This window comes from Sphingobacterium sp. IITKGP-BTPF85, from assembly GCF_001006065.1.
Taxonomy (GTDB): Bacteria; Bacteroidota; Bacteroidia; order Sphingobacteriales; family Sphingobacteriaceae; genus Sphingobacterium; species Sphingobacterium anhuiense.
This window is the reverse complement of the sequence record NZ_ASZT02000022.1, coordinates 1-54,799: the sequence shown is the minus strand read 5'-3', so window position 1 is coordinate 54,799 and position 54,799 is coordinate 1. Positions and strand designations below refer to the sequence as shown.

Below are 54,799 nucleotides of genomic sequence, written 5' to 3'. Positions count from 1 at the left end.
TCTTATAATTTGAACGAAGCACTTATTCAAAAAGAAGACGATTTTGTAGTTGACTGGCAGAAATTTATGATTGCCAAAGGAAGCCCGAATCCCATCACTTCCTACACGATGGATTTCGATCAAGAAAATCAAGTGATTCGGGTTACCTGGGAATATGATTTCTATCTGGAGAAGAAGTTTAACACCAGGTCTTACGATTCCTTCTTAATCCTGTATAATGCAGAAGATAATGGGGCTGAATATCCACTTTTGATGAACGACTCGAAAGACAGCTTAATATCCGGCAAACAGAATGTTAAAATCCCGAAACTTAAAAAGGAAGTGACGTATGAAGTGTTTATCTTTTTTGTAGAGAGCTATGGTGGTGGTAATACAGACAGTATGCACCTGGGTAATATAAAGGTTTGAGCGGTATCATGTGTCATTATTCCAGGGTGAATGTAAACTGGAGTTACGACCTTTGAAACAGATTTAATAAATTAAAGAAAACCGTTGTGCATTATGATTTAGGGCTATAAATAAGTTGTTCATACTCTGATAATCAGTAAATTGTTTTTACGGCAAAACGATTTAGAATGAACAGCCTACTAGCAAATTACGCCAAATCATTGAAGGGTTCAAGACCAGAATTTTAACAAAGATTACCGCGATGACTGTCATTCAGTACATCAACAAAAATATATTCAACAGAAATATCAATAATTTAAAAATTAGCACTATTTAAAATGCACAACGGGTTTAATAATTATAATTTCAAAGAGATTATTTCAAACACTGAGACACTTGTAATTAAATATCTTTTATTATGATATGAATAGCTTTCAATCATAACATAAACTCAACGTGTCTTACGCACATTGGTTTTATGTGCTTTCCCACTTATATGAATGTAATAATCTTTTATGCGCTCCATAATTGCTAAAATTAAAATTACACTCAATACTATGAGCAACACTTTCTTAATTATATTATATTTATTTTTATGCTGTTGTTTTGATCTAGGAACTTTATTTTTAGTACTCTGAATTTTTCTTACCTGTTTCATTTTACAAAATTTTAAAATATCAATACATAAGAAAGCCCAAATGCCCTGGACTGATAATATGGAAGTATAATCTGTTCTTTGTCTCGATACTGTTTATTAAATACAGCACTTACCTTCGGGTATAGCCAATAAGCGAGCTCTGTAGAAAGAATTCCTACTCCTGCCCCCGCTACAACATCAGTCACCCAGTGTTTATTATTTATAATTCTGTAAACTCCTGTAAAAATAGCAAAGGGATAACCTGATAAGCTTAGTAAAGTATTGTAATCTCGGTATTCTCTGTACATAAAGTGCGCAGTGGAAAATGCGGTAGCTGCATGACCTGAAGGAAATGATTTCCTGTTCGATCCATCAGGACGCTCTTCTGCAATTATGTTTTTGGCGGGTGTAACTATAGCCGCTGAAATTAATTGCGAAGCGGTATAGATGATTGTTCTATCTTTGAAGTTATGTAAACCTTTAACTCCCGAAACGTTAAGTCCATAGACCATTACAGCGGGGAAATACTGCGTATAATTATCCCATACTGTCTGTGCTGGTTGTTCATGAGATACTTCTATTTTGGTACTTAGGTCCATTTTTTTTAATGCAGGAATCGCAAAACTTATTGCTCCTGCTGTAATCAACCCTAGCGGGATAATCATTTTTTATAAGTGAGTTTATGTGACTCATTCCTATATTTCAAAGAATCCATCTGTATGTTATTTTTTTTGCTGTCTGGTGTTTGGGAGAAAGAGGTTGCTACATTTAAAATGGTTATGGTAATTAATACGCGGATCTTGCTTAAAGTCATTTGTTTTATATGTTAGTAATATTAAAAAAACATATTTATCCCTGCTCTCCGTAAATTGGAAAGTAGAGATAAAATGTACCGTTAAAGGAAATTATTCGTCATCTCAATGATCTTCTGACTGATCATGAATCTTAAAACCTCTCAAAAAATAGAGGAATATTGGAAAGACTAAAACTTCATACGTTGTATTCTAACAGCATTTAATATGGCGATCAGCGATACACCAACATCAGCAAAGACTGCTTCCCACATTGTAGCGATTCCGCCGGCCCCAAGTATCAATACAATGCCTTTTACCACAAATGCCAACGTGATATTTTGCCAAACAATCTTTTTTGTTACTTTACCAATATTGATGGCAATTGGAATTTTTGATGGTTTATCATCTTGGATAACAACATCGGCGGTTTCAATAGTAGCATCACTACCCAAGCCACCCATTGCGATCCCTACGTCACTTAGTGCAACCACAGGTGCATCATTGACACCGTCCCCCACAAAAGCTACTGTTTCATTTTTGGCTTTGATCTCTTTTACTTTGTTGACTTTATCTTCGGGCAATAGGTCTCCAAGTGCATTCTCTATACCTAACTGATCTGCAACATATTTCACTACTGTTGTTTTATCGCCACTTAACATGGTGACTTTAACATTTAGCTTGTGCAATTGTTCAATAGTTTTTTTCGAATCTTCTTTGATACTATCTGCAATCGTGATATACCCGACAAATAAACCACCAAAAGCAATGGCTATAGTAGTATAAACTATAGATGCCGGATCAATATCATAGTTGATACTAAACTTATCCATAAGTTTAAAGTTTCCAACCAAAAGTTCCTTACCATTGCTGGAAGCTCTCAACCCATGACCCGCTATTTCTTCTGTATCATGTAATGCAATGGAACTGTCGATTTCACCAACAAATTCGTGTATGGCAGTCGCCACAGGATGTGTACTGAGCCCTTCAATGGCATTTACAAGCTTAAGAATCTCCTCTCTATCAAATGTTGGATTGAGAACAACTTCCTGCACCTTAAAAACTCCTTCTGTCATTGTACCTGTTTTATCCATTACCACATTCTGAATCACTGCTATACTATCTAAAAAGTTACTTCCCTTAAATAATATACCATTGCGGCTCGCGGCACCGATTCCACCAAAATATCCCAATGGTATAGAAATTACCAAAGCACATGGACAGGAAATAACGAGGAATACCAAAGCCCGATAAAGCCAGTCATTAAAAATATAGGTGCTAACGACGAAATAGGGCACTAAGCAAATTGCTACGGCCATAAATACAACAATGGGGGTATATATTTTTGCAAATTTCCTGATAAACAATTCTGTTGGAGCTTTTTGGGAAGTTGCATTTTGTACCAGTTCCAAAATCTTACTAAGCTTACTATCTTGATATGCTGTCGTCACCTTGACTTGAATCACCGTATTCAAATTGATCATTCCTGCCAAGACAGATTCTCCTTTATTCTTGGTGTCGGGCTTACTTTCGCCGGTGAGGGCTGCAGTATTGAAGGAAGCATTATCTGTCAATAATTCACCGTCAAGACCTAATTTCTCTCCTGGTTTCAACTGAAGTATAGCGCCCAGCTGAGCTTCTTCAGCCTTAATCACTCTCGGCTTATTATCTTCTAAAATGGTTACTTCGTCGGGACGCTGATCCAATAAAGCTTTGATATTACGTTGTGCCCTAGACACGGCTAGTGTCTGAAATACTTCTCCCACAGCATAAAACAGCATAACAGCGACACCTTCGGGATACTCTTCGATAAAAAGCACCGATCGTAGCAATACTCATAAGTAGAAACTCGGAGAATATCTCTCCTTTCAGAATACTTAAAATAGCATCTTTAACAACGGAAAATCCCACGATTGCATAAGTAAGAAGATACCATATAAATCGAACAGAGCCTTCAAACCACTGCTGTGGAATCCAGTTATCAAATGAGATTGCCAGTAATAATAAGATCAAGGATAAAACAGGCGGAAGAAACATCTTGAAGATACTACTTTCTCCCTCTGCATGATTGTGTCCATCATCATTACTATGTCCATGATCATGCCCATCGTCTTGTCGATGCCCTTCTTTTAGCAGGTTTTGTGCTCCTGCATTCTTATACACTTTTTCCGTTTGCGTACAACAGACTTGTCTGCCTTGTGCATCGTATTTGTGTTTATGTTCCATAAATTTTCTTTAATTTAGTTTATAATATTTTGCATTTTAATAGCGCAAATGATTTCAGTGATGGTTCTTAATACGCTCTTTATATGGGGAACGATTGGATGCATCACAACGATAAAATTCTGATATTACATTTCATAATAAGTGTCGCTCTGCACTTTTACTGGTATTTCCTTTTCTCCAATCATTTCCAATAGATTAATCTCGATTGTCTGCGCCAATGCTGTCATCGGCGTATCTACAGGAGTATTCTCAAAAGGGTCTTGCATAATGATCGCTGTCTTTTCAATAGCGATAAACAGGGTCGGCATTAAAACAGTCATGACTATTTCAACAGTAAGCTGTGAATCATCTAATCCGAATGGCAGAATGGTCGCAAAAACATAAATTAGGGTATGTACCAGCAGACTGTAAGATCTTGGAAAAACGGTATTTTTTATACGTTCGCATTTACCCATACTATCACACAAACGAGCTATTGTTTCATTGAGTTGTACTTGTCTAAATTCTGTTATTATTTCCTCAGAAGACAGTTTTTTGATAGTTTCGGAATGCTTATCCAGCAAAGCATTAGGAATGTTTACAGCTCTGATTTGGTGGATATCGAGGTACGATTGAATCTTTCGTGAAAACTTTTCTTTACGTAAAGCTTGTCCCAAAGCATAAGTCCAGATAATTTGTATTTCCGCAAATTGCTTAACTTCCTCTTTCGAATTTTCGGGTACAAATTGAATAAACTGTCTGATTAGCGTTCTAGAGTCATTTACTATAGCACCCCAAATTGTTCTCGCTTCCCACCATCTTTCATAAGATTGTGCTGTTCTAAATGCCATTAATAAGGAAACAACTGTCCCTACCATAGCGGGAACACTAAGGGTAATGATACTTTTCTAAATATCGGATGCAAATCTAACAATCCCATGGTGACACCAAAGACACAGATCACCAAGAACTGAGATTTGATTTCATTTATAAAATACCAGATGGATATTTTTTTGTTTAATAACATAAAAACAATTTAATAAGTGAAAAAATATAGTCTGTTACTGACTAGATCAAGACTGGGAAACCAGCTACTAGTAATTGATCCCTCCATTTAAAATTTAATACAATTAGTACTGTCTTATTTTCCCAATCTATTCAAACAACCTCATTTATAGTGGTAAAATAGAAAAACTTATATCTAAGTTTTTCTATTTTACTACCAATATCAAAACTCACTTTTTTGTTTCAAACTTAATGTTCATGTCCTCCTGTATTACTCAACTTAGCATTGATAAAGAATGCACCTTTCGTAACGATCTTGGCATCTTTAGGAATTGTGGTCACTGGTGTGATCACCGTGTATCCCAGTTCTGAAATTCCTTTTGCTACTTCAATTTTTTCGAAATTCATTTTTGATTCCTGACCCTTATTTTCTGCGACATGATCGTGCTTTTCACCAGCTTGATGCGCATGCTCCTTTTCACTACTATAGTCATGATTTTTACCTTCCTGATGTGTGTGATTCGCTTGTTCATGATCACTTTCTTCGTGACCGGTTTCAGCTTCTTTATCCGTATGAACAAATACGTAAAACTTTCCATCGGCTTCCACTATGGCATCATTAGGTACTGTAGATGCCATAGTATTTGCTATACTGACCATACCTATTATGTTCATCCCATCAATCAGTCCTTTGCTGTTACCTACAATAGTACAATGGACAGCAATAGTTTTACTTTCACTCTCAAACGAAGAACCGATACTAAACACTTTAGCGCTATAATTGAGCTGCGGATTGTTGGTCACATTAAAATTGACCATTTGTCCAATCTTCATGTAAGGAAGATCTCTCTCAAAAATCTGTAAATCAAGATGTAACAAGCTATTATCTACAATCTCAACAACTGGTGAAGAGACATCAACATAGCTACCGATCTTCGCAAATTCATTGCTTATTGTTCCACTAACAGGACTTGTGACTACTAACGCTGCTCTTAAATTGCCGGCAGTAATACCAGAAGGATTAATACCCATCAACTGTATTTGTTTTTGCAGGGATGCTCTACGTACCAATAATGTACTGACCTCAGCTGTAGCAGACTGAAGATTTTTCAAAGCTCCAGCGTTACCTTGGTTTAGTTCCTTTTGACGCTGTAATTCCTGCTGTGCCAAAGTGATTCTGCTATCAATTGAAATATACTCTTCCTGTAATTGTATAAATTGTGGATTTTCAATGGTAGCAATTACTTGACCTTTGCGTACATAATCTCCCAATTGAACACGTAAGCTTTTAATAACACCACCATAAAGTGATGTTGCATTCGCTTTCTTATTATTTGGCACTCTCAACGCACCATTGGCCTTTATTGTAGCTGTAAGGTTTTATCTTCAACTATTCCAAGTGTAATTCCTACAGCTTTGATCTGATCCTGTGTGAGTGATGCTATAGTTGAAGATTCTTCATCGCCATGCCCTTCTTCTTTCGGTGCCTCAGGTTTCTTTACTTCTGACACCTTAGTACTGTCTGCTCCTTTTTGAGTTTTATCCCCACAACTATTAAGAAATGTGATGAGAATAGCTGTAGCTAATAATTTTCCTATGAATTTCATTGTTTCTTATTTGTTATCGTAGTAATTGAATTGAATAGCTGATTGATTGAACTGATTCAATACATCCAGGTAATTTTGGCGAATGCCTATCGCTTGATTAAAGAACTGCCCCAATTCAGCAAAACTGATCTCCCCTGTTCTGTAGCTCAGGCTAGCAGCATTGATTATTTCTTCAGATTGCCGCAACCCCATTGTTTCATAGAAATTTAACAGGGAAAGATTTTTCTCTATTTCAGCGATAGCAGATGTTCTTTGTGTTTGCAACTGTTGCGTTTGGTAGGAAAGCGTTTTTTCTTCGATTTCTTTTTCCGCAACAGCCACCTTTACTTTATTACGATATGCTCCAGTACCGAACACAGGAAAAGAAGCCATGACAGAAAATCCTGTATATGGATTTTTAGCTCCCCATAAACGTTGACTAAATATACGACCTGAAAACTCCGGTTTATTGGTGTTTTTCTGAATATTAATATTAGAAGCCGCAATATTTACATTTTGCTCCTGCACAGCCAGAAGGGGATGTAATCCACTATTTTCCGACAACTCTATATTAATTTTTTCAAGTGGCTGTGCTAGTGGCAACAACCATTCGTTTTGGTTTAAAAGCATCATGAGCTGCTGCTGTTGCACGGTCATTTCCTTTTTATTTTGAGCAATAAAAGCTTGCAGTTCCCGAAGCTTTGCTTCAGCTGCTATCTGATCCAATTTGGCAACATCACCGGTTCTAACCCGTACTTCTGTCGTTTTAAATAACAAAGAATAAATACTATCTAACCTTTGAAAAAGAATTTCTTTATCCTGCAAATACCAAAGTTGATAATAGACCGTTCTAACATCTCTTTTTATAGTCGTATTGAGCACATTCGTATTGAGCTCTGTAGATTTCAGTTGCTGTTTGAAATAATTTTTACGAGCCGCGTATAATCCTGGCCATGCAATACTTTGAGACACCCCAATTTTTAAAACACCAACTTTGTCAGATGGACGATAATCTTCATTTTCTGCAAATACGCCAGTTTTAGGAATATCGTTAGCTGTTTTTATATTTAATGAAGCACTACGTATCTGAGCCGTATTGACTTCCAATTGACGATTTCCAATCAATGCTGTTCTTACAGCATTATCAACGGTAATTCGTTGCTGTGCATAAACAGATGAAATGCTTCCTAACCCGAGTACAAAAATCAGTACTGAGGTTTTCATATTCTTTTTTCCTTTCATATTTAATTTCGAATTAAAAATGATATACAACAATGGCAATACAAATAATGTTAGAAAAGTAGCTGTGATCAATCCACCAATGACAACTGTTGCCAACGGTTTTTGAACCTCCGCACCAGCGCTTGTACTGATAGCCATCGGTAAAAAACCGAGAGAAGCCACCATCGCAGTCATCAATACGGGACGAAGCCTTGCGATAGTCCCTTCTTTAACCCGCTGAAAGACGTCCATCATACCTTCTTTTTCTAATTGATTGAAAGTGCCGATCAAGACGATACCATTAAGTACCGCGACACCAAACAGTGCAATAAAACCAATTCCGGCGCTGATACTAAATGGCATACCTCGCAACATCAAAGCAAAAACACCTCCGATAGCACTCATCGGAATTGCAGTAAAGATCAATGTTGCTTGTTTAAATGAATGAAAAGTGAAATACAGTAACATAAAAATAAGCATCAAGGATATCGGTACTGCAATCAGTAAACGATCACTTGCTTTCTTCAGGTTTTCAAATTGCCCACCATAAGTGAAATAATACCCAGGTGGCAGCTTAATTTTTACGGATAACTGCTGCTGTATTTCTTGGACTACACTTTGCACATCTCTACCCGAGACGTTAAATCCGATTACAATTCTACGTTTTCCTGCTTCACGACTTATTTGAGCTGGACCTAACTTGTAATTTATATTGGCTACTTGGGACAGTGGAATCTGTATATTTTTAGCTGTTGGAATCATCAGATTGCTTACATCTTCAATATTACCTCTATTTGCACTGTCGAGTCTAACAACCAAGTCAAAACGTCTTTCGTTTTCATATACTTGTCCAGCACTCTTTCCTGCAAAAGCAGTGCTGACCACATCGTTTACATCTTGTATGGTCAGTCCGTAATTTGCGATTCTTGTACGATCATATTCAATGTTGATCTGAGGAAGACCACCTACACGCTCCACTTGTGGAGAAGTCGCCCCCTGCACACTTTGAATCACGGTACTTACCTGTTGCGCATATGAGGCTAGTGTATCGATATTTTCGCCAAATATTTTGACCGCAACATCTTGTCTTATTCCTGTCATCAACTCATTGAAACGCATTTGAATGGGTTGATTCTTTTCAAAAAACACCCCTGGGATAACTTCAAGTTTTTCCATGATGCGTCCGCCAATTCAGGATATGTTCTTTTAGATTTCCATTCACTTTGCGGCTTCAGTACAACCATTAGATCGGTTGCCTCTGGCGGCATAGGATCGGTGGGTACTTCGGCAGCACCTGTTTTTCCCACCACCATTTTGACTTCATCAAACTGCTTAATTATACGGGATGCCTGCATGGAAGTTTCTATACTTTGATTCAATGAACTTCCCTGCGGGAGTATACAGTGAAAAGCATAATCACCTTCTTGTAGTTGCGGTATAAATTCCCCCCCCATTCTACTGAAGGCAACAAGTGAAAGCACAAATAATCCTATTGCAGATCCCACTATTAGATACTTGATTCTGATTGCTTTCTGTAACAATGGTTGATATAACCTTTGTAACATATCCATCATTTTATCACTAAATGTTTTTTTGTGATTTGGTTTTTTTGAAAGAATTAAAGCACACATCATTGGAATGTATGTTAAAGAAGTATCAATGCTCCAAAAATTGCAAAACCAACTGTTTGCGCCATTGGGCGAAACATTTTACCTTCTACTCCGACCAAAGTAAGAATGGGAATGTATACGATCAAGATAATAATCTCTCCAAAAGCTGCACTAGTTCGTATTTTAGATGCTGATAAAAAACCTCATCATCCATTTCGTTTTGCGTGAGCTTATTCACCGACTTCTAAGTCCTAGATGATGCATGGTTGCTTCAACCACAATGACGGCTCCATCGACAATAAGTCCAAAATCTATCGCGCCCAAACTCATTAGATTGGCACTTACACCAAAAACATTCATCATTCCTAATGCAAATAACAACGCGAGTGGAATAGCAGAAGCCACAATTAATCCTGCGCGGAAATTACCAAGGAATAGTACCAGTACAAAAATTACGATCAATGCACCTTCAATCAAATTCTTCTCGACAGTGCTGATGGCACGACCTACCAAATCAGTTCGATCCAAATACGGTTCAATCGTGACATCATCAGGTAGCGATTTTTGGATCGTGGGAAGCTTTTCCTTTATACGTTTAACAACCTCATTACTATTTTCGCCCTTCAACATCATCACCACACCTCCTACAGCATCTACTTCACCGTTGTAAGTCAGCGCACCGTAACGCACGGCACTGCCAAATCTAACATCAGCCACATCACGCACATATATAGGTACGGCGCCCGAGCTCTTGACGACAATTTGCTTAACATCGTCTAATGAAGTGACCAAACCTATTCCTCTAATGAAATATGCATTTGGTTTTTTATCAATGTATGCACCACCTGTATTTTGATTATTCTTTTCCAGTGCTGTGAAAATTTCGGGAATACTAACTCCCATGGCTTTCAGTTTGTCTGGATTAACGGCCACTTCGTATTGTTTTAATTGCCCTCCGAAGCTATTTACTTCAGCAATGCCTGGAGTACCATATAACTGTCTAGCGACGATCCAATCCTGCATCGTACGCAGGTCTTTTGCATTGTATTTTTTTTCACTTCCTTTTTTAGGATGAATGATATATTGATAAACCTCTCCTAGTCCAGTACTTACGGGTGCCATTTCTGGACTTCCAATACCCGGAGGAATTTTATCAACAGCTTCTTTTAATCGTTCATTGATAAGCTGTCTTGCAAAATAGATATCGACATCCTCTTCAAAAACGACCGTAATTACTGAAAGACCAAATCTGGAAATACTACGTATTTCTTCTATTTTTGGAACTGTAGCGATACTTTGTTCTATAGGAAATGTGACTAGCTGTTCGACTTCCTGTCCTGCCAATGTCGGGCAGGAGGTAAATATCTGAACCTGATTGTTTGTAATGTCAGGAACAGCATCTATGGGTAATTTTGTTGCGCTCCACGCTCCCCATATGATAAGCAACAAAGTCATTATACCTACAATGATCTTGTTCTTGATACTAAATTTAATAATACGATCTAACACAATGTATTTAGTTATTTTAACGCTTAATAAAATAATTAATCCTTTTCCTAGGATGGGAAAATTGAAAGATCAATCCAAAGCACAGCTTTAGAATTCAGCAAATCGCTATGCGATTTTGGGTGAATACATACATTACACCATACGCTTTTACACATATAGTACACAGTGGTCTGAAATAATCTAAAAAAAATTAAGCGTTAAATTTTGGCGGTTGCCATATGCTTCCTGAGAAACCGGAAACAACGAAATAGTTACCTATAATGATTTTTTTAACTTTAAATTCTTGTATAGGAATAACAAATTGTGGTAAGTCAAATTTAAATGTAGTTATAGTAATACCACAACATGAACATTGACAAAAAGGAGCACAATAATCATCTCGATCTTCATCATGACTGTGTTGTGCTTCTTGAGAAGAATTATTTGAGGTTTTACAACTATTACTTGCATCACTGCACGGAACACTAAAAAGTGCTGCAATGTAAATTAGTAATATAGTTGCTATCCATCTCATTATGTTATCAAATGTAGAAAATATTTTCATGCAATAGTATTGCATAAAAATATTTTTTTAAAATTTATGATCCATTTATTACAGAATTGCAATACCCACTTTACTTTTGATAAGATTAATATCCTATCCGCCATAGATAGCAATACCTTTTTCTTGTAACACATATCCCTTCCATGCCATGAGGATATAATTTTCAGAAACCCAATTGCCTTCACCTTTTTTTCCAATACAATACCTTTATTGGAATTAGGTAAAAAAACTTCAGCTTTAGCATTGTCCGAACTAAAGTACACATAGGCTTTTTTACCGTCAGTTCTTGTTCCTTCTTTTAAGGGGTTTAAGGTAGTTTTTAAAGTCGCTAATGTAATACATCTCTGTTCCAACTCAGAATATGATTTTCCCTCTTCAAACAAACAAGCATCTTTTTGTTCTGCACAATCACTTTTTACCAAAGGCATAGTGGAAGTAAAATTCAAATGCTTTATATCTTTGAAAGCTGTACCTTCAGCATTCATATCGCCATATCCTTCTATCAAAGTATCCTTGCTTACTTTAAATGCAACTTGTCTAACAGACTCCATTCCTTCTGATTGAAATGTATAATCTGCAAGTAATATATCTCCTTCCAATTTTCCAATGAAAGTTCCGATATTTTTATCTTTCTCTGCAAATGCATAAGTTAAGTTTCCTTTACATATTGCTCCTATTTCGGTAAATTCCATAGAAATATGATTTTTACCATCATCATAAACATAACACGCCGGTTCTGAGAAAGTAACAGTCTTATTTGTCAATTCTTGGACAGCTGTGTTAACACTTTCAGTTTTAGAATCTCTATTTCGGCAACTGATCATCGTCAAAAGGACAAATGATACTGCGATTATTTTTTTCATATTTTCTGATATTAAAGTTATTAACAGATTTCTTAAAATAATTATAATTTCTAAAAACCCCAGCTCATGAAATAACAACTGTTTAGTCAATTAAACATAAAAGCAGTACAGTTTTTTTAAAACCTGTACTGCTTTTAATTACTTAATAACCGTTAAATAGACCTGTTGCTTTCCTGCTCCTAGTTTTACGTTCGGAAATTGTCTATCATAGTCAATTGTAATATCTCCCTTTTCGACTTTTCCATTACCGTCTGAATCCCATTTGACGGTAACATAATATTTGACTCCTTCATGGGCGGCTATAGCAGGTTTTATATGTGATTTATGATCTTTTGGTAAAACAAAGTCAATCGTAAAAGGAACTCCAGATTGTTGAATATTTTTTTCTTCTAGTAGTGTCGCAGGGACATCAGCTATATTCTCTGCAACAGCATACAACTGTACTTTACCTTCTGGATTTTTTATATTTAACGGTGTTGAACCAATAAATTCCACCGTTAGGGAATCACCCGTTTTAGTATCATCGCTTCCTTTGTTCGCAGATGTACAGCTTGCGAAGATAGACAAAGGGAAAGCTGCCATAAAAATCATGCTTTTCATATATCACTTTATTTAAACACTGCTACATTAAACTCTCAACATGATAATTGAAAGACCAACAGTGTATGTATTTCTACAGCTCTACACCCAAATATTATACCAAATACCTTAAACATTCTTAACAAATAAACATTATCATTAATTTACAACATCCCTTTTTAAATTAATCTTCTGATTAGGTTTTAATTGCAGTTGTAAATATATTTACCGTTAACTTCCTTGATCAATTTTGCGTCTTTAAGTGCAGTTGCACTTAAAAGCTGAATAGTCTGATGCTCTAAAGATCTTAAAACAACAGATTCAACCTGCTTATTTTTCCATATCAATTCGTGAATCAAAATGTTTCCTCTAGCTTTCAATCCTTTAATTTTACCATCTTTCCAATTATCTGGCAATGCTGGCAATAACTCGATCATATTATTCTGTGATTGTACGATCATTTCACTAACAGCGGCAACATAACCTAAGTTACCATCAATCTGAAATGGTGGATGTGCGCAAAGCAGATTCGCGTATACCCCACCGCCGTTATCGTAATCTATCCCTTCACCTCCTACGAGATTAATAAAATTTTTCAAGATCAGGTAAGCATGATTACCATCTTGTAACCTAGCCCAAAATGCTACTTTCCAAGCCATAGACCATCCTGTAGATTCATCTCCTCGCGCATTTAGTGTTACTTTTGCCGCATTAGCTAATTCTGGAGTTTCCCATTTAGATATTTGTCGTCCTGGATATAGGCCAAACAAATGAGAAACATGTCTATGCTTATCATTAGGATCATCACGGTCGGTTTCCCACTCTTGCAACTGCCCCCATTTTCCAATTTTTGGTTTTAATAATGCATTGCGAAGTGTTTCGATATGCTTGCCATATGCTTTATCAATTTGTAAAATTTGACAGGCCTCAACATAATTCGTAAAAAGGTCGAAAATGATCTGATGATCGTAACTCACAGCATCTTCGGTAGGTCCGTGTTCAGGTGACCAGCCCATGGGGGCCACTACAGTTCCATCATCACGACGAACAAGTCTATCATCCCAAAATTGACATATTTCCTTTAATATTGGATAAGCAAAATCTCTTAAATACGCTTTGTCACGATTAAATGCATAGTGTTCCCAAAGTGCCTGCGCGTACCATGCACTGCCTGGTGTATTCCAGGAGAAGCTTTCTCCTCCAAAATATTATTTTCAGTACGAACCGTCCAACCGCGAACACCTGGAAATTCTTTTTGTGTATTTTCCTTCTTTACTTCGCGCATACTATTGATGTAATCCAGATATGGCCATGCAGATTCGCTTAGATTTGCAACCTCAGCAGGCCAATAGTTCATTTGCACATTGATATTGGAATGGTAATCTGATCGCCATGGAGGGGTATTACTATTATTCCATAATCCCTGTAAATTGGCGGGTAATCCGCCCTTACGAGAAGAGCTTATAAGCAGGTAGCGCCCATACTGATAGATCAGAGATTCTAGCGCAGGTGATGGCTTTTGCTTATAGTGCTGCAGCAGTTTTTTTGTCGTTAGCTCCTGCGATAAATCTTCAGTCCCCAATTGTAACTGTACTCGAGCGAAAAGTGATGGATAATCTTTTAAGTGTCTAGTTAGTAATTGATCAAAATGATATTTAGCAGCCTCTTGAATATATCTCTTGTTCGCTTCTAATGGCTTTTCATTTGCTTTCCAATTCGTAGACCGAGTATTGGCATAATCTGTTGCCGCACTCAAAAGTATAACTATTTTATCTGCCGATTGAACCTGGATAAATATTTCGCCATCCTCTCCTTTTGTCTCCAAAACCTCTCCCCCTTCCGTTTTTACGTGGAGGCGTGCAGCATATTCCATACCATTCGAAAGTACACCGCTGAACACCAAATCGCCTGCTATCGATTTTGTTAGTTTGCCGTGACTATCTTTAAGTCTGATGGTTGCATTTAATGATTTTTTATTTTCATTTGTGTATTCCATTACCATCACCTGGTCCGGATTACTGGCGAAGTATCTGCGACTTCTTTTTTGATTACCTTGATTGTATGTGATATGGTGTAAGGCCTGATCTAAATCTAATTTTCGGCTATAGTTTGAGAAAGGTTTTGCTCCAACCTGTCCAAATTCAATAAACACCTCACCAAAAGCCTGATATTCCCCGGTTTCCTGTTCGTTACCGGTCCATAAACTGTTCTCATTAAATTGAATATGTTCCTTATTCACTCCTCCAAATATCATGGCACCAATACGACCATTTCCAATCGGATAAGCTTCAGTCATCCAATCCTTAGCAGGTTGATCATCCCATAGAAAATACTGCTGACCATAAACATTCGTTTTTACAAAAAATATCAATACTAGAATGAATATATATGCTCTTTGTGATTTTAACATAAAAAATAGATTTATTGGGCTAGGCCCAAGGGTGAAAAAACAATGTAAATCGCTATCATCACTAAAATTAGGATGGTACCGACCAAATGCCTTCCTTTCCAATAGGAAGTACGATCCAATCCTGAAAATTCAAATTGAAAAGTGGATTTATAATGAGGTTGTGTTAATTTACTGCCTATCCAGATAATAATTGCTATAATGACAAATAATAAGGCAAATAAATGCAAATAATGCAGGTCTAGTTTCCAAATAAACACAAGGGTAAAATAGCTGATCATATATAAAAACAGTCCCAGTTGAGCCATCGCTGGAGTTACCCTTTGGGATAAAATACCCATCATCATGATTGTAAAAATAGGCATATTAAAAAGTCCTGAAACCGTCTGCAAATACGTATAGAAACCATCATGTGCAAAAAGGATAAAAGGTGCAATAAACATGGCTGACAAAGAAATGATGAGTTCAAAATATTTGCCTTTTTTTACGAGCTGGCTTTCCGACACGATGATATTACATTGCTCCAGATAAGGTTTATAGATATTAAATATAAATAAACTACCGCAACTTTGTAATCCCGCAGTGTATGTCGTCATAGCGGCACCAAAAACAAGTGCCAGTGAAAAACCAACAAGAATATCAGGGAAAATATGAACAATCAGATTAGGAAATACAGATGCCGAGGGCTCAACTTTTGGCAATAGATGTATGGCTAGAAGTCCTGGAAGATTAATAAGCAAGGGCATCAATAATTTGCCCCCTGCGGCCAGTGTCATTCCTTTCTGTGCTTCCTTTAAATTTTTTGCACTTAAAGTTTGTTGCGCGATGTATGGCTCCATACCCCAGTAGTAGAAATTGATCAGTAACATGCCGGTAAAGAGCGTAGAAAAAGGTACCGCATCGTGTTTATCTCCCACAGCATTCAAGTGCTCTGTTTTATTAAGAAATACTTGCTGAACTCCTTCCCATATGTTTCCACTGCCCAGATACCAGAATGCATATACTGGAATTATCAGAGCAAGTAAAAACAGTCCCAAACCTAAACTGACATCAGATAAAGAAATTAATTTCAATCCACCTAATATGCTATAAAGCTACCGATAATTCCTAAAGCCCAGACAAGTACCCAGATACTTTGCCAATAACTAATCTGAAAATAGGCAGGTACATCAAACATGATGGCCAAACTTAACGCCCCTCCATACAAAACTGGAGGTAACAAATTCACGATGTAGCCAACAAGGATAAGTACGGAAACGATTAACTTAGTCTTCGCATTAAATCTCAGGGATAGAAAATCGGGTATGGTTCGAAAACCATGTTTGAAATAAATCGGTAACAGAAACTCCGAAACGACTAACATGGCGACCACCGAACTCACCCCCCATCCAATAACAGATAAGTTGTTTATATAAACAGATTCGTTTTCACCAATAAATTGATTTGCACTTAGGTTGGTCAACAGAAGTGCAGATCCAACCATCCAGAAGCTATTACTTTTACCGGCTAGAAAAAAACCGCTTAATGTAGTCGTATAATACGATTTATACTTTAACAGAGACCATAATGCTACTAAAACCGTAAAAAAGCAAAAACTTGCAACTATCATATCAATTTGTCTACCTTATCTGTTAAAGTGATTTTCGATCTACCAGCTCAGTCGGTACAATCATTTTTACAGGGACCCGCTGTGAAACAAATTTTGCAGCTTCTTGACCTATCGTATGAAAACTGGTGGAAAATGTTGTAATCCCCCCGCTTATGATTTCTTTGATGACATCATCATTATGAGAAAGAATCCCCAGGTCCTTTCCTAATCTCCATTTTTTTGCAAATATCTTTCAGCATCAGGTACAGTTCTGGATTGTGAATCGTAAAATAAAGCGTATCCTTTTCTAAATTACCGGGCTTATATTGTTTTTCAATATGCCCCTTTATTTGATACTTATCCAAAAATTTCAGAAATGCATTTTTGATTTCATTGGGTTCTGCTGTGTTTTCTCTAAAATAAAAGATAATTTCTCTATACTTTTTTATTTTAGGATACAGCTGTTCAAAAACTTTATAAGTAGAGTTCTCAAATTCTTGAGCTATGTACGAATACTCGTCGCCTAAATCCAATAAACGATCAATAATTAAAAGCTTTGAAGGAGATATGGATCTTAATAGCTGGACCGAAGCTTTATTTTCAATAGGAGCTACAATGTAAACCGTATATTTTCCCTGGATACGATTAAAAATATCTTCAAAAGTCTCCATATTATTATGGTGGAAAAATAAATCGACGGATACTTCTTCTGGAAGATTTGAACGCAATTCCGATACTAACGTATCTTGAAATGTATCATAAGCATACAACACGACAGCCACTTTTTGTTTCATCTGGGTGTTATTACTTACGACAAAATATCCTTTTCTATTTTTAGACTCAACAACTCCATGCGCTATAAGATCCCGGTATGCCTTTGAAAAAGTTTCTCTGGCATATCCGAGGTAATGTATCATATTATTGACTGATGGAAGACTGGAATGCACTTCTAGCTCATTTGCATCGATAGCATCCAGCACACCTTGAACAATACACTCGTGTTTAGAAAGTGTATTTAATGATTCTAACCGTTTTATCCGCGCGATTAAAGTTGCACTATTTTCTTCTTTGGATATTTTCATATATAAATACTAAATAGGAGTTAAAGGCTGATTCTAAAAAGTTTACCGCCTCCTTCATTAAATGCAATTGGCAAATCAGATTTTATGTTCTGCTTTGTTTTGGTAAATAATTCTTCTGCTACATACTGTTGCGCAGGATTCAAACCTAAAGGTGTGAAATCCACAGCAACATGTTGCTTTTCATTGCTAAAATTAAAAATAGCAACATAAAGATACTTACCCGATTTCTTAAAATAGCATTGGTTTGCAGATTTTCCCTCCACAAATCCAGCTGGTCTAAAACTTTTACCATCTGCTATGACTTTTAATATTTCTGAATCTTGGAGATAAACATTCATGTTTTTTGCCAATTTTCTTTCTTCGACAAATCATCACCAAGGATAATCGTACCTGCAACAATACCTGAAAGTAATCTTGCCTTGTTTACATTTTCCGGTTCGTCATGAAAGACCAGGTGATCAGCATCAATAAAATCATACAGATATGTTTGCCACCAACCGTAGCTCACACTATTCAGGGTATATTCAGTCTGGTCGAGCGTTTTCCATGCATCGCATGCTATGCGTCTCATATGAGCAAATTGATTCGTTGCTAATGATGGAGAGATCGCCGCATAAATGAGCATTTTGCCTTTCAAGACATCTATCAGATGTTTCATTCCAACAGCATAAGCTTGCATTCCCGTAGACGTATTTTTATCATAAAACCCTGTCGACTCAATAGCAGCATGTGACAAGAAGTCTATTTTAATCATCTTGAACCCGCACGCAACCAGTTTACCCAATATGACATCCATACGTGCCAATGTACCCGGATGCGTAGGATCCAAAGCACGTCCACCATCCAAGTTGTGATAGCCACTTTTCGTTTTGGTCCACATATCACCAAATTTATAAGAACTTCCCTCCGCTGTTCGGTTAGGTCCACTGCCATGTCCCCAATCGGTAAAAGGAGCCCAGTATACACCTGGTTTAAGACCCAAAGAGTCACAATAATGTACAAATTTTTCAAGTTGACTATAATCTCCCGACATACCTCCTGGTGTCATATTGTCCCAAAAAGAATCTAAATCAATAAAAGCATCACCGTCTGCATTGCGAAAATGAGGAATATCATTTTCAAAATATTGTGCAGTAGCGGTAGCATTCTGAAAATTAATTTTTTCCTGAATCACGCCCCAACTGTTCCAACCAACAGGCGTAGCAGCTGTCCACTGCTGTACATAAGGTGTTTGTAGTTGGCGATGGATCTTTGCATAATCCTCCATTCCAACACGCCAATCTTTTACATAAGAAATCAAATACTTCGGCGAATAATACGATTGCCTTTTATAAACCCGTGTCCCATAGAATCTCGGGTAATATTAACATCCGTAAATCCTGTTCTAATTGCAAGAAAATCATAATTATTTTGATTTCCTCCAATGGATATACCCGATTTCCAGACAGACTGGTCTAAGGAACCGATAACCAATCCATGATTACTATTCTTATCATAAACAACACCCACTTCAGCGCTTACTTTATTTGTTTTTGAAAGGGACTCATTTTCATAAGAAATAAAAGTATCATTATCAAAAGGTACAGCAACTTGATATAATGCTTTACCAAGTCCACTTATATTCGCCTGCATATATAAAGGAGACATATCATTACTTGCTATGTTTTTTCCGTTAATTTCCAATTGAACTAAAATAATCGGTTTCTGGTCGTATAGAAAAAATGTTGCTTCATCTCTATACCGGAATTAGTTTTTGAAGATACCGTATACTGTTTCCCTTTTCCTAAAGCATCAGCAACAACTTGTTCACTTATTTTTGAAACTCCGTTCAGATTTTCAGAACTGACACGCGTGCCATCTGAAAGAACTGCATAAGAAACAGCATCTTTTATAATCAAATTATTATTTTGGGACACACTATATTTCCCTGTTCCTCGGTCGTATTTAAATACCAGTTCATTTTTTTTTACTTCAAATATTTGAGCCTGTACCTGAAGCGAAGTGGCGAGTATTAAAAATATTCCTAAAATTTTTTTCATAATTTATATCATCTATTATTGTAATGTGATTTGAAAAGCATCAATTTTCATATAATGATCAGGTTGAAAATTAAGCAGCATTCCCATATTGACCGTTACTTTCTCTTTAATATCAAAATAAATCCCATCAGATTTCACTTCTGTATACAATAGTGCATCATTAATCTGTTCCCAATCGGGGATAGTTTTATTCGATTTACTGATGACCAGATATGCAGGAGGTTGATCATAATTTGTTGCTGACAAAGTACAGAAAAATCTGTATTTTCCAGGAAGAAGTGTAACCTGTTGTTCAATTTTACCATTTACAATAGCAGGAGCTCCCCATCCAGCTTCCACATTGACTACTCCCCCATCATCAGAAGCAAAACCACCAAAACCATTGTGATTTTTCATACTTGAATTTGTTATCCAGTCATTCAGCGTACCCCATCGGTTTCCATCATAAGCAACAGATGTAAAAGGTTTCTTAAAGTTTTTTAAATACCAGGCCGTAATATCTCCCTTGGGTATTAACTTCGTCGGCTGTACCACGAAAGTATCGATCGCATTACTATCTGGTCTAAAAATAGTCTGATAAGACAGTTCACTATATAGTGCGTAATGAGAAAGAAGTATTTGTGCATTCTGGGATTTTGTTTTCACTAAAGTATCGATCATCTTTCCATCATCTTTTTTGTACTTGATACGCATAGCGTCAGCTCCCATAGTAGCGGCAACATCCTGTGTTACCAATTGCAACTGCTGACCTGCAACAAAATTTTGTTGCACTACAGAACGCTGAAATAATCCTTCACGATATCGCTCGCCATAGATTGATCCTACCAGATTTGTAGGTATTGATAATCTTCCTTGAGGATCTAATGTTCTGACTTCAAAATTCATCGGTCCTTCAGGCAGGTTTTCGATCAAGCAACGAACGGTATCATTTGCGTTCTTCAGTTGAACCGGAAATCGCATGGAGTCTTGTTTACTGTTCCAATAGACACGGATTTCGGAGATTCCTGTACTCACCCGAAAAACACCCTCAATCTGTACCCTATATTTACCTGATCGGACTTTAATGGAATCTAATTTCGCAGGATAAATTTGCTCTTGGCCATTTGTGTACTTGGTAAAATCATCCATTTTAGAACAGGATGCCAACATCCAAGCCCCGAATAAGGATAGTACGAATATATATAGTTTCATATTCTTTATTTTTTTTAATTATCAATAAACACCCCAGACCTGTACTTGAGCGATCTGCATAAAATAACTGCCTCTCCAATTGCGAAGATTTCTAATCCGTAAATATTTATATTTAGGTGAGTCTTCTGGAAGGTCAAATGACCAGCCGCTATACCATAGACTTCATCTGCATTGGTATTTGTGCCTGATGGTGTTCCAGAAGGTTTTCGAACTGTGCAAGTTGCCAATTTGGTCCAGGACTCCCAAGAACCATCTAAATTTGGATTATTACTTGCCCAAACTTCAAAATCACGGAGATTCCCCTTATCATAGAATCCGTTCTCTCTCCTCGGGAACACGACAATCCGACTCATCTTTGCTTCTTTTCCGACCGAGAAAGTTAAAGACTGCGGAGTACCGGCACTTTCTACTGTATAAAGAGAAGGCCATCTTGAAGGATTCATATTACCATCCCACATACTTTCAACTGTACCATATAAAATTTGAGCATCACCCGGCAAGCGCAATGAACTGAACTGCTGACGATCAAAAAGATTTTCTTCCAGCGGTTTCAATGTTTTATACAGCGTATCTGATGTATTGAGCCATCGGTCACGAATGTAAAATGCGAATTTCATTTCCTTCGATTTTAATCCGCGTATATTGTAAAGTATAACTGAATCTTGACTATAATAATTATCCAAAGGAAGGAACTCCCCATTATTTAGAGAATCCACCATGGGAACAATAACAATATTTCCTTTTTCCTTATTGATAGATGTGATGCGAACACCACCAAATGTTTCGACAACCTTTAACTGACCGTATACGAGATCAAAAATTGGCGTTTTTGGTTCAACGGTAACGTCAATGGGGTCAGATGCAATTTCAGCTTTACTGACAGCATATAGTTTAACAACATGCTTCTGTGTATCGGGAAATCCATCAATAAGAATTTCATTTTTGTACTGCGATGATTTAACGACGCGGTTTTCGCCATTGGCCATTTGATAAGTTGCCTTGACATAAAGCAAATTATCGCTTTCTGGTAAAGAATAACGAATCGTGGCATTACCAAAACCGTTGGTCACGGATACGTTTGTGATAACACCCGGTTTAGCTTGATCATCTTCCAGCAGGTTCCAACCTTTTTCCTCTTTACAGCCACTTACAGCAAATAGTAAGGCTATCAAGAGCACTATATTTTTGACATATATTAAATTTTTCATAATTTCTTCAGATTTAAGATCATACTACCATCCTGGATTTTGTACTAAATTGGGATTAACAAGCAGGTTATTTTCGCGGATTGGCCAGAAATAATCACGCGGTGCCACAAAACGCTGCTGAAAGAAAGTGAGTTCTTTATAGAACAATTCGGGATGGTCCTTATCTTGGTTTCTATCCCAGCCGGTTATATTCTTATTCAGTTCCTGCGCCGCTAGCTTCCATCTTTTTAAATCCCAATACCGTGAGCCCTCAAAGCTCATCTCTATATTTCGTTCGCGTTGGATGATCAGTCGCAAACCGTCTTTTGTATTTGGTTTATTACTATTAAATGAATATTGACTCCAAGATTCTTTAACACCTTTCAATCCCGCTCTAGCTCGAATTTTATCCAAATACAAAAAAACATCTTCAGCAGGACCCTGACTTTCATTCAAAGCCTCTGCATACATCAGATAAAGGTCTGCCAGTCTTAATATTGGCCAAGGGTATTCCTCTATATGGGAGCTGTTGCCATCCTTAAAAGCAAATTTCCAGTTAACAAGTTTCTTTGGGTAGTATGTCGTGATCGGGATGGAAATCCCACTTCCAAATAACCCTAAGCGTAGTTGAGTTGTCCATGTATTTTCGTCACTACGGCTCGGACTATTTTCCATAAACCATACGCCTCCATCAAATCCAACATTTGCATAAAAGCGATTTTCACGGTCAAAGTGCAGACGTGCCGTCTGGTAATTTTCAATATTATTGAACCGTTCACTATGGTTACCTCTCCGAAGCTGATTTTTATTAGAAAAATCTAAGGTTTTATCCTCTTCTATAGGCACACCATTACTCGTATAAAACTGTTCAATTATTTTTATTGTAGGTGCTAAAGTACCATGAACACTATTATTTCCAGAATTATTAGGATCAATATGTGCCATTGAAGAATACTGCATCTGCCAAGCACGAGAAGTTGGATTAGCCCAAATGGTTTCTTTATTCCATTTTTCAGTCACAGCATTTCTGATGCTCATCTGCGTTATTGTGGTATCTGACAAAGGGAATACCGTTCCTGGAAATTTATACAAACCGATTCCTAAACTCTCACAGGCTACAATTGCTTCTTTTGCTGCCTGTGCTGCCTTTTGCCATTTCTCGATTTGAAAACTCTGATTAAAAAATAGACTGCCATCGACATTTCTAAAATTGGCAAAATCTTTATTACCGTTAAATAAAGGGCTAGCCGCATACAAAAGTACCTTGGCTTTTATTCCCATAGCAATAGGTTTGGTAATACGACCTAAATCAGTAACAGGCGATTGTACGGTATTGGGAAGCTTGACTATAGCATCATCCAATACTTTAACAATATAATCAACAACTTCATCGATCGATTGACGTTTTACTTTAGCAGCTTCTATAGACGTGTTTACATCTAAGTTGACATCCATAATCGGAAATGGGCCATAATGGCGCATCAACATAAAATGATAATAAGCTTTTAGGAACAAGGCCTCTCCCTCCCAGGTCGTTCTTTCATCTTGGGTTAAGTCCCGTACCTTTTCCGGATTGCGTATGTTTTCCAAAAAAATATTACAGTCACGAATCCCATTAAACATTGCGCCATCCCAATAATTGACATAGGGGTTCGTGACATTCTGGTTACCTCTGGCAATATTCCAGTTCGTCCCATCAATACTGAGCGTCGGATAGTCTAACCAAAACTCATCTCCAGCCATATAAGCCGGGTTACGCGTCGGATCACCATCCTGAGGCAAATAAGAATAACAGGTTGCTAAATATTTAATGGCCTCACTTCGCATCGTAAAAGCATTATCAATAGTTACAACGTTGTCGGGTACAACATCTAAATAACTACAAGATTGAAGAAACAATACCCCTGACACAATCACTGATTTTAATATAGTTAACTTTTTCATGATACATTTCTTTTTTAAAATCCAATATTAATACCCACATTATAAACTGCTTGCACTGGGTATCCTAAGCCCTCACCACCCATTTCCGGATCCCACATTTTAAATTTGCTCCATACTGCGAGATTCATCGCATTGACATAAAAGCGAACATTTGACATCTTTAGTCTGGTCAGAAACTTATCCGATACATTATAACCCAGCTCAACAGATTTTAGGCGCAGAAAAGCACCATTGCGCATCCACCATGTTGAAAACTGATTGTTGTTATTATTAAAACCATCCGTCAACCGAGGCCAGAATGCACGAGTATCTTGATTGTCCTCGGACCAGTAACTGTTCGCCACTTCTTGTAACAGTCCATTTTGATAAGGCCCATTTATGGCAAATGGTGTTATGTTACCCGGATCAATAAAAAATGAAGACCGTGCCGAACCCTGTAAAAATGCACTTACATCAAATCCTTTAAAACCAACTGAAAATCCCATACCATAGATGATTTCCGGGTCGGTAGGATAACCAATTGGCACTTTATCCAGATCTGTTATTTTACCATCGCCATTTACATCTCTGTATTTGATATCACCTCCCATTGTTCTAAAAGCACCACCAAAGTTTTGCAATGGCGAATTTTCGGCTTCCATATCGTCAACAAATAGTCTTTCTGCAATTAATCCATATCCCTGCTTTATCGGAAGTCCTAAATGTGTGAGGTAACTGAGATTATCAGGATAATTAGGCTCTTCATTGACCAATAATTTGTTAGTGGCATAGGTCATATTTGCCCTTAACTGTGTCCACCACGTGTTTTCAAAAGATTTATTGTAATCTAATGCCAGATCAAATCCCCTACTTTGCACTTTACCTAGGTTGGCATGGATATTTGCCTGAAAACCAGTAGTCGAAGGAATATTAGAGCGCACCATTAAAATATTAGTCCGTTTTGAATCATAATAATCAAACACGACACCTAAACCGTTTTTTAAGTTCAGATCAAATCCGGCATCAAATGTTGTTGCTTTTTCCCAGGTAATATCACGATTCTCGTAACGCGATATAGAATAGCCTGGTCTAGAATAATCCCAGTTGTTTCCCCATGAAAATCCCTTACCGCTATTGTTTGGATTGACCTGAGACAGGTAAAAGAACCGGTCATTTTCATCTCCAATCTGATCATTACCAACCAAACCATATGTGGCCCTAAATTTCAATCTCGAGACAGAAGAAGTCATAAAATCAAACATTTTTTCTTCATGCAGATTCCAACCTACACCAAATGATGGAAAAAATCCAAACCGATGATCTTTGGAAAAACGCTCCGATCCGTTATAACCGAAATTAAACTCGAAAAGGTATTTATTCTTAAAGGCGTATGTACACGTCCCGATACGCCAAGGTTTCGTGCGGGCAAAGAAGCTTGCAGATCTCCTCCATTTGCTGTTTGATAATTCCGAATAATACCTATCAACATCCCGGTTAGATCATGATCTTCACCTATCGTACGGTTATAGTTAAGAGCAAACTCTCCATAGGTAGTCGTATTCAATATTTTATTACCTTGATTATAATCTAAATATTCTGTCCCTTCATTTTCATTCAGCAGACTTAATATCGAATTATCAGTTCCCGGTATCTTGACTAAATTATAGTAAAACGGTTTGAAACTTCTCATAACGGAGAAATAAGAGTAGCGTTGCGTGTAAGCCATTAATCTCGCGGACAAACCTTTTGTCAGAAAGTCAAAGTTTTGCTTTAGTTCAAGTTGTACATTAACAGTTGAACTATTGTACTCCTGAAAACCATTTACCATATTAGCATATGGGTTATTATACAAGGTCTTAGTTGTTGGAATATAATTATTACCAAATAACGGATGTGTCGAATAAGGCAAATAAGACGACGGATAGATGGCTGGAAACATCACCGGATTAGACCAAATCGCTTCGCGAAAGACACGTTGACCGCCGTTGATCAAATTACCCCATTTATCATATCCACCTAATGGACCGGTATAATCATCAAATTGAGCAGATGTACGAATAATCCCTGTCGTTGTAGGCGTAATATTAAGCGTGATATTTGAACGTAGCGAGTAATTCTTTAAATTAATATTATTATCAAAACTATTCCCTTGTTCCGTTTTTAAAATCCCTTTATCACTATTTAAAGTACCTGCAACATAGTATTGCGCTAAATTTCCACCACCAGACACGTTAAAATTAAAACGTTGTGATTATTGGTGTGATCTTTTATTAATTGATCTATCCAATTATTGTTCGGATATAGAAGTGGATCGTCACCATTTTCAGTATGGTCAATTTTATTTTGACTATAAGGAAGTGTACCTCTAGGATCGCGCGTTAAGACAGCCTCATTGGCCATCTTCATGTAAGTAATATTATCTGCAAATTTAAAATTACGCGTGTTGGTCGAGATTGAATTTTCAAATCGTGCATTAAATTTAGCCTTTCCTACGATACCACTTTTTGTATTGACAAGCACAACCCCATTTGCACCTCTAGCTCCATATAATGCTGAAGCTGCGGCATCTTTCAAAACTGAAAACCCGGCAATATCATCTGGTTGCAACCTTGCTAATGCTGTTGTATTAGATTCCATTCCGTCAATCAGGATCAGTGGATCCTTTTTCCTGCTCCAAATGATCCAACACCTCTGATGAAAAAAGATGCATTGTCATTACCGGGCTCACCACTTCGCTGGTAAGCGATCAAACCGGCAACACGCCCCGCCAACATAGAAGTCAAATTGGAAGTGGGACCTTTAATTTCTTTGGGATTGATCGAAGTGATCGAAGCAACCATACTGGTTTTCTTTTGCGTGCCATAGGCAACAACAGTCACTTCATCCAAACTAGAACTCGAAGATGCGAGATAAATGGTTAACCTAGTTTGATTTTCAACTTTAACGGATTTACTTTCAAATCCGACCGAAGTAAATTGCAAAACATCGCCAATATGCGCTTCTTTAATTAAAAATTGCCCTTGCGAATCTGTGGATACTAATGCTTTTTTTCCTTTTATTGCAATGGTAACATTTGAAATTGGCAATTGACTCACACTATCCAGTACGATACCTTTTAATTCAAATGATGGTGATTGACCACATGCAAGGTTAGAAATGAGTAAGAAAAAAAAGACAATACCTAATCTGTGCCATTTACAGAATTGATGATACAAATAATCGTTCATAATTAGTTATTATTTTATAGTTGGTTTATGAGATAAAGTAGCACAGGAGTCTATACTATTCTATCCTACTACAATAGTATAAACAAATTTTCATATCTCCAAACATTTTTATTTCTTATTACTCTTCGAAAAGGATTTAATTGACTTAAAATGCGGCAGGTTTTGGTTGCTATTTTTTATAGGGACATAAAAAACACAGGTATTGAGAAGTAAATAATATTATAAATAATTTACATCGAATCAGAAATACGATCTATTATTTTGATAAGGGTTAATTTGATTTACCCTTATTTTAAGTGAGATCATTGCTCAGAAATAGAATAGCAATAAGATTAGTGAGGTCAGTTTATTCAAATTTCAGCTCTGCGTGTTCCCATTGGGAGTACCCGTTGAGCTGTTATCGCAAAAACTTCCTTTTCTTTAGTAAGTTCGATTAGAGACAATCCTGTAAACAAACTAAAAGCAGGTAAAAGTGCCGCCGTATCATCAAAGACAAAACAAGGTAATTTTATCCGTTGTCGGGCCTTCCCTTTTAACAAGATACCTGGATGTATATGTCCTGAAAATATAAACTTCCCCCGATCTGGTGCATCTTTTCTATTATGAACAAAACAAAACTCACCCAGTTCATAGTAATCTGAAAACAGTTTTATAGCGAGTTCCTCATAGAATAGAACGGATAATCTTTCATGATTTCCCTTCACTAGAATAATCTCTAATGATGCATACTTCTTTCTCCATTCACGAAATGTTTCCAGATCCAGATTATGATCGTGATGAAACATATCACCTGTTACCAATAAGGTTTTGGGATTATAAACTTCCAATAGTTTATCCAGGCGCAGCATATCGGTATCGGACACCTGTTTAGGAATCTGTAATCCCTCCTTCCTAAAATGTCCGGATTTACCTAAATGAATATCACTGATGACCAGCATGTGATATTCCGGTATATAGAGAGCCCGGTCTTTATCCAGGATGATCGTTTTTCCTCTTTTTATAATTCTGTACATCTTAATCCAAGTTTTTAAACACTGCGGCCTTCATCTTTTCAATTCGTGCTTCGAGTTCTTCAGAACTCATGCTCTCCCGCATACTATCCACTTTGATCGGGAAAGAAAATGGAGTAAAACGCTCTGCCCACTTTAAAACGATGGTACTTTGCTGTATTCTATTCAGCGCATGCAACAAACGTGGCTCTTCGAGCTGATAATGAAAGTTTTCATCATAAGCCTGACGCAATAAGAGATTTTTGGGATCATAGGATTCAAAAACATCAAAGAACAAAGCGGAAGAAGATTGAATCTGCTTATTCTTTAAATATTTACCGGGATAACCCTGAAATACCAGTCCCGAAATACAGGCAATATCTCTAAACTTTCTCTTTGCCATCTCCGTGGCATTGATACTGGCACTGATATCTGCGCTTAGGTTATCGGGAGAAAAAACGTCATAGACAATAGCATCATCCATCGGTATTTCTTGATCACTCAGCAATTCAAAACCATAATCATTCATCGCTATTGAAAAAGTAATAGGTATCAATCTTGAAATTCGGTAGCTATAAGTGCCGCCATAACCTCGTGTACCAATCGCCCTTCAAATGGATAAGCAAAAAGATGATATCCTTCTTTCGTATGTATTAATTCTACTAGAAACTCATCCGCCCTAGGTACATGTGTAATCGATTCCTGCAATTCGAATAAGGGTTTCATCACCTTAAGCTCTTCCTCTTCATGTTCTCCGACCAATACCTGACTGTATTTCTGACGCAGGATAGCACCTAAATTAGAACTCAAGGGCAATCTGCCCCCCAGCCAGCTTGGTGTTATGGTTTTTTTATGCTGACTTCTTTTAACAAGCACAAGCATATCTCTGACCATTACAAACTCCAAACTTCTACCTGCGAGATTAAAACGGTCACCCGGTTTTAGTTTTGACACAAAATACTCTTCAACCATACCCACATAACCTCCGGTCATAAATTTAACCTTGAGCATAGCATCGCTCACAATAGTACCTATATGCAAGCGGTGACGCATGGCGATCTGCCTATTGGTTACCTTCCATAAGCCATCTGTTTCGTCGAACAACACTTTGTGAAATTCAGGATAGGCCTGCAGACTTGAGCCTCCTTGTGTAATAAACTGCATACACCAGTCAAACTCTTCAGCCAGCAATTCAGAAAAGGCATAGGTATTCTTAACCTCCTCAAAAATTATTTTATTATCAAATCCATTTCCTACAGCTAAAGTTACCAAGTATTGCAACAAAACATCAAAAGGCAGGATAAAAGGTTCTCTACTTTCAATCTGCTGTGTTTTAGCCGCTGTTTTAATCGCAGCGACTTCTAGCAGTTCGAGCGCATGGGTCGGCATAAAATAGATCTTTGACGTTTCAAAGGGTGAGTGTCCACTTCTTCCGGCACGTTGTAAAAAACGTGCTACACCCTTTGGTGACCCTACTTGCACCACATTATCAACCGGTTTAAAATCCACGCCCAAATCAAGAGATGAGGTACAGATCACAACTTTCAATACTCCCGTATGCAATGCTTCTTCAATCCAGTTGCGTAATTCATAATCTATCGAACCATGATGTATCGCCATCTGACCCGCAAAATCGGGATGGATCTTCAGTAAATGCTGAAACCAGATCTCTGCCTGACTTCGGGTGTTCGTGAAAACCAAGGTCGTTTTGCTCTTTTTGATAACAGGAACTAATTTATCGGCCAATTTTATCCCCAGATGCCCGGCCCAAGGTAACATTTCGATGGTATCAGGGATAATCGATTGAATCTGGATCTTCTTTTCAGTTGCCGCTTTTACAATTATTTTCAACACTTGATGATCAGGTTGCAAAACCGCTAAAGCCTCTTCGAGGTTACCGATTGTCGCCGAAATTCCCCAGATGCGAAGCGTCCTGTTTTCCCTAAAACTTACCATACCTTTGATTCGGGATAGCGCCAGCTCAACCATGACACCTCTTTTAGTGCCTAATAATTCATGCCATTCATCTGCAACTATGCAGGTTAGATCATCAAAGATATTATCGTTATTTTTCTGAGCCAGAAGTAAATGTAAGCTTTCTGGTGTGATCAATAATACTTGTGGCATGGCTCGTTTTTGTTTCTGCTTTTCAGATACTGAAGTATCGCCGTTCCGCACGCCGACCCTCCAGTCAACATCAAGCTGAAATAAAGCTTCTTCCATCGCACGTGCCAGATCTTTTGCCAATGAACGTAATGGTGTGATCCAGATTACACGCAAGCCCAATTTCCCTTTTCTTTTACTTCCATTGCCCTCCTCATTCAGATAAGCAATGATGGGTGCCAGAAAGACAGAATAGGTTTTACCAAATCCGGTAGGTGCGTTGACTAAACCACTATATCCCTCCAAGTAAGATGCCCATGTCTCTTCTTGAAAGGGGAATGGTTTTCTTTTTCGGGTTTTCAACCATTTCACAACTTTTTGATAGCCTACCGTTTTTTTCATCTTTCACTATCCCTCATAGTTGATTCTAATAGTATCTGCAGATCTTCCAGCGTATTGATGTCATCTACTTTTTTATCTCTTCTCCAGCGCACAATTCGGGGGAAACGTAGCGCAAGCCCTGCTTTATGACGCTTACTAACTGCTATTCCTTCAAAAGCAATCTCAAATACCAGTTCTGGTTTTACAGTCCGTACAGGGCCAAATTTCTCTATGGCATTTTTGACCACAAAACTATTGACCTCTTTAATCTCTTTATCCGTCAAACCTGAATAAGCTTTCGCGATCGTAATAAACTGATCTCCGTCGCGTACTGCAAAAGTATAGTCTGTAAAAAAATTAGCTCTTCTCCCGCTTCCTTTTTGCGCATAAATCATCACCACATCTATGGTAAAAGGTTCTATTTTCCATTTCCACCAATCTCCTCTCTTTCTACCGCTATGATACAAAGAATCCTGACGTTTCAGCATAATGCCTTCACTATTCAGTTCGCGAGACTTTTTCCGTTCTACAACTAAATTTTCCCAAGAATCAAAAGGAACAATCGGAGCCGTCAAAATTGTCTCCGCTATTGGCAATAACTTTTCGAGCACAGCTCTTCTTTTATGGAGCGGTTCAGCTCTATAATCCATACCGCCATATTCCAATACATCATAGGCATAGAAGGCGACAGGAGCCTCATCCAGTTGTTTTTTATTGATTGTTTTTCTATTGAGCCGTTGCTGTAAAGTACTAAACGATAATACTTCGCCTTCACGTACAGCCAATATTTCACCATCGATTACGGTACCGTTTGGCAGACCAGATAAAGCAACGTGCAATTCTGGAAACTGGTCTGTTACCAGTTCTTCCCCACGTGACCAGATAAATAATTCATCATTCCGCTTAATAATCTGCCCTCTGATTCCATCCCATTTCCACTCTGCCTGCCAATTATCCACCGATCCTAACTCATGGACAGGCACATCGATCGGATATGCCAGACAAAAAGGATAAGGCCAGGAACTATCAGTATTAACATGCAAACCACCTATCAAGTCACCAAAAGAAATTTTCTCAGGATCCCATTTTCCCATAATGCTATGCGTGATGTGATTGGTATCCAGACCTGATAATTTTGCAAGCGCGTGAATTAAATTTTTAGATGAGATACCGATACGAAAATTACCTGATATCAGCTTATTAAACACAAATCTTTCTTGCGTACTCAGTTTTTCCCAAGCGTTGAAAACAAATTCCTTTTTATCTTCATTGCTACTATCCGACAAGTTCTTCAACGCCAATATCCATTGATGCAATGGAATATCGGATGTGGATGTAGAAGGAGGCAAAAGCAAAGCAATCGTTTCACTCAAGTCGCCAACATTGTGATAACTTTCTACAAACAACCAGGTGGGTAATCCAGTGATCTCGGTGATCCACTCTTTCAACAAGTTGGTACTGATCGTTCTTTTAGGCTTCTTGCCCGTAAACAAAGCAATAACCCAAATTTTATCGGCGTCCTCCGCTTCAGAAAAATAGTCAACCAAAGCAGTTAATTTATCATTAGTTTTATTAGTCTGTTCGAGTCTGGAAATTAAACGGCTAAACTTTCTCAAAGATCACCCCCTTTCTCCGCTACCGCTTCTTCATCCTCAATGCCAAATTGTGTTGTCACGGCTTCAGCAGGTATTCCCTGCTCGGTCAAATAACGGGAAAAGACCGATGTAAAACCATGCGTTACATAAACCTTTTCAGCTTCAGTTGCTTTTATGGCCGTGATCAATCCATTCCAATCGGCATGATCGCTCAGTGCAAATCCCGCATCAGCGCTCTGCCATCTTCGATGCGAACGCACCTGCATCCATCCTGAACAGATACCAACAGCAGCACCCTGCAAACTTTTGATCCACTTGCTATCTCGCATGACCGGTGGAACAATTAAAATACCCCCTTGTAGCTCATCCCTGCTCATATCCGCTGTTATTGTTTTATATGGAGGCAATGTAACTCCGGCCTGTTCAATAGCTACATTGAGTCGACCAATACTATTATGCACGTAGATCGGCAGATATCCTGCTAGGTTATGCAATAAACGCTGCGCTTTCCCCAAGCTGTAAGCAATAAGCACGGTCGTTTTATTATTTTCTTTATTTTGTGCTGCCCAATGCTTGATATCGTCAAATAGGACATCTTGAGGCAACCAGTTGTATACAGGAAGTCCAAATGTACTTTCAGAAACAAACGTATGGCATTTAATCGGTTCAAAAGCCGTACTAATGCCATCAAATTCTACTTTATAATCTCCAGAAATTACACAGATTTCACCTTTATATTCAAGACGAACCTGAGCAGAGCCAATCACATGTCCAGCAGGATGAAAAGAAATCTGAACACCATTTCTAACAACTTTCTCCCCATATGCCATTGATTCGACAACTAGATCCTCGCTTATACGACATTTGATAATCGCCTTTGTCAAATGGTGGCACAGATAGTATTTATTGCCCCAGCGCACGTGGTCTGCATGTCCATGCGTGGTTACAGCATAGTCTACCGGCAACCAGGGGTCCACGTAAAAATCACCTTGTTTACAATAAATACCGCGATTAGTAAAAGTTATCAATCCCATATATTTCTAATAACAAGCATGCCGCGAATTAGTTTACATCGCATATTGATGAGCAACTATTCAAACTATTTGTCCACGAAATTGTTTACTAGATATACGATCTACTTAATTTAAGCAAAGAATAATATGGAAATAGAATATGTATTGGAAGAAAAAGGTGGACCAGTTCTAGCGTTAGCTATACATGATGGACATCAGATTGCCCCACAACTATCACCTATCATGAGTCTTTCAGAATCCGAACGATTACGAGAGGAGGATCCTTACACGGGTATGCTGACAGATCTAGACACTAATCGGCTGATTATTAAAACCTCCAGATTCCAAGTAGACCTTAATAGACCTATTCAAGATTCCGTATATCTACGCCCTGATCAGGCATGGGGGCTTAATGTATGGAAGCAACCTCCTACTAAGACAATCTTAGCACAACTCAAACAATCTTATCATTATATTCAAAAAGTTCTTTCGGGAATGATTGAAAAAAGCATTCAGCAAAATGGGTATTTTATCATTTATGATATCCATAGTTACAATGCTAAACGATCGGGTCCTGATGAAACAGTCGACACCTACGCAAATCCAGAGATAAATATTGGAACGATCAACAATAAAGGTATTTGGAGGCCTTTGATCGACTCATTTGTAAAATACTTGAAAGAACACAATATAAATGAAAACCAGATCGACGTACGTGAGAACGTCAAATTTTCAGGTGGTTATCTTTCCAAATGGGTCACCAGTAAATATGGTCAGAAAGGATGTGTACTTTCTATTGAGTTTCGTAAAGACTTTATGAATGAATGGACAGGAACTCCTAATCTTGATCATATCGAGTCATTAAAAAAACTATTACGATCTTCTGTATCGTATATCAAAAACAGCTACCAAAGTCACTATGGATCAAAGTAAAGCGATTACGAAAGCAGTTACATCCATCATACAAAAAGAGCCCGTTCATATACAGTTTTCGAAAGATAGTAAACTTGTTCTCAAACGCATCATTCCGCTACTTTTGGTTTACCGGATCCCTGTGGAAGGCAAAGATCAGATGATATCCACTTTGGTTAAATCGGAATCTTGTTCTTTAGTAGGCAAATCATCAGATCTGGATTTCAATGCGGTGATCACGCCAATAATAAGACAGCTTATAGATGAATTTGGTGCATGTCAATTGATTGAAATCTGGCAGGATAAAGACATGGATACAGACGTCGCCATCCATATTTCACAGAAATCAGCACTTCCTATTGCTCAAAAATTTATCAAAGATTTAGAATCGAATGAACAGAATATGTTCTTGTCTACTGCTATAAAAAAAGAGACAAAGTCACCAAAAATAGAGATATAACTCCTATTATCAATCCATTGACAGAGGAATTTAAACAATTACTTTACATGGGTATTGCACTGAAACCGCATTATAATGATGTCACGACTGGAAAGGTATATCCGCTCATTCTGCGCAATTATCGGGAAATATTTACAAAAAGTTTACGCAAGAGTTTTCTTGAATTTATCAGACTCTATACATCATTAAAGGTATCACAGTTCAGGATGCTCAAGACAACTGAACTGCAACCCCTTATTATGGAAATCGATCAGAATTTAGCTTCTGAAAGTCAGAAATTCGACTTTTTGCTCTTAGTCAGTCCTTTAAATACCCGTGAAGCATGGTTACAATTTAAGAAAGATAAATTTTTAAAATCACCAAAATTTAGATATAGACCCATGCCAATAGATCCGGAGCTGGTGAAACGCAATCTTTATAATCTACGTATTGAAGATATTGATGATCCTACTATCGCTTATCTTTTTAGAGATAAACGTAAGGAACTTGATGCTATGATGACCATGCTGATTGATCGTGGCAATGAAGGCTTTATGCACGGCAGCCTCCAAGTATTCGGAAATGTCAATGACAATTTACTGGAGACCGCAAAGGCTATACTACTGGTATATGAACAACACAGCAAGAAGCCGGCGCCTCCAAAAAAATGATCAATGCAACCGAATTCGCCAAATTGGCAAAGGAAGAGCTTCATTATCTCAGACAACAATTTCCTTCACTGGAGACCGGCGTCCGGATCCGCGAAGATATCACAGGCATCATGGTCAACCGAGGTGTATTGAACATCAGCAAATATTATGAGGTTGAAGCGAGCAGGGCCATTGCCCTCATACAGCATGAAGTAGGTACCACATTGTTACCTATTTCAATGGCAAGTCTCAGCCATTTAAACTGTTCAGCCTGGGTGTACCCGGTTATGAGCAATTGCAGGAAGGACTTGCTGTATTCTCCGAATACATGGTCAACGAGCTTAGCGGAGACCGTCTAAGGATTATAGCTGCACGTGTAGTGGCAGTACACCATATGCTAGCAGGGCATAATTTCAGCGATACCTTCTTCTTATTGGTAGATCATTATCATTTCACAGAAGAAATAGCCTTTCATATCTGCACCAGAGTATACCGCGGTGGTGGCTTAACAAAAGATGCTCTCTATCTAAAAGGCCTCATGAGCATCATTACCTATATCCGTGAGGGAAGAGAGCTCTCTCCTTTGCTCATTGGTAAAATCCGGGAAGACTATATCCCCATTGTTGAAGAATTAACACAAAGAGGATTATTAAACAATCCGATCCTAAAACCACGCTACCTGGCAGAACCTTATTTACAGAACTTAGAAAAAATCAAATCAGGAAACAATATTTTCAACCTTTCAAATCATTAAAAGCACTTTCCTATATGAAAATCGCATTCATCATCAATCAGACACACAAAGAAAAGGCCAGTTTCACAACAACATTGTTAGCCTACAAAGCGCTCCTACGTGGCCACTCCGTCTATTACATCGGTCTTGCTGATTTTGTTTACCTGGATCAGGATAAAATAGCCGCTCATGCCCGTGCAGTACATCAGATCGATGGTATAGCAGATACCGATCAATTGATTGATAAATTACGGTCTACCGCCAAGGAAAAAATATCGTTACGGGAGCTAGATATTATTTGGCTGCGATTTGACCCCGTTCTTGACATGATCAATAGGCCTTGGGCAGCATCTATGGGATTACAGTTTGCTCAGCTCGCACAAAATCTTGGTGTACGCGTACTTAATAATCCACGCGCTCTCGTTGATGCGGAAAATAAACTTTACCTCGAAAACTTTCCCGAAGAAATCCGTCCCCACACGATCGTGACACGAAATTACGATGACGTGAAGCGGTTTTTTGAAGAGCAAAACAATAAAATTATCCTGAAACCTTTAAAGGGTTCGGGGGGAAAAAATGTCTTTCTAGTCAATGAGCAGGAAAGTAAAAACCTCAAACAGATTGTTGAGGTGATCTGTCGCGACGGTTATTTAATCGCTCAGGAATATTTGCCCGATGCACAATATGGCGATATCCGTTTTTCCTACTCAATGGGAAACCCCTGCTCGTTAATGGAAAATACGCTAGTGTGCACAGAGTACAATCAGCGGGAGAATTGAGGAGCAATATCCACCAGGGAGCCAAAGCCCAACTTGCTGAGATCAGTCCCGCGCTACTGCAAATGGTACAGAAAGTGGCCTACAAACTGATGCAGGACGGGATGTATTTCGTAGGACTGGATATTATCGGTGACAAAATCATGGAAATCAACGTTTTTAGTCCGGGCGCACTGCTACAGGCATCAGAACTTAATGGTGAAGATTATGCTACTGCTATCATCAAGAATCTGGAAGAAACAACAATCAAAAAATAAGGTAGCACAGTATTCCAATTGAAAAACGGATCACACGTGATGCCTTGTTTTTTCAATTGGATGTGTACCAAAACGTTCGAATAAATTTATCCCTTTCAATCGTTGTCTTCAAAAATTATTCTATATCTTAAACCCATATTTAATAGCATTCAGAAGAAAACATCACAGTGGAACAGCTCAATCGATTTGATCGCATACTAGCAATATTAATTCAACTTCAATCTAAAAAACCGTCAAAGCACAAGAACTAGCAAGCCGTTTTGAAGTCAGTTTACGGACCATCTACCGTGACGTTAGAAGCCTGACTGCGGCAGGCATTCCAATCATTGGTGAAGCAGGATTAGGTTATGAACTGGTTGAGGGTTATAAGATTCCTCCAATGATGTTCACAAAAGCAGAAATCACGAGTTTTGTAGCCGCTGAGAAGCTGGTGTTTAAATTTATCGATAAGGAAATGAAAGATCATTTCTCTTCGGCCATCTATAAGCTGAAGGCGATTATACGGAGTTCCGATAAGGATTGGATGGAAACTATTGATAAACATGTGGTCATGAAATCTATTTCGCATAATCAGCTCAACTCAGCACTTCCCAATACTTTGACGACTCTATTTCAATGCATCGCCCAGAAAAATGTATTGGAAATTAGCTATCAGGCTACCTATCAGCAAGAACCTAGCGTACGTGACATAGAACCCATCGGTGTGTTTCATGAAAGTAATTATTGGTACATCTATGCTTTCTGTTTGGTAAGAAATGATTATAGACAGTTCCGTACAGATCGCATCTCTAACATTAGAATATTGGATCAATTACAATTTAAGCAACATCCTGATCTTGAACAATATCTCGCAGAGCGAGAAAAGGAAGCCAATTTTACGCGCGTAGTACTTCATGTCGATCCACAATTTGCGCATTATCTACATTGGGAACGTAAATATTTTGGTTTTAAAAAAGAAAGCTTTAATGATGGTATGGTCGAAATGGTATTTGATGTCAAAAATGCTGACATGGGATTTGCGCGCTGGTATATGATGTTCGGTGACCGCGCAGACATTATTAGCCCCAAATCTTTAAAAGACACTGTAAGATCCTTACTGAAATCTCAGGCAGAACGACTGGCATAAAAAAACCTCCAGAGAGCAGCTTGTTCCCTGGAGGTCTTAAGTTTTAGCGGTATTAACGCTCCCAAAAGAATGGAGGCTCAATGCCCAAACTTCTCAGATAAACATATCCTTGCGCTCGGTGATGAATCTCATTATCGATAAAATATAAAATATTTTCAATGACAGGAAACTCATACTGACCGAACAAATTAAATGTCTCGTGAAAATTTTCTTCTTTAAGTTGCGCCCATAATTGCTTAAGCTCTTCTGTATGCTGATCCCACACTTCTAAAATGGCGGCCTTGCTTGTATACTTGTTTGCTTCAGCATATGCTTCCACCTGTCTATTGACTATGCCCGTTAAACCGGGAACAGCAATCGATATCAGTTCATTTGCCAATTCACCAAATGTACGCATACCCGGCACAGCATAAGTGAAAAGTTCTGCTTCAGGAAACTTCTCGATCGTTCTTCTAGTCAGGTTTCTATGACCTAACCAATGTTTCAATAATTCATCTTTGGTAATAACTGCTACTGTATTCATATCGCTTTATTTTTAATTGATAACTCAAAATTACAAGCGTTAGTGACAGCCTATTGTCAGCAGTAAAAAATTATTTTGGCATTACTTTATAAGTCGGATCATTTTCAGAAGCCTCAATCTCTACCGGACTGTTTGCTTTCCTCATAATGGATTTACAATCGGCACTCAAATGGCGTAAGCGAAGTGTTTTAGATTGACTTTGATATCTATATCCAAGTTTATTAACGGCATCTATAGCGCTCATATCTGTAATCTTACTTTCCTTAAAATCAACGATCACGAGATCAGGGTCTTCATTGACTTCAAATTTCTCTAAAAATCCAGCTACTGAACCAAAAAATAGCGGACCATATATTTCATACACCTTATTTCCGGCTTCATCAATCGTTTTTCGCGCTCGAATACGTTTTGCATTATCCCAAGCAAATACAAGTGCCGAAATCACCACACCGACCAGTACAGCTAAAGCCAAGTTGTGCAACACAATCGTAATTAGTGCGACAAGCATACCGACGATTATATCAGACTTCGGCATTTTAGTGATGATACGGAAAGAAATCCACTGAAAAGTTCCAATAGCCACCACCATCATTACCCCCACTAAAGCAGCCATCGGTATCTGTTCAATAAAAGGAGAAGCAATCAGGATGATCGTCAATATTGTGAGGGCACCGATAATACCGGAAAGTCGTGAACGGGACCCTGCATTAATATTAACTAGCGTTTGTGCCACCATAGCACAGCCTCCCATCCCTCCAAAAATCCATTTACCAGATTCGCCGTTCCCTGCGCCATAGCTTCTTTATTAGCGTTTCCTTTCGTATTTGTCAGTTCATCGACCATTGATAGGGTCAAAAGCGACTCAATCATCCCCACCGAGCCCATAACCAGCGCAAATGGAAAGATAATAGTTATTGTCTCCCAAGTAAAGGGTACAGAAGGAATATGAAATGCCGGTAAGTTACCCTTAACAGAAGCGATATCGCCCACTGTTTTGGTATCGATCTTAAAAATATACACGAGCAAGAAGGTGGCCAATATGGCTACTAATGATGCTGGAATCGCTTTAGAAATCTTAGGGAATAGATAGACCACTAATGCTGCAAATAAAGTAAGCCCTAACATAATATAGGCTGAAGCACCCGATAACCAATGTGTTACTCCTGAAGAATCTACAGTCTTAAACTGCTCGACCTGAGACATAAAGATAATTACAGCTAAACCATTAAGAAAGCCATACATCACGGGTTGCGGAATCAGTCGGACGAACTTCCCAAATTTGAAAGCTCCTACCATAAACTGCAAAATACCTGCCAGTACAACAGTAGCAAACAAATATTCAACACCATGCATGCTGATCAACGCGATGAGTGTGACGACAGTTGCTCCTGCACCGCCAGAAATCATTCCCGGTCTCCCACCCAAAATAGCCGTGACCAGGCCCATTATAAACGCGGCATAGAGACCCGTCAAAGGAGAAAGACCAGCTAGTATAGCAAATGACAATGATTCTGGAATCATGGTCATCGCCACAGTCAATCCTGCCAAAATCTCTACTCTATAGTTTATTTTACCGTGTGGATTTAAATATCGAAGTATTGCGCTCATTGAACTTATTTTTTGCAAAATACACAAGCATCCGCAGATCCTTGTGTATTTTATATTCTTTTTCATTAGCATTGAAACTGCAACAAGAACATGATGCATTTGAATCAAAAAATAATAGCGCAAATGATTAGCTGTTAAATCGCATCCTACGAAAATCTTTACTGACGATGCTTTCCAGAAAGCATATTTTTCCAGAGAGATGGATTATCCGTCTGTATAATCCTAACATAAGGGTATTTTTTCAGGAAGATCTCGTAAACAGTACTTCCTTCACGAAGAGCTTTTTCATCTGTATCGCCCAACGTATTCATCCACAAAATAACACCCTGATCTTTAAGCTTTACTAATTCATTATAATTATCGAAAGACTCATCAATATGAACAATGGAAGTTCGTTTGGATTTTAGTATCTCATGCAGATCCTTCATACTCCGTGCACGAGGAAAAAGAGTGATACGAGGATTGAGCTTATAAAACTTTTCGATAAGTCGGTGATCGTATAAAAAGAACAGAACTTCATCTTCCATATTTTCTGCAGCAATCAATTCAAAAGTTTTTGCCACATATTTTTCGTTTTCTTCCTTAAAATCTATATCCAATATAATTTTACCTCTACATAAGCGTAGTACTTCCTTAAGCGTTGGAATATGACAGTTAGAGGCAGCACCTGCTGGAGTATCCCGTAAATACAAGGTTTGTATTTCAGCATAGGTCAGCTGACTCACTTTTCCTTTACCTGTTGTTGTGCGATCTACCGTTCCATCATGCATCAAGATCAACACACCATCTTTGGTACTGCGAATATCGATTTCAACAACAGAAACTCCTAACCTGATCGCCTCCAAAATGGAGGCGATTGAATTCTCAGGAAATTCCTTATGCGCCCCGCGGTGAGCAGCAATATGCTGTTCTTTTTCCGACAGCTTGGTCAGCAAACGACCAGATTGACCATAAGCAACTGAAAACAAAATACTTGAAACGATTAACAGAACTCGAAAAATAGTTAATACATGTATCATGTTATTTGTGAGTTAGTTCAAATGAGTCAAATAATTGTCCATTCAATTTATAACTTGAAAAGATAAGTTTACTGTCCGTAACCCGAATAACTTGGTAGAGCTGCGTCTGCGCACCTGACACTTCCATCCAACGTTCCGAATCGGAACCATACATCTTTGGCCCTGCTACAGAAAGGAGATATACCGGACGAACTTTACCAGCTGTTCCTCGTGCATAGGTATGATCATGTCCCTGCAAAATCAAGTCTACGCCATATTTTTCAAAAATAGGTCTAAAACGTTCTCGAAGAATGGTATTGTCTCTATTCTTTGCAGTTGAATAAACCGGATGGTGCATCACCACAATATTCCATTTGGCTTTTGAAGATGCCAAAACCTCCGTTAACCATTGTTCCTGTTTTTTAGCAGCAATAGAATCCAGCATGATCAATTGCGAATTTAAAGAGATCATGCGCACATCCTGATAATCTAAATAATACACCGCATCTTGCATTCCCACTGGTCCATTGCTAGGAAGATTAAAATGCTTTTTCCAGTGCGGATCTAAGACCAGCTGCTCCAAAGAGTCTCTGCGGTATTCGTGATTGCCTGGTGTGGGTACAGCAGGTATCATCTGATGGATAAATCCAGCTCCTTCATGCCATTCCCCCCATTCGCTATCGTTGTTTGAACGGTTTATCAAATCGCCAGCATGGACAATAAAACGTGCATTAGGCTCCTGTTGAAAAGCTTTTCTAATAGATCGGGACCATTTCGAGCGTAAATCATTCTGCGCATCGCCCAGGTAAATAAATGAAAAATCACCCTTTACATCAGCCGTACGAAACTGATTCCACGCACTCCAATTTGTGCCATCCCCTACGCGATAGGTGTAGATTGTACCAGGCTTTAGGCCTTGAAACGAAACCTGTCCATAGTTATCCGCAGTCTGACCTTCAATTTTTAATGGACTCGTTACACCTAATACTGTCTGTGCAGATTTCTCTAGATCAGGGCTGCTCTGCTCCTCTACAACCTGCCCCACAGCTTTAGTCGCAGAACCATTTATCCGCCAACTTACAGATTGTGTCGTTGATGGTTGATCTGACCAAGTCAACGTGATACGATCAGGATATAGGCCTCGATCGTTCGTTTGTGCTGTTCCTGTATATAGGGCACAGCACAGACTCAAGGATAAAATTAAATTCTTTAAAATCATTTCATCAATATTAATGGTGTACATATAAAATTACCATGGCCTGTTCGTTCCTTGTAACAACCAAGATTTAGACCATGCACTATTTTCATTATCTGCTTGTGAGTAGGCCGTTTTTTCAATTCTAGCCAATGCTTCTGTTGCATTTTTTTGATTCACACTCATTTCATTCTGCATGTATGGAATACGTAATGGTAATTGAGAACGAATCGCAGCAGGCCCAGCTTTCAATTGCGGATAGCCCGTCCTTCTATAGTCAAACCAAGCCTGCGTTGCTGTTGACCAGTTAGAAATCCATTTCTGCTCCATAATCTGTGCTTGGGTGTTATTAAAGGCGACACCAGGCTGTTGGATATATACGTTATACGCATCTTCTTTGCCCCAGGTAGCGAGCGAATTGCGTACACCCTGCTCATAATAGGACTTTGCAGACTCTGGCAATGCCCATCCCTTCCATGCCGCTTCAGCTAATATAAAACTCACTTCAGATGCCGCGAGTAGTCGAGCTTTCAGTATTCCCCCCTTAGCTGCTTTATAGCCATCATTGAGGTAAGAAACATGCGGATTCATCGACGTTTGTCCAGGACTCGGATTGAGATTATAAGCCGATGGATTTTTAGAACCACTGGGTGGTAGCCCTACATATTGAGCATCCACATCCACCGCAATACCTTTCACCATATCGGGTGAAACAATGCGTACACCGTTCACAATTTTATCCGTTCCACTTGGTTCAGTCGTACGAACCTCAATCGGGATTTCCACCTTTTTGGCCCAAACTGCAATGCGTGGATCATGAAGAGCTTGCAAGCGATCAACAAGTGTTGCACACATTTTCATCCGGCGAAAATTACTCCCACTTGCATCATAAACGGTATTCGAAGGCCAAGAATCTGATGCATTATTTCCCATAAAACTCATCAAAACCTCATCTTCTGCAGATGTAATTATTGGAAAATCAGCCGGATGAGCTAGCATATTTTCTATTCCTTGCTTAGCAAATGTATTTTCTTTTTCAGCGATTCGCATGTAGTAACGCAACGCCAATGAGTTCGCAAAACGACGCCATTTTGCGACATTACCCCCAAAATAGATATCTGCACTTGCCAAAACATCATAACGGCCATTTGATTTTGAAAATAGGGTATTTGCCTGTTTCAGCTCTTCAATTATTCCTTTGTAGATCACGTCTTGTCGATCAAACTTTGGGAAGTTGTACTGCACTCCGCCCTGTTCAGCTCCCAACGCATCGGTATAAGGGGCATCGCCCCACAAATCTGTGATCAAGCCAAACAGATAAGCGCGCATGACCAGTGAAACTCCATGATGAAAATCAAGTCCCAGTTCTTCAGACCGGCGACGCATCAATTCATTATCCCGTAAGAATCCATAATAAGCATCCCAACTTAATATCCCCCCAGTCCACTCATAATCATTGTGCGAATCAAACCAGGCATCCAGTTGGGTGTATTGAACTACACCACCTAGATCAGTAAAACTGAGATCATTATATTTACTTCCTGCACCAGCAAGTATAGTAGGTAAAAGTAAATTTGGATTTGCGTCTTCCTCACTAACACCATTTGGATTGATATTGATTTCCGTGAGATCTTTACAGCTCCACAAGCAAAAACTTATGGCGGATACAAATAATGCTATTTTTATAATTTTAAAATAATTGTTCATTGTTGGCTTTATATTAAAATGTGATATTAACTTTAAATCCGATAGGCATAGCCCAAGGAGTCACGTTGTAACGCTCTATCCCCTGCTTAAAACCGACTCCGACCTCAGATTGAAATGCCATTTCTGGATCAATTCCGACCTTAGCCTTTGTCCATAAAAGTAAATTACGCGTATAGACCCCTACACTTCCACCATCGATGCCCATACGGGTAAGCCATTTTCCTTTCAAATCATAACTGAAGGACAATTCTCTTAATTTGATAAATGATGCGTCAAATGTGGCTGCATTCATAAAATCCCAAGGATAATTGTCTGAATAAGCGATATACTTTGTCCCCTCACCTCCGAGATTCTCCTTATATCCTTTGATATTACCCTGAGCATCGTATTCAGCAATAACTCCTGGATTGAATACGCCGAAGTTTCCAACATTTCCACCTACATTGACAGGATAGCCCCCATATTCATCACCAGGCCCACCAACAATAGGATAATGATTGCCTTGTACGCGGACCAGATCATTTTCAATCAAATAATTCCGTAATGACTCTCCTGTCAGTCCATTTGGATTGATCAACTGATCCAAAAACCGTTGTGTAGTCAGGTTCGATTCAAAATATCGGTAAGTTTGAGACATAAATTTACCTCCAAAACGCAGATCAGCGGCAAGGTGCATTGTCCATTTTTTATAACGCAGTGAGGACTGGATACCCATACTGAAATCAGGATTAAAATTGCCGATCTTATTACGGCTATTATTAATACGTACAGCCTGCCAAGAACCATTTTTATCTAAAATAGGATAACCGTTATAGGGAGATGATGGATCTTCAACAGTCACGAGTTTAGAGTCGTACAGATCACCTATTTCTTCCCCTACATAGGTACGTGCTCCACCTCGACCATCTGTCCAGAAAGTATGAAATTCAACACCCTCCGAGAGCTCATTGATTCGTGTGCGATTACGTGACCAGTTAGCACCCAAATCCCAAGTCCAGTTTTCCTTTTCAATGGGACGTCCAGATAATGCCAGCTCTATCCCCTTACTACTCAGTAGTCCGGCATTAATATTTCTCGAACTAAATCCGCTCGAGCTCGGTAATGTCGTAGAAATGATCTGATTTTTATTGTCTAGCGTATAATAGGTCCCTTCAAATTTTAACCTGTTTTTCCAGATTCCGATATCAGCACCAACCTCGTAAGAAGTAGCCTGTTCTGGCTTAAGATTGGGTAAAAGAAGCTTTCCAGAACGTGTGATACGCAACACATCACCCCAGCTTCCGGGATTACTCAGCACATTAAACAAATTGTAGCTTCCGGTATCATTTCCTACACGAGCGATACCACCCCGCAACTTGAAGAGACTCACAGCCGTTGGCAACGTAAAAACACGGTCGGCCAATACGCTCAGGGATGCCGACGGATAGAAGTAAGAACGGTTGGCGGCGGGTAAAGTACTTGACCAATCATTTCGACCTGTCAAATCCAAGTATACCATATCCCGATAACTAAGATTGATCAACCCATAAACGCTATTGACAGCACGCTCTGAAAGACTACTTGCAAAATCCAAGTTCAGCGGACTGATATTGGAAAGACTGTACAAACCAGGAGTGGTTAGGCCAGCACCATTCTTAGAGGCATTTTGTACCGAATTTGATTTAGAATAACGGAGATTACCACCAAGCGATCCTGTTGCATGAAAGTCGCCTACCTTTTTATTATAAGTAGTCAGAAAATCAATATTCTGTTCCATATTCATCAGATTGACAATGCCATAGGCACCTCGTGGTTCATTGGTATAGCTATAGGGTATTTTAGTCTCCCGATTCTCCCAGTATACATCTGTCGCATAGCGCAGCATCATATTCCAATCCTTCCGAATGTTCCAATCCAAGCGCAAATTTCCGAATACACGATCGCGCACAAAACCATTATTGACACCGTAGGCTAAAAAATAAGGGTTATTAAAATTTCCAATTGACTGCGAGCGTTGCTGCAACCCCTCCTGTCCAGGCATCCAATAATCTTTCAGATCCAAGATATTGATGTGAGGTGCGACTTCATATGCCGCCTGCAAAGGATTTGTTCCGCGATTGGTAGCCGGACGATTATTTGAATTGTTTCGACTCGCATCCAGAGACATTCCCAATGAAAGATTATCCCGTAGACGCATCGTTGCATTAATATTTAATGTATTTCTAAACAAATCGGCGTTAGGTACAATACCTCTATTGTTCATATTAGAATAAGAAAAACGATAATCGAGTCGCTCACTGCGATTAGCCAATGAAATGCCATTGGTACTCGTTATTCCAGTCTGTACAAAATTTTTAATATTATTCGGGTAAGACTTTAGTTCTGTCGGGATCTGATTTCCATCGGCATCACGTGGACTATTCCATTGGATGGCCTTATACCCTTTATCCAGAGCAGGCCCCACCATATAACTGGATTCCTCTTCAATCTTCAGATCGCCGGCAAGATCTCCGGGTTTCCAGGGCATGGTACCACTTGCAAATTTGTTATGCAAGTCAATGTAATGATACGGAATATCGAAAACGGTATTGCTGGTCACGTTTATAGTCATTTTCTCCGCATTCTTACCGCTTTTGGTTGTGATCAAAACAACGCCATTACCAGCTCGCGATCCATACAGAGCCGCGGCACTGGGTCCCTTTAAAACAGATATGTTTTCAATATCTTCTGGGTTGATATTGGAGATCGCATTGCCGTAATCGACTTTATTATCATCACCGATTTGGCCGATGTTATTGAGCTGATTCATTATCGGTACGCCATCAACGACAAACAGAGGCTGATTGTCACTACTAAGGGATGAAGCACCACGAATCACCATACTCACCGAAGAACCCGTAGGACCTGTGGCACTGATCGCAACCCCCGGAACTTTTCCTGCCATCGCAATCATAAAATTATCATTGTTCACCCGATTCAGATCTTCCCCCTTCACTGTACCTACAGCATACCCAAGGGAACGGTCCTGCCGTTTGATTCCCAGAGCTGTGACGACCACTTCTCCCAGTTCATTTTTATTTTCTTCTAAAATGACAGACTGTACCCCAGCAGAATTAGCATCTATCTTTAGCGCACTTATTTCCTTGGTTCCATAAGAAATATGGCTAACCAAGATGTTATAAGTACCCGCCGGAACTTTCAATTGAGCATCTCCCTTAGCATTGGTTAGCACACTTTGACCGTTAGATCTAATTTTAATAGATGCTCCAGCAATTGGCTTGCGTGCATTATCGCTGACATGCAGACGCAGATTAAAGGTCTGCTGCACTTCTTCGGTCACCAAAACAACAGCACCGTTTACCTTTTTTGACTGGATATTGGTATTTCTAAAAATATAGCGCAATACTTCTTCAAAACTTGCATTTTGAAAAGTACGCTCTTTTACCAGAACTTCTCCAATTGTAAAACTTGCTTGTCATAACCGATACCGAGACCAGTTTGCTGCGATAGAAGCATGAGCGCCTGCGAAGCATTACCTGCTTTTAGATGGATATTGATTCCTTCTGATTTAACTTGCCTGCTATGGGCATGAATTGAAGTTGCTGTAACTTCAGAGATAAATACAAATGAGCTGAAAGCTAATGCAGCAGCCAATGTGCTGAGCTTCGTAATTTTATACATATATTTGCATTAATGTTTATCATTTAACATGAATTAAGGGTGCTCACTGGTCGATTTTGCGGTTTGCCAGATGAGCACTTTTCTATTGAGAAACTCCCCCCGTTTCCCAACTTTAACTGTTTTAAGTTTAGTGATGTAGTATTATTTCATTTCCTTCCCTCCTAAAATTAATTTGGTGAATATGACAGATCATATGAAGAAGCTGATCGACCGATTTTACCTGCGGTAAAAGCAGTGAATAGCTAAAACGATCTGTATACAAGCTGTCACTGCGTAAGATCAAGCCATAACGGTTGTAAATAAGTTCCTGCAATTCCTGAAAATTAGCGCCAGACATTAAAATACCTCCACGTGTCCAGATATCGGCATGATCAGCATTAGTATCAAACAGTTTACAGCTCCCCAGATTTTTTTCATATTGTAAACTTTTTCCTGCTGTAAGCACGTGTAATGATGGATTTATCTTGCTCCCGACACGCACACGTCCCGTTTTAACAGCAATGGTAATATTTTTTGATTGCTCGGAATTATTGACATTAAAAGAAGTACCGAGCACAGCAATGGTCAATGCTCCCGTTTCGATAGAAAACGGATGTAGTGTATCGCGCTGCACATTAAAAAAGGCTTCTCCTTGATCCAGATAAATTTTTCGGCTTTGCAGATACTCCTGTTCATGATAGCGAACCTGAGTATTTCCATTTAGCATTATGGTGGAATGATCTGGAAGTTGTAACTCCATTTGTTCACCTGGGCGCGTCGAAATCTGTGTGAACACAATTGAAGCCGCCGTGGTATCTTGACGGAAAGGCTGCGACCTTTGATAGAGTAGCAAACCTGAAACACCGAATATCAAAACTGAAGCTGCAATAGAAATCCAGCGGAGCCGTACCACGCGCGCCTGTTTTTTAGTTGCTTGAATGGCAGGAGGAAATGCCGCGAATATCGCTTCCTTTACTTTGGTTTTATGCTGTTCATCTGTAAAAGGATCTGTTGTACCAGAAGACACCTCATCATACCAGCTATCGACGTTCTTTTTTTCCTCATCAGATAGTTTATCTGCCAGGTAACGCTGTATTATATTTTTAAACTCTTCTAAATTCACTTGTGTGCTGTTGTTTTACTTACTACAGGTGAAGAGGTTCAAAATACTTTAAGAAACTGTTTTCTTTAGGTTAAGAAATTATGAAATAGATAGGTGCTCGCTAAAACGAGTAAAATATCATCGTGGTCGGCGAATCGTTGCGTCAGATCTTGCTTCAATATTTTCTTTGCTTCATACAGATGATTTTTTACCGTCTGCTCGGCAATACTCAGTTTTTGAGCAATCTGTTGAATGGAGTAATTATCATTTCTCAAAAGATATACAGCCTGCATGGTTTTGGGTAACCTGGCTACAGAACGATCTACTATATTTTCTAATTCCTGGTACTGCGCATGTGTATTATCGTTTAGAACAGCAAACTTATCCATCCTATACAACATCTTTTCCATGATGCTTTCGCGTACTTTCTCTGTGGCATAATGATTTAAGATCCTATTCTTGATTGCCTTAAAAAAATAGGGTTTTAACGATTCGTAATCCTCCTTAAGCAGGTGGCGTTTTTCCCAAATCTGAATAAATACTTCCTGAACGATGTCTTTTGAAATCGCTTCATCCTGCAAATGCTGGTAAGCTACTGTATATAACTCTTCCCAGTAAGAATCAAAAAAAAAGGTAAAAGCTCGTGGATCTCCATTTTTAAATCGAGACAAATAAAAGATTTCCTTCTTGGTTTGGGTAGACATGACCTGACAAAGATAGGTCGAAGATATTACGCCAATATTAACTTACCATCAACCTTACGACATGCTTATTGGAATAGCCTCAGGATAATGTAAAACTCCTCAAGACCTATTCCCATAAAAGGATAAGCATGATCATGATGGACGGTCAAAAAACACATATATACCTAAGCCTTTCCAGAAAGGAAGCGAGGAGATACCAACCTGCACAAAAGACACCTATGGTAATAATACGACAAGATATTATTAATAAAGATTTTCCGACATGACGCGATAGATATCAAGTGAGATAAAAACACTAGGATTAAGCGTCAAAATAAGTTTAAATAATTCCGCATAAGATCACTTAAAGTGCTACAACTTTGAACAATCTATTTATGTCCAGTTATAACTGATCGAATTATATCACAAAATAAAAACACTTAGTATGAGCAGTATATCCTAACCATAGGAAATTATGGAATTAGATGGCTCAATTTTTGATTTCTTAGGAGAAATCTATTATTAAAACAGATAATTTTATTACAAAAAAACAATTACATGAAGAACTCCTTTAAATCACTATTTACCAAACTTTGTACACTCCTTCTGATATTTCCTGTCCTACAATCCTGTTCTGAAACTCCAGATAAATTCTTTGGTGTAGCGATTTTAAATACCAATACCATATCAGATTTTGGAACGCCCAGATTAGCAAAACAGCTTAATGACAATACGATTGAGTATCCTGACATCCCCTCAAGTAAAAAGAAAGGCGATGAGGCATCAATTGTTGTTCAGAATAAAATTCTTTACTTGGAAAAAGTCCTTAAAGATCTAAATGCACTGTCAACTAATACTGATGATAGAGAAGAAATCAAAAAACAAGCTATTGCTCTTTATGAATTTGTATTACCGGTATATAAAAATGAGTATACAACCTATGCAAAATTATGCGACACGAAAGCTTCCCAGCAACAAAAAGATGAAATTATAACATCAATTGAGAAAAAATACAACGTTGAGTTTGAAAGGCGTCTCATGTCACTTACAGCGCTAGGAAAAGAATTTGCATCCGAAAATAACCTGAATGTAAAGTGGGATTAAGTTCAGTCAATTCAACTATAATTAATGTGGGGCATCATATTACAAAAGAAATCCAACAGAAGTTACAAACTTCAGAATCTCTACTAATCTTCAAAATCTATCATAATGATTTATAAAGGCTGGGGGTTTATTGCCCTTCTTATTCCTGTATGTGCAATATTGATTGGTATTTACTTTTTTGGAACCAATGGAAATTCAAGTCTGCAACTTTTCCTATACAGTCTACTTGCTTCGACACCGATACTGTTTATTCTTGGTATAAAAATGAATAAGAATGCGCGCCACGAGATGTGGTTCATTCCTGTGCAATATTGGGGAATCATTTGGGCGGTTATAGCGCTTGTATTACTTGCACTAAAAAACACGAACATCATTTAAACACAATAAACCCCGCACTATATCGGGGGGGTACCAAAGAAAGTGCAATCCTGGGATTGCACTTTCTTTCTGAAGAAATCATATTGTCATAAAGAGCCCAGGAAGTACTCTTTATGTATTTTAAAATTAAAATATCATTATAGGATATACATCATTCGCTTTTTTTATCTCATTATATTCTCTAATATAATTGGAGAATAAATCATAGTTCAGCTTTTCTTCATTTTCAAGTTTTGCAGCAAGTTCAGGTTCATCAGCAATCATTTTTGCTAGATTAAGATAACGATTTTTCTTCGACATCTTTCCTATAAGTAAACCTGAAATTTTCAATTCTGCAATTTCACCAGTGGAACGTTTCAATGCGTAATAATAATTACTTGATGTTGAAAAACCATTCATCATCTTACCGTTAGCACCCATTATCATACCGCCACCACTTTGTTTTCTAAAGTTATAAACTATAATATCACCATCATGCAGTATTTCCGTAAAGAGCGGTTTCTTTTTCAATTTAACCTTTTCCTTGATGACATACATTTTTGGGTCAGAATCCCTAATTTTCTCAATCCCCACTTCAATGAATGAAGTTGCATAATGCTTCTCTTTTTTATGATTATAGATACGGTAAAGCTGTGGCGGATAATAAGTTTTCTTTTCACTGTCAACAAGCATTTTGACCTTATTGCTTTTTACTGAGCCAATTTCACCATAAATCGTATCCCCTTTCATCGTAATCACATAATCTTTCAATTCTTGAGCTCTAACTTGGTGCGTCGTTATCATCCCTGCAAATAATGAGAGGAAGAACATTATTTTTTTCATAAATTAATAATAGATAATTAGTCGCAAATGTAATAATAATACTATTTCCCAAAGAAGACTTATTTCAACCATGGAATGCTAGGTTGAAGTTGCAATAGATTTATCAATTGTGGTATTGAAAATAAAGAAACCAATTTAATGTTTATCAAAAAGAAAGAGAATAAAACACCCTAAACCAACCTGATATACTAAAGAATATATTTGAAAATTAGGATCCGCACCTACCGTCCAAATATATTCTTATTAGAAATGATAATGTAATCAAGAACTTAAATTAGAATTTAGGTTTTTTAATGTTGATCCATGTTTTATTCGGTTCTTTAATAAGGTCTCCCGGCAATATTCTATTCAGTATAAAGTCCTCCTCCTTAACAACATATGAAGTGGGGCTTTCAGACTCTGGAACATAAACCATTTTAAAGATTGCATCAGGATCTGAACAACTAATATCAGATTCTACGACTTGGATATCATTGCTAGCCAACCAGGCAGCAAGCTCCTCATTGTCAAATTGTCTGATGTAATTAACTTCTGTATCAAAATTTTTTAATTCGATCGCGGCCAGTTCCGGAAAAAAAGTGGTCAGATAACTCTCATACGCTTTTCTATCATTCTTTCTCAAAGCATAATTTTTGACAATGAGACGATGAGGATTATATTCAAAGTTGAAATCATTCGGATTTTCAACAAACCCATAATGCTTATCATAAGCGATAATACGGGTGTCCATATTTAATTTATCTTCTTCCATAATTATACTTTAAAGTATTAACAATTAAAATCACCATATTGTTCAAGAGAAAACTTTGAAGTTAACGCTTTACTTTAAATACAACTATTGACAAGCTACTGCTTTTAATTCTCCTACAATTACAAACTTAATTTCATGGTCTTGTGATTTTTAAAGAAATCAATTCCTATATTTATATAGCTTATAATACCTAAAATATATCAAATAACATGTTTAGCTATAAGAACCTGCTCTATATTATTTCACTTTTTGTATTCTTTGGTTGTCATGGACATCATGCAATTAACTCTAAAGATCCAGCAGAAATCATAGAGAAAAAAGAACAGTTATCATTAAACAAAGATTATTCAACACTTGGAGACCTGATTTACACGATTGATTTTCAAGTAAAAACAGATAATGTAAATGATTATGAAGATGGTTTCATTCCTTGGATACAATTAGAAAAACCCGATGCTGACATGGCCAATCTTCATAATAAGGATGAAATTGTACTGAACAACTCTTCAGTAGAAATACTTATAGACTATCCCTTGAACAAGGAATATAAGTTCACGATAACATCAGAAAAGGGTTTTACCAGAGAACAATTATTACATGCAATCAGTAAACAATATTACATGCTCTATGAGGAAGAAGAAAATAGTGCTACGGTGAAAACGGTTCCATTAGAGAAAAGAACGACCATGTACAATCGAAATGAAACAGATGGTAAATACGGAATTTGGGGGCATGATATAGCAGATTTAGTTCTTTCCAGCATTTTAGTCTACAGATCAAATAATGGAAAAACAATACTTGCACTTCAGATTGAGTCCTAAATCAGTACTGCGAACTATTGACCTATGGCATAAAAATCATCAATAAAAATATCATTTTTGACAGAAATGCATAAATTGAAACGATCACCATCCCAACATAAATGTAAAAAGCTCATTTGATCAATTAAAATAAACATATATATGGACAAAAAAATAATATTACTTTTAGCAAGTTACATTTTAGGGTTTTCAAATTCATATGCACAGGTGACTTCATTTAACATTGACAGCACCAAATTCAAAAAAGAGGTAACATTGGAATTGGATTCGATCTTCTTTAAAGATCAAGAATATCGAAAACAGTATATACAACTTACTAGAAATGGTGCCGATAAAAATGAATTAGCCATTGCATCCAATAATATTCGAATTGCCGATTCGCTCAATCTGATAACAGTTACAAAAATACTTGACCATGATGGCTGGATGGGACCACAGGACATCGGTATGTTTGCCAGTCAAGGTCTATTTTTAGTTATTCAGCATGCAAATTTAACTATTCAGGAAAAGTATCTACCAATAGTCGAGGAGGCTGAAAAGAACGGTAAAACCTTTTCTAGTAATTTGGCCATCTTAAAAGATAGAATTGCCGTCCGAAAAGGCCAAGAACAGCCGTACGGAAGTCAGGGATTCACCGACAAAAAGACTAAGAAAAATTTTATTTATCCAATTATGGACATTAATAATCTTGACAAAAGAAGAGCTGCTATGGGACTTCCACCCATGGTAGAATATGTACCTGGATGGAATATAGAAAAGTACAATACGGATTTACCTGAGATAAAAGAAGCTATAAAAATAATGAAACAGTAACCACGAAATCCTCAGGTTCATGAAGAACTGCATTTTTTCCCTAATAAGGATTAAGTTCAGTTGAGCACATAAAAGCCACTTCTTTATAAAGAAAGTGGCT

The 54,799-nt window shown here is 38.1% G+C and carries 49 protein-coding genes and 6 pseudogenes; 13 read left to right on the top strand and 42 right to left on the bottom strand.

All coding sequences use genetic code 11. From position 1 onward, the window contains the following. Together L950_RS06645 and L950_RS28485 are read left to right on the top strand one after the other, a co-directional pair. Positions 1-408: hypothetical protein (locus L950_RS06645; RefSeq protein ID WP_231576936.1), on the top strand; the 408-nt coding region annotated here is incomplete at its 5' end. Between the two features lie 202 nt (positions 409-610). Next, a pseudogene (locus L950_RS28485) lies at positions 611-724 on the top strand (IS982 family transposase); the annotation flags it as partial. A gap of 332 nt (positions 725-1,056) precedes the next feature. Here L950_RS28485 and L950_RS06635 read toward each other — a convergent pair. From L950_RS06635 to L950_RS06540, 31 genes and pseudogenes are all read right to left on the bottom strand, one after another. Beyond that, positions 1,057-1,689: a phosphatase PAP2 family protein gene (locus L950_RS06635; RefSeq protein ID WP_021191154.1), complete on the bottom strand. Its 633-nt coding sequence runs from the start codon at positions 1,687-1,689 to the stop codon at positions 1,057-1,059. A gap of 317 nt (positions 1,690-2,006) precedes the next feature. Next, complete coding sequence (locus L950_RS06630) at positions 2,007-3,581, bottom strand: heavy metal translocating P-type ATPase (protein ID WP_231576935.1); 1,575 nt, start codon at positions 3,579-3,581, stop codon at positions 2,007-2,009. Beyond that, positions 3,547-4,041: a hypothetical protein gene (locus L950_RS32245; protein ID WP_231576934.1), complete on the bottom strand. Its 495-nt coding sequence runs from the start codon at positions 4,039-4,041 to the stop codon at positions 3,547-3,549. Before L950_RS32245 ends, L950_RS06630 begins: the two co-directional genes overlap by 35 nt. A 125-nt stretch (positions 4,042-4,166) precedes the next feature. Further along, positions 4,167-4,898 carry a bestrophin family protein gene (locus tag L950_RS06625; protein WP_021191153.1) on the bottom strand — a complete coding sequence of 244 codons (732 nt, stop codon included), beginning with the start codon at positions 4,896-4,898 and terminating at the stop codon, positions 4,167-4,169. A 376-nt stretch (positions 4,899-5,274) separates the two neighbouring features. Further along, positions 5,275-6,366 carry an efflux RND transporter periplasmic adaptor subunit gene (locus L950_RS06620; RefSeq protein ID WP_231576933.1) on the bottom strand — a complete coding sequence of 364 codons (1,092 nt, stop codon included), beginning with the start codon at positions 6,364-6,366 and terminating at the stop codon, positions 5,275-5,277. A 20-nt stretch (positions 6,367-6,386) separates the two neighbouring features. Beyond that, a complete protein-coding gene (locus L950_RS32240; RefSeq protein ID WP_231576932.1) occupies positions 6,387-6,632 on the bottom strand; it encodes a hypothetical protein in 246 nt (81 codons plus the stop codon). Positions 6,633-6,638: 6 nt separating this feature from the next. Next, a complete protein-coding gene (locus L950_RS36310) occupies positions 6,639-7,241 on the bottom strand; it encodes a TolC family protein (protein WP_316930557.1) in 603 nt (200 codons plus the stop codon). 48 nt (positions 7,242-7,289) lie between these two features. Then, positions 7,290-9,588: pseudogene (locus L950_RS36305) on the bottom strand (CusA/CzcA family heavy metal efflux RND transporter); the annotation flags it as partial. An 88-nt stretch (positions 9,589-9,676) separates the two neighbouring features. Further along, positions 9,677-10,951: an efflux RND transporter permease subunit gene (locus tag L950_RS36300; RefSeq protein ID WP_316930555.1), complete on the bottom strand. Its 1,275-nt coding sequence runs from the start codon at positions 10,949-10,951 to the stop codon at positions 9,677-9,679. 190 nt (positions 10,952-11,141) lie between these two features. Further along, the gene (locus L950_RS06610; RefSeq protein ID WP_021191151.1) at positions 11,142-11,495 is read right to left on the bottom strand and encodes a DUF6660 family protein; all 354 of its coding nucleotides are present in this window, start codon (positions 11,493-11,495) and stop codon (positions 11,142-11,144) included. After that, complete coding sequence (locus L950_RS26075; RefSeq protein ID WP_156169572.1) at positions 11,492-12,436, bottom strand: hypothetical protein; 945 nt, start codon at positions 12,434-12,436, stop codon at positions 11,492-11,494. The genes L950_RS06610 and L950_RS26075 overlap by 4 nt, the downstream gene beginning before the upstream one ends. A gap of 60 nt (positions 12,437-12,496) precedes the next feature. Continuing rightward, the gene (locus L950_RS06600) at positions 12,497-12,958 is read right to left on the bottom strand and encodes a hypothetical protein (protein WP_021191149.1); all 462 of its coding nucleotides are present in this window, start codon (positions 12,956-12,958) and stop codon (positions 12,497-12,499) included. Between the two features lie 182 nt (positions 12,959-13,140). After that, entirely contained in the window at positions 13,141-13,398 is a 258-nt protein-coding gene (locus tag L950_RS37135) for a glycoside hydrolase family 95-like protein (protein ID WP_410528101.1), read from the bottom strand. Between the two features lie 54 nt (positions 13,399-13,452). Further along, positions 13,453-15,347 (bottom strand): annotated as a pseudogene (locus tag L950_RS26065) (glycosyl hydrolase family 95 catalytic domain-containing protein); the annotation flags it as partial. 11 nt (positions 15,348-15,358) lie between these two features. Beyond that, positions 15,359-16,417, bottom strand: coding sequence for a sodium:solute symporter family transporter (locus tag L950_RS06590; protein ID WP_052764343.1), 1,059 nt, complete (start codon positions 16,415-16,417; stop codon positions 15,359-15,361). Between the two features lie 5 nt (positions 16,418-16,422). Further along, on the bottom strand, positions 16,423-16,953 hold the full coding sequence (locus tag L950_RS35095; RefSeq protein ID WP_052764342.1) for a sodium:solute symporter family transporter: 531 nt from the start codon (positions 16,951-16,953) through the stop codon (positions 16,423-16,425). 176 nt (positions 16,954-17,129) lie between these two features. After that, a complete protein-coding gene (locus L950_RS06585) occupies positions 17,130-18,014 on the bottom strand; it encodes a GntR family transcriptional regulator (protein ID WP_052764341.1) in 885 nt (294 codons plus the stop codon). Between the two features lie 20 nt (positions 18,015-18,034). After that, complete coding sequence (locus L950_RS26055) at positions 18,035-18,352, bottom strand: hypothetical protein (RefSeq protein WP_052764340.1); 318 nt, start codon at positions 18,350-18,352, stop codon at positions 18,035-18,037. Further along, complete coding sequence (locus tag L950_RS26050; protein WP_052764339.1) at positions 18,349-19,314, bottom strand: hypothetical protein; 966 nt, start codon at positions 19,312-19,314, stop codon at positions 18,349-18,351. The genes L950_RS26055 and L950_RS26050 overlap by 4 nt, the downstream gene beginning before the upstream one ends. Continuing rightward, on the bottom strand, positions 19,311-19,661 hold the full coding sequence (locus L950_RS26045; protein WP_156169570.1) for a hypothetical protein: 351 nt from the start codon (positions 19,659-19,661) through the stop codon (positions 19,311-19,313). The genes L950_RS26050 and L950_RS26045 overlap by 4 nt, the downstream gene beginning before the upstream one ends. A 41-nt stretch (positions 19,662-19,702) precedes the next feature. Next, positions 19,703-20,053, bottom strand: a complete 351-nt coding sequence (locus tag L950_RS26040; protein ID WP_021191147.1) for a hypothetical protein — start codon at positions 20,051-20,053, stop codon at positions 19,703-19,705. 15 nt (positions 20,054-20,068) lie between these two features. After that, positions 20,069-21,244: a DUF4998 domain-containing protein gene (locus tag L950_RS06575; protein WP_084825391.1), complete on the bottom strand. Its 1,176-nt coding sequence runs from the start codon at positions 21,242-21,244 to the stop codon at positions 20,069-20,071. A 21-nt stretch (positions 21,245-21,265) separates the two neighbouring features. Further along, a pseudogene (locus tag L950_RS06570) lies at positions 21,266-22,452 on the bottom strand (DUF5000 domain-containing lipoprotein). A 24-nt stretch (positions 22,453-22,476) separates the two neighbouring features. Next, positions 22,477-24,375, bottom strand: a complete 1,899-nt coding sequence (locus L950_RS06565; RefSeq protein WP_021191145.1) for a RagB/SusD family nutrient uptake outer membrane protein — start codon at positions 24,373-24,375, stop codon at positions 22,477-22,479. Between the two features lie 14 nt (positions 24,376-24,389). After that, the gene (locus L950_RS29620) at positions 24,390-25,760 is read right to left on the bottom strand and encodes a SusC/RagA family TonB-linked outer membrane protein (RefSeq protein ID WP_197086290.1); all 1,371 of its coding nucleotides are present in this window, start codon (positions 25,758-25,760) and stop codon (positions 24,390-24,392) included. 802 nt (positions 25,761-26,562) lie between these two features. Next, positions 26,563-26,991: a hypothetical protein gene (locus tag L950_RS29615; RefSeq protein ID WP_197086288.1), complete on the bottom strand. Its 429-nt coding sequence runs from the start codon at positions 26,989-26,991 to the stop codon at positions 26,563-26,565. A gap of 14 nt (positions 26,992-27,005) precedes the next feature. Further along, a complete protein-coding gene (locus tag L950_RS29610) occupies positions 27,006-27,581 on the bottom strand; it encodes a carboxypeptidase-like regulatory domain-containing protein (RefSeq protein WP_197086287.1) in 576 nt (191 codons plus the stop codon). A 350-nt stretch (positions 27,582-27,931) separates the two neighbouring features. Next, positions 27,932-28,594 carry a ligase-associated DNA damage response endonuclease PdeM gene (gene pdeM, locus L950_RS06555; protein ID WP_021191144.1) on the bottom strand — a complete coding sequence of 221 codons (663 nt, stop codon included), beginning with the start codon at positions 28,592-28,594 and terminating at the stop codon, positions 27,932-27,934. 1 nt (position 28,595) lies between these two features. Beyond that, a pseudogene (locus L950_RS06550) lies at positions 28,596-31,075 on the bottom strand (ligase-associated DNA damage response DEXH box helicase). Next, positions 31,072-32,670, bottom strand: coding sequence for an ATP-dependent DNA ligase (locus L950_RS06545; protein WP_021191143.1), 1,599 nt, complete (start codon positions 32,668-32,670; stop codon positions 31,072-31,074). The pseudogene L950_RS06550 and the gene L950_RS06545 overlap by 4 nt, the downstream one beginning before the upstream one ends. Continuing rightward, on the bottom strand, positions 32,667-33,683 hold the full coding sequence (locus tag L950_RS06540) for a ligase-associated DNA damage response exonuclease (RefSeq protein WP_021191142.1): 1,017 nt from the start codon (positions 33,681-33,683) through the stop codon (positions 32,667-32,669). The genes L950_RS06545 and L950_RS06540 overlap by 4 nt, the downstream gene beginning before the upstream one ends. A 126-nt stretch (positions 33,684-33,809) precedes the next feature. Between L950_RS06540 and L950_RS06535 the strand changes: the two genes are divergently transcribed. The 7 genes from L950_RS06535 to L950_RS06520 all read left to right on the top strand — a co-directional run bounded on the left by L950_RS06535 (position 33,810) and on the right by L950_RS06520 (position 38,555). Then, the gene (locus tag L950_RS06535) at positions 33,810-34,595 is read left to right on the top strand and encodes an N-formylglutamate amidohydrolase (protein WP_021191141.1); all 786 of its coding nucleotides are present in this window, start codon (positions 33,810-33,812) and stop codon (positions 34,593-34,595) included. Then, a complete protein-coding gene (locus L950_RS32235) occupies positions 34,582-35,034 on the top strand; it encodes a hypothetical protein (RefSeq protein WP_021191140.1) in 453 nt (150 codons plus the stop codon). The genes L950_RS06535 and L950_RS32235 overlap by 14 nt, the downstream gene beginning before the upstream one ends. Positions 35,035-35,081: 47 nt before the next feature. Then, a complete protein-coding gene (locus L950_RS32230) occupies positions 35,082-35,684 on the top strand; it encodes a tyrosine/phenylalanine carboxypeptidase domain-containing protein (RefSeq protein ID WP_021191139.1) in 603 nt (200 codons plus the stop codon). A 202-nt stretch (positions 35,685-35,886) separates the two neighbouring features. Continuing rightward, positions 35,887-36,417: a tyrosine/phenylalanine carboxypeptidase domain-containing protein gene (locus L950_RS32220; protein WP_316930556.1), complete on the top strand. Its 531-nt coding sequence runs from the start codon at positions 35,887-35,889 to the stop codon at positions 36,415-36,417. Positions 36,418-36,431: 14 nt separating this feature from the next. Continuing rightward, a complete protein-coding gene (locus tag L950_RS06525) occupies positions 36,432-37,175 on the top strand; it encodes a hypothetical protein (protein WP_262507011.1) in 744 nt (247 codons plus the stop codon). Further along, positions 37,145-37,429, top strand: a complete 285-nt coding sequence (locus tag L950_RS35090; RefSeq protein WP_262507010.1) for a hypothetical protein — start codon at positions 37,145-37,147, stop codon at positions 37,427-37,429. The genes L950_RS06525 and L950_RS35090 overlap by 31 nt, the downstream gene beginning before the upstream one ends. Positions 37,430-37,808: 379 nt before the next feature. Further along, on the top strand, positions 37,809-38,555 hold the full coding sequence (locus tag L950_RS06520; protein ID WP_197086286.1) for a helix-turn-helix transcriptional regulator: 747 nt from the start codon (positions 37,809-37,811) through the stop codon (positions 38,553-38,555). A gap of 52 nt (positions 38,556-38,607) precedes the next feature. Here L950_RS06520 and L950_RS06515 read toward each other — a convergent pair whose 3' ends face one another. The 9 genes and pseudogenes from L950_RS06515 to L950_RS06475 form a co-directional block, all read right to left on the bottom strand. Continuing rightward, positions 38,608-39,078: a DinB family protein gene (locus tag L950_RS06515; protein ID WP_021191135.1), complete on the bottom strand. Its 471-nt coding sequence runs from the start codon at positions 39,076-39,078 to the stop codon at positions 38,608-38,610. A 70-nt stretch (positions 39,079-39,148) separates the two neighbouring features. After that, a pseudogene (locus tag L950_RS06510) lies at positions 39,149-40,599 on the bottom strand (SulP family inorganic anion transporter). Between the two features lie 245 nt (positions 40,600-40,844). Next, complete coding sequence (locus L950_RS06505; protein WP_021191133.1) at positions 40,845-41,705, bottom strand: glycerophosphodiester phosphodiesterase family protein; 861 nt, start codon at positions 41,703-41,705, stop codon at positions 40,845-40,847. 1 nt (position 41,706) lies between these two features. Continuing rightward, the gene (locus tag L950_RS06500; protein ID WP_031288996.1) at positions 41,707-42,903 is read right to left on the bottom strand and encodes a purple acid phosphatase family protein; all 1,197 of its coding nucleotides are present in this window, start codon (positions 42,901-42,903) and stop codon (positions 41,707-41,709) included. A 30-nt stretch (positions 42,904-42,933) separates the two neighbouring features. Next, complete coding sequence (locus L950_RS06495) at positions 42,934-44,586, bottom strand: SusD/RagB family nutrient-binding outer membrane lipoprotein (RefSeq protein ID WP_031288994.1); 1,653 nt, start codon at positions 44,584-44,586, stop codon at positions 42,934-42,936. 13 nt (positions 44,587-44,599) lie between these two features. Further along, positions 44,600-47,968, bottom strand: a complete 3,369-nt coding sequence (locus L950_RS06490; protein WP_021191130.1) for a SusC/RagA family TonB-linked outer membrane protein — start codon at positions 47,966-47,968, stop codon at positions 44,600-44,602. A 38-nt stretch (positions 47,969-48,006) separates the two neighbouring features. After that, positions 48,007-48,246, bottom strand: a complete 240-nt coding sequence (locus L950_RS06485; protein ID WP_021191129.1) for a hypothetical protein — start codon at positions 48,244-48,246, stop codon at positions 48,007-48,009. 127 nt (positions 48,247-48,373) lie between these two features. After that, complete coding sequence (locus L950_RS06480) at positions 48,374-49,348, bottom strand: FecR family protein (protein WP_021191128.1); 975 nt, start codon at positions 49,346-49,348, stop codon at positions 48,374-48,376. 65 nt (positions 49,349-49,413) lie between these two features. Continuing rightward, positions 49,414-49,998, bottom strand: coding sequence for an RNA polymerase sigma factor (locus L950_RS06475; RefSeq protein ID WP_197086285.1), 585 nt, complete (start codon positions 49,996-49,998; stop codon positions 49,414-49,416). 570 nt (positions 49,999-50,568) lie between these two features. On the opposite strand from L950_RS06475, the gene L950_RS06470 reads away from it, so the two are divergent. Then, entirely contained in the window at positions 50,569-51,114 is a 546-nt protein-coding gene (locus L950_RS06470; RefSeq protein WP_021191126.1) for a hypothetical protein, read from the top strand. Positions 51,115-51,219: 105 nt separating this feature from the next. Then, positions 51,220-51,492 (top strand): hypothetical protein, encoded by a 273-nt coding sequence (locus L950_RS06465; protein ID WP_021191125.1) that lies wholly within the window; start codon positions 51,220-51,222, stop codon positions 51,490-51,492. A 126-nt stretch (positions 51,493-51,618) separates the two neighbouring features. Here the strand turns inward: L950_RS06465 and L950_RS06460 are convergent, their stop codons facing one another. Beyond that, the gene (locus tag L950_RS06460; RefSeq protein WP_021191124.1) at positions 51,619-52,314 is read right to left on the bottom strand and encodes a hypothetical protein; all 696 of its coding nucleotides are present in this window, start codon (positions 52,312-52,314) and stop codon (positions 51,619-51,621) included. Between the two features lie 274 nt (positions 52,315-52,588). Next, positions 52,589-53,065 carry a hypothetical protein gene (locus tag L950_RS06455; protein WP_021191123.1) on the bottom strand — a complete coding sequence of 159 codons (477 nt, stop codon included), beginning with the start codon at positions 53,063-53,065 and terminating at the stop codon, positions 52,589-52,591. A gap of 209 nt (positions 53,066-53,274) precedes the next feature. Here L950_RS06455 and L950_RS06450 point away from each other — a divergent pair, with 209 nt between their 5' ends. Together L950_RS06450 and L950_RS06445 are read left to right on the top strand one after the other, a co-directional pair. Next, the gene (locus tag L950_RS06450) at positions 53,275-53,886 is read left to right on the top strand and encodes a hypothetical protein (protein WP_021191122.1); all 612 of its coding nucleotides are present in this window, start codon (positions 53,275-53,277) and stop codon (positions 53,884-53,886) included. 141 nt (positions 53,887-54,027) lie between these two features. Further along, on the top strand, positions 54,028-54,699 hold the full coding sequence (locus L950_RS06445; protein WP_021191120.1) for a DUF6624 domain-containing protein: 672 nt from the start codon (positions 54,028-54,030) through the stop codon (positions 54,697-54,699). The last annotated feature ends 100 nt before the right edge of the window (positions 54,700-54,799 follow it).

Coding starts and splice junctions, on each gene's coding strand:
- L950_RS06635 (WP_021191154.1), bottom strand. CDS start 1,689: ATGATTATCCCGCTAGGGTTGATTACAGCAGGAGCAATAAGTTTTGCG.
- L950_RS32245 (WP_231576934.1), bottom strand. CDS start 4,041: ATGGAACATAAACACAAATACGATGCACAAGGCAGACAAGTCTGTTGT.
- L950_RS06625 (WP_021191153.1), bottom strand. CDS start 4,898: ATGGTAGGGACAGTTGTTTCCTTATTAATGGCATTTAGAACAGCACAA.
- L950_RS32240 (WP_231576932.1), bottom strand. CDS start 6,632: ATGAAATTCATAGGAAAATTATTAGCTACAGCTATTCTCATCACATTT.
- L950_RS36310 (WP_316930557.1), bottom strand. CDS start 7,241: ATGCTTTTAAACCAAAACGAATGGTTGTTGCCACTAGCACAGCCACTT.
- L950_RS06610 (WP_021191151.1), bottom strand. CDS start 11,495: ATGAAAATATTTTCTACATTTGATAACATAATGAGATGGATAGCAACT.
- L950_RS06600 (WP_021191149.1), bottom strand. CDS start 12,958: ATGAAAAGCATGATTTTTATGGCAGCTTTCCCTTTGTCTATCTTCGCA.
- L950_RS37135 (WP_410528101.1), bottom strand. CDS start 13,398: ATGATCGTACAATCACAGAATAATATGATCGAGTTATTGCCAGCATTG.
- L950_RS35095 (WP_052764342.1), bottom strand. CDS start 16,953: ATGATAGTTGCAAGTTTTTGCTTTTTTACGGTTTTAGTAGCATTATGG.
- L950_RS06585 (WP_052764341.1), bottom strand. CDS start 18,014: ATGAAAATATCCAAAGAAGAAAATAGTGCAACTTTAATCGCGCGGATA.
- L950_RS26055 (WP_052764340.1), bottom strand. CDS start 18,352: ATGAATGTTTATCTCCAAGATTCAGAAATATTAAAAGTCATAGCAGAT.
- L950_RS26045 (WP_156169570.1), bottom strand. CDS start 19,661: ATGTCTCCTTTATATATGCAGGCGAATATAAGTGGACTTGGTAAAGCA.
- L950_RS26040 (WP_021191147.1), bottom strand. CDS start 20,053: ATGAAAAAAATTTTAGGAATATTTTTAATACTCGCCACTTCGCTTCAG.
- L950_RS06575 (WP_084825391.1), bottom strand. CDS start 21,244: ATGAAACTATATATATTCGTACTATCCTTATTCGGGGCTTGGATGTTG.
- L950_RS06565 (WP_021191145.1), bottom strand. CDS start 24,375: ATGAAAAAGTTAACTATATTAAAATCAGTGATTGTGTCAGGGGTATTG.
- L950_RS29615 (WP_197086288.1), bottom strand. CDS start 26,991: ATGGAATCTAATACAACAGCATTAGCAAGGTTGCAACCAGATGATATT.
- L950_RS29610 (WP_197086287.1), bottom strand. CDS start 27,581: ATGAACGATTATTTGTATCATCAATTCTGTAAATGGCACAGATTAGGT.
- pdeM (WP_021191144.1), bottom strand. CDS start 28,594: ATGTACAGAATTATAAAAAGAGGAAAAACGATCATCCTGGATAAAGAC.
- L950_RS06540 (WP_021191142.1), bottom strand. CDS start 33,683: ATGGGATTGATAACTTTTACTAATCGCGGTATTTATTGTAAACAAGGT.
- L950_RS06535 (WP_021191141.1), top strand. CDS start 33,810: ATGGAAATAGAATATGTATTGGAAGAAAAAGGTGGACCAGTTCTAGCG.
- L950_RS32235 (WP_021191140.1), top strand. CDS start 34,582: ATGGATCAAAGTAAAGCGATTACGAAAGCAGTTACATCCATCATACAA.
- L950_RS32230 (WP_021191139.1), top strand. CDS start 35,082: ATGGGTATTGCACTGAAACCGCATTATAATGATGTCACGACTGGAAAG.
- L950_RS06525 (WP_262507011.1), top strand. CDS start 36,432: ATGAAAATCGCATTCATCATCAATCAGACACACAAAGAAAAGGCCAGT.
- L950_RS06520 (WP_197086286.1), top strand. CDS start 37,809: ATGATGTTCACAAAAGCAGAAATCACGAGTTTTGTAGCCGCTGAGAAG.
- L950_RS06515 (WP_021191135.1), bottom strand. CDS start 39,078: ATGAATACAGTAGCAGTTATTACCAAAGATGAATTATTGAAACATTGG.
- L950_RS06505 (WP_021191133.1), bottom strand. CDS start 41,705: ATGATACATGTATTAACTATTTTTCGAGTTCTGTTAATCGTTTCAAGT.
- L950_RS06500 (WP_031288996.1), bottom strand. CDS start 42,903: ATGATTTTAAAGAATTTAATTTTATCCTTGAGTCTGTGCTGTGCCCTA.
- L950_RS06495 (WP_031288994.1), bottom strand. CDS start 44,586: ATGAACAATTATTTTAAAATTATAAAAATAGCATTATTTGTATCCGCC.
- L950_RS06485 (WP_021191129.1), bottom strand. CDS start 48,246: ATGTATAAAATTACGAAGCTCAGCACATTGGCTGCTGCATTAGCTTTC.
- L950_RS06470 (WP_021191126.1), top strand. CDS start 50,569: ATGAAGAACTCCTTTAAATCACTATTTACCAAACTTTGTACACTCCTT.
- L950_RS06465 (WP_021191125.1), top strand. CDS start 51,220: ATGATTTATAAAGGCTGGGGGTTTATTGCCCTTCTTATTCCTGTATGT.
- L950_RS06460 (WP_021191124.1), bottom strand. CDS start 52,314: ATGAAAAAAATAATGTTCTTCCTCTCATTATTTGCAGGGATGATAACG.
- L950_RS06455 (WP_021191123.1), bottom strand. CDS start 53,065: ATGGAAGAAGATAAATTAAATATGGACACCCGTATTATCGCTTATGAT.
- L950_RS06450 (WP_021191122.1), top strand. CDS start 53,275: ATGTTTAGCTATAAGAACCTGCTCTATATTATTTCACTTTTTGTATTC.
- L950_RS06445 (WP_021191120.1), top strand. CDS start 54,028: ATGGACAAAAAAATAATATTACTTTTAGCAAGTTACATTTTAGGGTTT.